The sequence below is a fragment of the Peptostreptococcus sp. D1 genome, from assembly GCF_900112955.1.
Classification (GTDB): Bacteria; Bacillota; Clostridia; order Peptostreptococcales; family Peptostreptococcaceae; genus Peptostreptococcus.
The window spans coordinates 403,700-461,370 of the sequence record NZ_FONP01000001.1 but is presented as its reverse complement, the minus strand read 5'-3'; the positions used below and the strand labels follow the sequence as shown (position 1 = coordinate 461,370).

The 57,671-nt window shown below is 33.3% G+C and carries 49 protein-coding genes (1 of these 49 cut by a window edge); 40 read left to right on the top strand and 9 right to left on the bottom strand.

Annotation, left to right across the window (positions count from 1 at the left end):
* From uvrA to BM120_RS02020, 16 genes are all read left to right on the top strand, one after another.
* Nucleotides 1–1,534, top strand: the 3' portion of a protein-coding gene (gene uvrA, locus BM120_RS02095; protein ID WP_091992824.1) for an excinuclease ABC subunit UvrA. The gene continues 1,292 nt to the left of window position 1, outside the view; only the last 1,534 of its 2,826 coding nucleotides appear in the window; the start codon falls outside the window, past its left edge; its stop codon occupies nt 1,532–1,534.
* A 233-nt stretch (nt 1,535–1,767) separates the two neighbouring features.
* Nucleotides 1,768–3,030, top strand: coding sequence for a serine/threonine transporter SstT (gene sstT / locus BM120_RS02090; protein WP_091992823.1), 1,263 nt, complete (start codon nt 1,768–1,770; stop codon nt 3,028–3,030).
* Nucleotides 3,031–3,371: 341 nt separating this feature from the next.
* On the top strand, nt 3,372–4,451 hold the full coding sequence (locus tag BM120_RS02085) for an ABC transporter permease (RefSeq protein WP_091992822.1): 1,080 nt from the start codon (nt 3,372–3,374) through the stop codon (nt 4,449–4,451).
* Between the two features lies 1 nt (nt 4,452).
* Nucleotides 4,453–6,267, top strand: coding sequence for an excinuclease ABC subunit UvrC (gene uvrC / locus BM120_RS02080; RefSeq protein WP_091992821.1), 1,815 nt, complete (start codon nt 4,453–4,455; stop codon nt 6,265–6,267).
* Between the two features lie 3 nt (nt 6,268–6,270).
* Entirely contained in the window at nt 6,271–7,212 is a 942-nt protein-coding gene (hprK, locus tag BM120_RS02075) for an HPr(Ser) kinase/phosphatase (protein ID WP_091992820.1), read from the top strand.
* A gap of 127 nt (nt 7,213–7,339) precedes the next feature.
* The gene (murB, locus tag BM120_RS02070; protein WP_091992819.1) at nt 7,340–8,254 is read left to right on the top strand and encodes a UDP-N-acetylmuramate dehydrogenase; all 915 of its coding nucleotides are present in this window, start codon (nt 7,340–7,342) and stop codon (nt 8,252–8,254) included.
* A gap of 2 nt (nt 8,255–8,256) precedes the next feature.
* The gene (locus BM120_RS02065; RefSeq protein ID WP_091992818.1) at nt 8,257–8,994 is read left to right on the top strand and encodes a PHP domain-containing protein; all 738 of its coding nucleotides are present in this window, start codon (nt 8,257–8,259) and stop codon (nt 8,992–8,994) included.
* 31 nt (nt 8,995–9,025) lie between these two features.
* Nucleotides 9,026–9,889: an RNase adapter RapZ gene (gene rapZ, locus BM120_RS02060; RefSeq protein WP_091992817.1), complete on the top strand. Its 864-nt coding sequence runs from the start codon at nt 9,026–9,028 to the stop codon at nt 9,887–9,889.
* Nucleotides 9,890–9,901: 12 nt separating this feature from the next.
* Nucleotides 9,902–11,053, top strand: coding sequence for a gluconeogenesis factor YvcK family protein (locus BM120_RS02055; RefSeq protein WP_091992816.1), 1,152 nt, complete (start codon nt 9,902–9,904; stop codon nt 11,051–11,053).
* Nucleotides 11,054–11,087: 34 nt separating this feature from the next.
* Entirely contained in the window at nt 11,088–11,504 is a 417-nt protein-coding gene (locus tag BM120_RS02050; protein ID WP_091992815.1) for an NUDIX hydrolase, read from the top strand.
* Nucleotides 11,505–11,511: 7 nt separating this feature from the next.
* A complete protein-coding gene (whiA, locus tag BM120_RS02045) occupies nt 11,512–12,477 on the top strand; it encodes a DNA-binding protein WhiA (RefSeq protein WP_091992814.1) in 966 nt (321 codons plus the stop codon).
* 47 nt (nt 12,478–12,524) lie between these two features.
* Nucleotides 12,525–16,142, top strand: a complete 3,618-nt coding sequence (locus BM120_RS02040) for a DNA polymerase III subunit alpha (RefSeq protein ID WP_242941527.1) — start codon at nt 12,525–12,527, stop codon at nt 16,140–16,142.
* Between the two features lie 331 nt (nt 16,143–16,473).
* On the top strand, nt 16,474–17,034 hold the full coding sequence (locus BM120_RS02035) for an Mpv17/PMP22 family protein (protein ID WP_091992813.1): 561 nt from the start codon (nt 16,474–16,476) through the stop codon (nt 17,032–17,034).
* A 110-nt stretch (nt 17,035–17,144) separates the two neighbouring features.
* Entirely contained in the window at nt 17,145–17,981 is an 837-nt protein-coding gene (locus BM120_RS02030; RefSeq protein WP_091992812.1) for an N-acetylmuramoyl-L-alanine amidase, read from the top strand.
* A 105-nt stretch (nt 17,982–18,086) separates the two neighbouring features.
* Entirely contained in the window at nt 18,087–18,590 is a 504-nt protein-coding gene (locus BM120_RS02025) for a hypothetical protein (RefSeq protein ID WP_091992811.1), read from the top strand.
* An 84-nt stretch (nt 18,591–18,674) separates the two neighbouring features.
* Nucleotides 18,675–19,718, top strand: coding sequence for a cell wall-binding repeat-containing protein (locus BM120_RS02020; protein WP_091992810.1), 1,044 nt, complete (start codon nt 18,675–18,677; stop codon nt 19,716–19,718).
* 282 nt (nt 19,719–20,000) lie between these two features.
* On the opposite strand, the gene BM120_RS02015 is transcribed toward BM120_RS02020, so the two are convergent.
* Complete coding sequence (locus BM120_RS02015) at nt 20,001–20,951, bottom strand: alpha/beta fold hydrolase (protein WP_177187348.1); 951 nt, start codon at nt 20,949–20,951, stop codon at nt 20,001–20,003.
* A 347-nt stretch (nt 20,952–21,298) separates the two neighbouring features.
* Here BM120_RS02015 and BM120_RS02010 point away from each other — a divergent pair, with 347 nt between their 5' ends.
* The 8 genes from BM120_RS02010 (at nt 21,299) to rpmE (ending at nt 29,055) form a co-directional block, all read left to right on the top strand.
* Nucleotides 21,299–22,915, top strand: a complete 1,617-nt coding sequence (locus BM120_RS02010; RefSeq protein ID WP_091992808.1) for a putative polysaccharide biosynthesis protein — start codon at nt 21,299–21,301, stop codon at nt 22,913–22,915.
* A gap of 120 nt (nt 22,916–23,035) precedes the next feature.
* Complete coding sequence (mazG, locus tag BM120_RS02005; protein ID WP_091993021.1) at nt 23,036–24,475, top strand: bifunctional methyltransferase/pyrophosphohydrolase YabN; 1,440 nt, start codon at nt 23,036–23,038, stop codon at nt 24,473–24,475.
* A 182-nt stretch (nt 24,476–24,657) separates the two neighbouring features.
* Nucleotides 24,658–24,936 carry an HU family DNA-binding protein gene (locus BM120_RS02000; RefSeq protein WP_091992807.1) on the top strand — a complete coding sequence of 93 codons (279 nt, stop codon included), beginning with the start codon at nt 24,658–24,660 and terminating at the stop codon, nt 24,934–24,936.
* Nucleotides 24,937–25,015: 79 nt separating this feature from the next.
* The gene (locus BM120_RS01995) at nt 25,016–25,255 is read left to right on the top strand and encodes an RNA-binding S4 domain-containing protein (RefSeq protein WP_091992806.1); all 240 of its coding nucleotides are present in this window, start codon (nt 25,016–25,018) and stop codon (nt 25,253–25,255) included.
* The gene (locus BM120_RS01990; protein WP_091992805.1) at nt 25,255–26,169 is read left to right on the top strand and encodes a Ppx/GppA phosphatase family protein; all 915 of its coding nucleotides are present in this window, start codon (nt 25,255–25,257) and stop codon (nt 26,167–26,169) included. Before BM120_RS01995 ends, BM120_RS01990 begins: the two co-directional genes overlap by 1 nt.
* A gap of 48 nt (nt 26,170–26,217) precedes the next feature.
* Entirely contained in the window at nt 26,218–27,102 is an 885-nt protein-coding gene (gene galU / locus BM120_RS01985; RefSeq protein WP_091992804.1) for a UTP--glucose-1-phosphate uridylyltransferase GalU, read from the top strand.
* A 151-nt stretch (nt 27,103–27,253) separates the two neighbouring features.
* Entirely contained in the window at nt 27,254–28,747 is a 1,494-nt protein-coding gene (gene rho, locus BM120_RS01980; protein WP_091992803.1) for a transcription termination factor Rho, read from the top strand.
* A 107-nt stretch (nt 28,748–28,854) separates the two neighbouring features.
* The gene (gene rpmE, locus BM120_RS01975) at nt 28,855–29,055 is read left to right on the top strand and encodes a 50S ribosomal protein L31 (RefSeq protein ID WP_091992802.1); all 201 of its coding nucleotides are present in this window, start codon (nt 28,855–28,857) and stop codon (nt 29,053–29,055) included.
* 69 nt (nt 29,056–29,124) lie between these two features.
* On the opposite strand, the gene prmC is transcribed toward rpmE, so the two are convergent.
* Complete coding sequence (gene prmC / locus BM120_RS01970) at nt 29,125–30,033, bottom strand: peptide chain release factor N(5)-glutamine methyltransferase (protein ID WP_091992801.1); 909 nt, start codon at nt 30,031–30,033, stop codon at nt 29,125–29,127.
* A 156-nt stretch (nt 30,034–30,189) separates the two neighbouring features.
* On the opposite strand from prmC, the gene BM120_RS01965 reads away from it, so the two are divergent.
* Together BM120_RS01965 and BM120_RS01960 are read left to right on the top strand one after the other, a co-directional pair.
* A complete protein-coding gene (locus BM120_RS01965) occupies nt 30,190–30,906 on the top strand; it encodes an AzlC family ABC transporter permease (protein ID WP_091992800.1) in 717 nt (238 codons plus the stop codon).
* Nucleotides 30,896–31,234 (top strand): AzlD domain-containing protein, encoded by a 339-nt coding sequence (locus BM120_RS01960; protein ID WP_242941526.1) that lies wholly within the window; start codon nt 30,896–30,898, stop codon nt 31,232–31,234. Before BM120_RS01965 ends, BM120_RS01960 begins: the two co-directional genes overlap by 11 nt.
* A 97-nt stretch (nt 31,235–31,331) precedes the next feature.
* Here the strand turns inward: BM120_RS01960 and BM120_RS01955 are convergent, their stop codons facing one another.
* Together BM120_RS01955 and BM120_RS01950 are read right to left on the bottom strand one after the other, a co-directional pair.
* Complete coding sequence (locus tag BM120_RS01955) at nt 31,332–33,335, bottom strand: oxidoreductase (RefSeq protein WP_091992799.1); 2,004 nt, start codon at nt 33,333–33,335, stop codon at nt 31,332–31,334.
* A gap of 335 nt (nt 33,336–33,670) precedes the next feature.
* The gene (locus BM120_RS01950) at nt 33,671–34,555 is read right to left on the bottom strand and encodes a LysR family transcriptional regulator (RefSeq protein WP_091992798.1); all 885 of its coding nucleotides are present in this window, start codon (nt 34,553–34,555) and stop codon (nt 33,671–33,673) included.
* 402 nt (nt 34,556–34,957) lie between these two features.
* On the opposite strand from BM120_RS01950, the gene BM120_RS01945 reads away from it, so the two are divergent.
* The 6 genes from BM120_RS01945 (at nt 34,958) to BM120_RS01920 (ending at nt 40,767) form a co-directional block, all read left to right on the top strand.
* Nucleotides 34,958–35,830, top strand: a complete 873-nt coding sequence (locus BM120_RS01945) for a shikimate dehydrogenase (protein WP_091992797.1) — start codon at nt 34,958–34,960, stop codon at nt 35,828–35,830.
* An 83-nt stretch (nt 35,831–35,913) separates the two neighbouring features.
* Nucleotides 35,914–37,065, top strand: coding sequence for an MFS transporter (locus tag BM120_RS01940; protein WP_091993018.1), 1,152 nt, complete (start codon nt 35,914–35,916; stop codon nt 37,063–37,065).
* A 17-nt stretch (nt 37,066–37,082) separates the two neighbouring features.
* On the top strand, nt 37,083–37,844 hold the full coding sequence (aroD, locus tag BM120_RS01935; RefSeq protein WP_091992796.1) for a type I 3-dehydroquinate dehydratase: 762 nt from the start codon (nt 37,083–37,085) through the stop codon (nt 37,842–37,844).
* Nucleotides 37,845–37,965: 121 nt separating this feature from the next.
* Nucleotides 37,966–38,451, top strand: coding sequence for a TRAP transporter small permease (locus BM120_RS01930; protein WP_091992795.1), 486 nt, complete (start codon nt 37,966–37,968; stop codon nt 38,449–38,451).
* A gap of 20 nt (nt 38,452–38,471) precedes the next feature.
* Nucleotides 38,472–39,761 (top strand): TRAP transporter large permease, encoded by a 1,290-nt coding sequence (locus BM120_RS01925; protein WP_091992794.1) that lies wholly within the window; start codon nt 38,472–38,474, stop codon nt 39,759–39,761.
* A gap of 16 nt (nt 39,762–39,777) precedes the next feature.
* A complete protein-coding gene (locus BM120_RS01920) occupies nt 39,778–40,767 on the top strand; it encodes a TRAP transporter substrate-binding protein (protein WP_091992793.1) in 990 nt (329 codons plus the stop codon).
* A gap of 168 nt (nt 40,768–40,935) precedes the next feature.
* On the opposite strand, the gene BM120_RS01915 is transcribed toward BM120_RS01920, so the two are convergent.
* Nucleotides 40,936–41,589: a TIGR01906 family membrane protein gene (locus BM120_RS01915; RefSeq protein ID WP_091992792.1), complete on the bottom strand. Its 654-nt coding sequence runs from the start codon at nt 41,587–41,589 to the stop codon at nt 40,936–40,938.
* Nucleotides 41,590–41,824: 235 nt separating this feature from the next.
* Here BM120_RS01915 and hemC point away from each other — a divergent pair, with 235 nt between their 5' ends.
* The 7 genes from hemC to BM120_RS01880 all read left to right on the top strand — a co-directional run bounded on the left by hemC (nt 41,825) and on the right by BM120_RS01880 (nt 51,149).
* Nucleotides 41,825–42,754: a hydroxymethylbilane synthase gene (gene hemC / locus BM120_RS01910; RefSeq protein WP_091992791.1), complete on the top strand. Its 930-nt coding sequence runs from the start codon at nt 41,825–41,827 to the stop codon at nt 42,752–42,754.
* 1 nt (nt 42,755) lies between these two features.
* Nucleotides 42,756–44,258, top strand: a complete 1,503-nt coding sequence (gene cobA / locus BM120_RS01905; RefSeq protein WP_091992790.1) for a uroporphyrinogen-III C-methyltransferase — start codon at nt 42,756–42,758, stop codon at nt 44,256–44,258.
* A 170-nt stretch (nt 44,259–44,428) separates the two neighbouring features.
* Nucleotides 44,429–45,394 carry a porphobilinogen synthase gene (gene hemB / locus BM120_RS01900; RefSeq protein WP_091992789.1) on the top strand — a complete coding sequence of 322 codons (966 nt, stop codon included), beginning with the start codon at nt 44,429–44,431 and terminating at the stop codon, nt 45,392–45,394.
* Between the two features lie 9 nt (nt 45,395–45,403).
* Nucleotides 45,404–45,886 carry a precorrin-2 dehydrogenase/sirohydrochlorin ferrochelatase family protein gene (locus tag BM120_RS01895; RefSeq protein ID WP_091992788.1) on the top strand — a complete coding sequence of 161 codons (483 nt, stop codon included), beginning with the start codon at nt 45,404–45,406 and terminating at the stop codon, nt 45,884–45,886.
* A complete protein-coding gene (locus tag BM120_RS01890) occupies nt 45,883–48,207 on the top strand; it encodes an ATP-dependent helicase (RefSeq protein WP_091992787.1) in 2,325 nt (774 codons plus the stop codon). The genes BM120_RS01895 and BM120_RS01890 overlap by 4 nt, the downstream gene beginning before the upstream one ends.
* The gene (locus BM120_RS01885) at nt 48,207–49,658 is read left to right on the top strand and encodes a M18 family aminopeptidase (RefSeq protein ID WP_091992786.1); all 1,452 of its coding nucleotides are present in this window, start codon (nt 48,207–48,209) and stop codon (nt 49,656–49,658) included. Before BM120_RS01890 ends, BM120_RS01885 begins: the two co-directional genes overlap by 1 nt.
* Nucleotides 49,659–49,973: 315 nt before the next feature.
* Nucleotides 49,974–51,149 (top strand): CD0519/CD1768 family membrane protein, encoded by a 1,176-nt coding sequence (locus BM120_RS01880; protein WP_091992785.1) that lies wholly within the window; start codon nt 49,974–49,976, stop codon nt 51,147–51,149.
* Nucleotides 51,150–51,326: 177 nt separating this feature from the next.
* Here the strand turns inward: BM120_RS01880 and BM120_RS01875 are convergent, their stop codons facing one another.
* The 4 genes from BM120_RS01875 to BM120_RS01860 form a co-directional block, all read right to left on the bottom strand.
* Complete coding sequence (locus BM120_RS01875; protein ID WP_091992784.1) at nt 51,327–54,038, bottom strand: YfhO family protein; 2,712 nt, start codon at nt 54,036–54,038, stop codon at nt 51,327–51,329.
* A gap of 238 nt (nt 54,039–54,276) precedes the next feature.
* Nucleotides 54,277–55,326, bottom strand: coding sequence for an FAD:protein FMN transferase (locus tag BM120_RS01870; RefSeq protein WP_091992783.1), 1,050 nt, complete (start codon nt 55,324–55,326; stop codon nt 54,277–54,279).
* Entirely contained in the window at nt 55,307–55,831 is a 525-nt protein-coding gene (locus BM120_RS01865) for a peptidylprolyl isomerase (RefSeq protein ID WP_091992782.1), read from the bottom strand. The genes BM120_RS01870 and BM120_RS01865 overlap by 20 nt, the downstream gene beginning before the upstream one ends.
* 30 nt (nt 55,832–55,861) lie before the next feature.
* Nucleotides 55,862–56,770: a manganese-dependent inorganic pyrophosphatase gene (locus BM120_RS01860; protein ID WP_091992781.1), complete on the bottom strand. Its 909-nt coding sequence runs from the start codon at nt 56,768–56,770 to the stop codon at nt 55,862–55,864.
* A gap of 399 nt (nt 56,771–57,169) precedes the next feature.
* On the opposite strand from BM120_RS01860, the gene BM120_RS01855 reads away from it, so the two are divergent.
* Nucleotides 57,170–57,352, top strand: a complete 183-nt coding sequence (locus tag BM120_RS01855; protein WP_091992780.1) for a hypothetical protein — start codon at nt 57,170–57,172, stop codon at nt 57,350–57,352.
* Nucleotides 57,353–57,671 lie beyond the last annotated feature (319 nt).

Here is a 57,671-nt window from a genome sequence, read left to right as displayed (position 1 = left end):
TCAGGTTACAGAGCTGTCTGTTGAGGCTTTGGTGGATTTTATGAAAAATTTACAGCTGAGTGAAAAAAATTCATTTATAGCAAAGGATATATTAAAAGAAATCATAGAGAGAGCAAGCTTTTTGAACAATGTAGGACTAGGATATCTCAACTTATCGAGAAAGGCAGGCACGCTTTCTGGAGGAGAATCACAGAGAATAAGGCTTGCGACTCAAATCGGCTCAGCCCTAACTGGTGTTTTGTATGTATTGGATGAGCCCAGTATTGGACTTCATCAAAGAGACAACGATAAGCTGATTTCGACATTGAAAAAGCTGACTGATCTTGGAAACACACTTATCGTTGTTGAGCATGATGAGGACACGATGAGAGCCTCAGATCATATTGTAGATATAGGTCCGGCGGCAGGTATTCATGGTGGAGAAATCGTGGCACAGGGTACGGTGGAAGAAATAATAAAAAATTCGAATTCCATTACAGGAAAATATTTGAGTGGTGAGATTTCCATTCCGATTCCCGAAATGACAAGAGAAGGCAACGGTAACTTTATTCGTGTAATTGGAGCAGAGGAAAATAATCTTAAGAATATTGATGTTGACTTTCCCTTGGGCAAGTTTATCAGTGTTACTGGAGTATCAGGCTCTGGGAAATCGACACTCGTAAATGAAATACTATATAAGGGGCTCGCTCAGAAGATAAATAAATCGAAGTATAGACCAGGAAAGCATAAGGAAATACTTGGTATTGAAAACATCGATAAAATAATAAATATTGATCAGAGTCCGATTGGGAGGACTCCTAGGTCAAATCCGGCTACATATACAGGTGTTTTTGATATGATTAGAGATCTTTTTGCATCGACAAATGAAGCGAAGGCTAGAGGCTACAAAAAAGGAAGATTTAGCTTCAACGTGAAAGGTGGAAGGTGTGAAGCCTGTAAGGGTGATGGAATATTGAAGATCGAGATGTTCTTTTTACCAGACGTGTATGTTCCATGTGAGGTTTGCAAGGGTGAGAGATATAATAGAGAAACCTTACAGGTAAAATACAAGGATAAAAGTATTTCTGATGTCCTTGATATGAATGTAGAAGAAGCATTGAGCTTTTTTGAAAATATACCGACTATCAAGAGGAAATTAGAGACCTTGATGGACGTTGGTTTATCATATATAAAATTGGGACAGCCATCTACACAGCTTTCGGGTGGAGAGGCTCAGAGAATTAAGCTTGCTACTGAGTTGAGTAAAAGACCAACTGGAAAAACAGTGTACATATTAGACGAGCCGACGACAGGGCTACACTCGGAAGATGTCAGAAAATTGATTGAAGTTCTGCAAAGAATTGCTGATACAGGAAATACGGTAATTGTAATTGAACACAATTTGGATGTGATTAAAACAGCAGACCATATAATTGATCTTGGTCAGGAAGGTGGTAATCTCGGAGGTAATGTAATTTTCACAGGTACACCAAGAGAAATATGCGATTTTAAAGAAAGCTATACAGGTAGATACTTAAGTAAAATTATGAAATAACGCAAGAAAATCAATACAATAAACATTTATTATATATTAATATTAATATATTTTAGACTATGATTTAGTATATAAAGAATTATTAAAAAAATGAATATTGTATAGATAATAATTGCAAAATATTATATAATATCTATACATACGAGACACTGTGCTCTGAATTTGTGGCACAGTGTTTTCTATTAGGTGTAGAGTTATTATTTTTAATATAATTTTTATAGGAGGTATTTACTATGAGAGATTTACTCAGTAAGTGGAATAGCATAAGTCTCGTAAAACGTATTATTATTGGTATGTTTATCGGTGCTATTCTTGGAATTGTTGTCCCGAAATGGGAAGGAATAGGGATTTTGGGCTCTCTATTCGTAGGTGCGTTGAAGGCAGTGGCACCATTGTTGGTTTTCTTCCTAGTTATAGCTGCGATTTCACAGCATAAATCAGGACATAAAACTAACATGAAAAGCATTATTGTGTTGTATTTGATAGGAACATTTTCAGCTGCACTTGTAGCAGTTTTGTCTAGTTTTATTTTCCCAATTGAATTGGTATTGGCAGAAGGAGCAACCGATGTGACGGCTCCAGGTGGAATTGCAGAAGTATTAAAAACGTTACTAATGAATATAGTTGACAATCCGGTCAATGCATTAGTGTCGGCTAATTATATCGGTATTTTAACATGGGCAATTATTTTTGGCTTCGCTTTGAGAAATTCATCTGAAGGAACAAAGTCACTTTTGGTTAATATTTCTGAAGGAGTGTCACAGGCTGTTAGATGGGTAATAAGCTTTGCACCATTTGGTATTTTGGGCTTGGTATATAGTACAGTATCGACAAATGGGCTTGGTGTTTTTGCCGATTATGGAAAACTGCTGCTAGTTCTTGTTGGCTGTATGTTCTTTGTTGCACTAGTAGTCAATCCTATAATAGTGTGGACACACACGAGAACAAATCCTTATCCACTTGTTTTTAGAACACTTAAAGATAGTGGGCTATATGCATTCTTTACTAGAAGTTCTGCTGCAAATATTCCTGTTAATATGAAGCTTTGTAAGGACCTTGGATTGGATAAGGATACATATTCAGTTTCTATTCCTTTGGGAGCAACTATAAACATGGCTGGTGCATCGGTTACAATTGCAGTGCTGGCATTGGCAGCTGCTAATACTTTGGGGATCAAGGTTGATTTACCAACTGCAATCATTCTTTCTGTATTATCTGCTGTATCTGCTTGTGGAGCGTCAGGTGTCGCAGGAGGATCATTGCTATTGATACCACTTGCGTGCTCGTTATTTGGTGTACCAAACGATATAGCTATGCAGGTTGTCGGAGTTGGTTTCATAATAGGTGTTATCCAGGACTCTTGTGAAACTGGACTTAACTCTTCCTCAGACGTTCTATTTACAGCAACAGCAGAATTAGCTGAAAGAAGAAAGGCTGGCAGAAAGGTAGATTATGCATCAATAATCGCTGATGCAAAAGCCGCAGAAAATAATTAATATATCAGAAAAGGTCGACCGAGGGAATTTGTCGACATAAAAGGAAATATTGAAAATAATAATATAATGAAATAATGATATAACTACACTGAAATTGATTTATAGGTGTTTAAAAATCGGAAATATTTATGAGATGTAATCTTGGACAATATTGTGATTTTCAATGCCAAGTTATCAATTAGAGAGTTGATGAATAAAATTTGAAGCATATGTGGCAGCAGCTTGAATATATAATATTCTGGGTGCTGCTATTTTTTTATAAAAAGGGTTGATTGTATGATGAATTAGTTTATAATAAAAAGTAATAAAATTTTTATTATTTTATCAAGGGAGTAGTTCTTATGAGAAAATGTGTTATTTCGATTTTTAGTATATTGTTAATAGTATCAACAATGCTAGCGATACTAGTGTTATTTAATAAAAAAAATAATATTTTTACAAAAGATTTTTATATTGGTATAGTAACTGTTGAAGGTGACTCTGAGCCGGAGATAAGCTTTATGGATAAATCTTTGAATAATATCGGTAAAATCAAATTGGATGCTAACGCTTTCTTAACCGTTTTCAATTACAATAAAGTAGAGCAAGATAAAAATGCATTTTACTTTGTTAAAGATTCAAGTATATCTTCTAAAACCGACGAGTTATTAAAAGTAAATAAAAAAGATTTTAAGCAAAGTGATATAAAAATAAATTGCTACCCTAGTTATTTCTTTGTTGGTAAAAATAATATCTATACAATTGAAATATTAGTGGGTAAAGCTAAATTGAATATATATGACAAAGAAAAAAATACTTCAATAGCTGATGAGAAAATAAATCATACATTATCTCCTTCAATATTCGAGTATAATTCGGATTTATATTACTATATGAATGACAAAAATAAAGTAACTCTTTATAACCATACGAAGAAAAAATCTGAATTGACGCTTGAAGGCATTAATGAAGTTCTATATACACATCTTGATGGTGATACGATATGTGCTTTAGGAAAATTTATTGAAGCTGATGAAAAAGGACAAATAGGCAAATATGATTTAATAGAGTATAATCTGAAGACGAAAGCAATATCAAAGACAATTATTAAAAATGACTCCTATAGATATATGTTTTCTGATTTGATACTGTTTAACAATAATATTATTTTGCAGGAAGATATTACTATGGTGCTTTTTAAAGATAAAAAGGAAATAGTATATTTAGATAGAGACTCAAAGCAAATAAAAAATATTATAGTAGACGAATATCCACAATCAATAAACGTAGATAATGAAAATAATCTGATACTAGTATCTAAGAACAGTATCTCTATATATGATAAGGATTTTAAATTAATAAAACATAAAAAAATAGATATTATCGAAAAAGATGACTATGGTCGAAGGTTTAATTCATATATACTAATAGGAGGAAAGTAGCTTGTTTGATATTAAGGCTCATTTGAAGACTCTGCCGGATAGTCCGGGTGTTTACATAATGAAGGATAAATATGAGAATGTAATTTACGTTGGAAAAGCAGTATCTCTAAAAAATAGAGTAAGACAGTATTTTCAGTCATCGAAAAATCATGCTGGCAAGGTGAAGTCGATGGTAAAAAATATTAATAGCTTTGAGTATATAATGACTGACTCTGAATTAGAAGCATTGATACTGGAATGTAATTTAATAAAAAAATACAAGCCGAAGTATAATGTATTGTTGAGGGATGATAAAACCTATCCATACATAAAGGTTACTGTTAACGAATCTTATCCAAGAGTGATTAAAACCAGAAGGATATTAAAGGATGGAGCAAAATATTTTGGACCTTACTCGAATGTTTCTGCTGTAAATGACACCTTGGAAATTATAAGAAACATATATCAGCTTAGAGCTTGCAATATAGATATAGATAAGGCGATTAGACAAGGGAGCAGACCGTGCCTAAATTATCATATAAAAAGGTGTATAGGTCCTTGTACAGGAAGAGCTGATAGAGCGGAGTATATGGATATGGTAAACGAAATAACGCTGTTTCTATCTGGTAAGCAGGAAAATCTTATTGATACTATGACTCAAAAGATGAAATATTATTCTGATAATCTAATGTTTGAAGAGGCTGCAAAATTTAGAGATAAGATATCGAGCCTGAATGATATCATTGAAAAACAAAAGATTTCAAATGTACAAAATAATTCAGATCAAGATGTGATTGCTATGGCAAATACTGAGGCTGAGGCGTGTGTTCAGATATTTTTCATTAGAAATGGTAAAATTTCAGGCAGAGAGAATTTTATGCTAGAAGGTGTACAAGGTAACGATAGAGAGGTTATATTGGGCTCATTCATGAAGCAATTCTATATGTCTCAGGAGTATATACCTAAAGAGCTGATAGTTGAAGAACGCTTTATGGATTTGGAGATTGTCACAGAGATGCTTTCTTCCAAGAGAGGAACGAATGTGAGTATTAGAGTACCACAAAAAGGAGAAAAAAGAGCTCTCATACTGATGGTTAGAAAAAATGCAGACGAGTATTTGATAAAATTCGGTGATTTGAAGAAGCGTAAATATGAAAAGAGTTTGGGTGCGTTGGAAGAATTAAAGGAGCTGTTGGGATTAGATTCGATGCTAAATAGGATAGAGGCATACGATATTTCTAATATTCAAGGAGTAGATTCTATCGGAGCAATGGTAGTATACACCAACGGACTAAAAGACAAAAAAGAATACAGAAGGTTTAAAATAAAAACGGTTGAAGGTGCTGATGATTATGCTTCTATGGCTGAAATACTGGATAGACGATTAAAGCATGGAAATTTACCGGATTTGATTCTGCTGGATGGTGGAAAGGGACAGGTTAGTGCCGTTAAAAAAGTTTTAGATAAAAACGGTGAAGATATACCACTTTGGGGTATGTATAAGGATAATAGACATAGAACTAAGGGCTTGGTAAATTCTGAGATGGATATTGAACTAGAGAATACCTCTGGAATATATAGATTTGTAGCTGGTATTCAAGAAGAGGTGCATAATTACGCTGTTTCATATCATAGAAGCTTGAGGGACAATAAAATGACAAGATCAGCATTGGATGATATTTATGGTGTGGGACCGAAGAAGAAAAAAGCACTGATGGAAAAATTCGGAGATATAGATTCCATCAAAAATTCAAAGGCTGAGGATTTGATTTCTATAAAGGGCATTAATGAGGAATTGGCAAAATCTATTTTGAAGCATTTAAAGAAAGTGAGATAAAAAGTGAGTGAAGTTACAGTTAGAAACTTAATAGATGATTTGAATTTAACCGAAGTAATATCGCCAAAGGGTAAGGCGGAGCTGACGGTAATTACCGAACAAGAAATAAATAGACCAGGGATACAGCTGGCAGGATATTTTGATTATTTTACTGCTGAGAGAATACAGATAATTGGTAAAACAGAATATACTTTTTTTGGGAATTTTGATAAGAAGCATAGAGAGGATACTTTAAAAACGCTTTTTTCATATGATATTCCTGTAATAATAATCACTAGAGGCTTAAATCTAAGAGAGGATTTTTATTACTGGGCAAAAAAATTCGATAAAATTGTGTGTACAACTGATAAGGAAACTACAAAATTCATGAACAAGATGTCTTCCTATCTGGATGATAAAATGGCACCACAGGAAACCATTCATGGAGTGTTGGTGGATATCAATGGAGTTGGAGTTTTGATAAAAGGAGAGAGTAGTATTGGAAAATCGGAAACTGCACTTGAGCTTGTGCAAAATGGAAACAGATTAGTTGCTGATGATGCTGTGGAGATAAAAAAAATAGATGAGGGTCTGCTGGTCGGACAGGCACCGGAGATTCTTAGAAATTATCTTGAAATAAGAGGGATAGGTATTGTAGATATCAAAAACCTATATGGTGCAAAGAGTATTAACATCAGCAAGAAAATAGATATGGTAGCATATCTGGAAAACTGGAAAGAAGGAAAATATTACGATAGACTCGGGTTGGATAGAGATTATGAATACATTTTGGGTGAGAAAATCGAAAAAATAGTAATACCTGTAAAGCCAGGAAGAAATGTTGCCATGGTCCTAGAGGTTGCTGCCATGAATTATAGACAAAGACAATTGGGAATGGATTCGGCTATCGAATTTACCAGCAAATTGGAACAAATAATAAGTCAAAAAACTGTAGCAAAAAAATAAGTTGATTTTGCTATGATTGAAACCATACATTATTTAATTATTTTTTTACAAGGTATTGTTATTTTTTTATATTTTGGTTATTATATAAGGTGGTATAGTTTTATGTAATTGAAAATAGGAGGAAGAAATGACTAAGAATGAATTGTATGGAATGCTTAAGGACATTATAGATGAAAATTCAATTTTTATAGATGAGTCAATGAAAAAACATATTTCCTTCAAAGTAGGAGGTACGGCTGATATTTTGGTCAGACCAAAGACAGAAGACGAAATAAAGAATATTTTTAGATTTTTAAATGATAATACAATACCTTTTCTTGTAAAAGGAAATGGTTCAAATATATTGATTAAAGATGGTGGATTTAGGGGTGTAGTGATTGAAATTGCTGATAATTTCAGTTCATTTGAAATTGTTGGTGACAATATGATAATTCAGACTGGGGCATTGTTATCTTCAATTGGTAGAGCTGCGATGGAAAATAATTTGACCGGGTTTGAGTTTGCTTCTGGGATTCCGGGAACTCTTGGTGGTGCTTTGGCTATGAATGCAGGCGCATATGGCGGTGAGATGAAAAATATTGTTAAATCTGTGAGACTGATGGATGAAAAGGGAAAAATAATTGAGTTTACAAATGAAGAGATGGAGTTTGGATACAGACATAGTATATTGTCAGACAGAAAAATGATAGCAATTTCGGCAGTTATATCTTTGAAAAACGGAAATTTTGATGAGATAAAGGAAACGATGGAGGATCTTGCCTATCAGAGAAGAACAAAGCAACCACTTGAATATCCAAGTGCAGGTAGTACATTCAAGAGACCAGAGGGATATTTTGCTGGTAAGCTGATTCAAGATTCAAATTTAAAAGGTGCGAGTGTGGGTGGAGCGATGGTTTCTGAAAAGCACTCTGGATTTGTCATAAATTATAATAATGCAACAGCCACTGACATTATCAATTTGATAGAACATATCAAAAGCATTGTATATGAACAACAAGGTGTAAGACTTGAAGAGGAAGTAAAGATTTTAGGTGAAGATTAATTATGAAAATTATTGGAGACTTTCATACACATACGATTTTCAGTTGTGGAAACAATGAAAAAAGAAGACACGCAAAGGGTACTATTGAAGAAAATGTCCTGGTCGCGATTGATAAGGACCTAAAGAAAATAGGAATTTCAGAGCATGGATTTTCTCATAATTTCTATGGATTATCTAGAAAAAATGCTCTAAAAGAAAGAGAAGAAATAGATAGATTAAACGAGAAGTATAGCAATATTGAAATCTTGATGGGGATGGAATGTAATATACTAGATGATAGTGGAAGGATCGATATGGAAGAGGATTTGATAGACAAGTTTGATTATATTCTAGCAGGGTACCATTATGGTGCAAAACCGACTTCCTTGAGATCTCTATTGCATAACATAGACAATCTTTTGTTTGGTGGAATCTTTTCAAAAGAATATAACACCAGAGCCGTTGTAAATGCCATGCAAAAATATAATATTTTATATATAACACACCCTGGAGATAAAGGGGCAGTAGATATTGAGAGGGTTGCCGACATGGCCGAAAAGACAGGTACAGGGCTTGAAATAAATGGTCATCATAGGAAGCTTAGTCCTGAGATGATTAAGAAAATCGGCGATAGAAATATAAAGTTCTACATCGGCTCTGATGCACATTCTCCAGAGAATGTTGCGAATTTTGAAAAGGCATTTAAAATTGTAGAAGAAGCTGGTTTGGACGTCAGTAGAATAGAAAATATTGAAGTTTAAGTGTGGAACAAAAAATAAAGGAGGCTTTGGTATGAAATTTGTCATAGTAACGGGATTATCTGGTTCTGGAAAAAGTGAAGCAATGCGAGCATTAGAAGATATGGGGTATTACTGTGTCGACAATTTACCTCCTGCATTAATAGTGAATTTTGCAGAATTGTTTTTTCATTCAAATTCAAATATAGATAAAGTGGCGTTGGGAATCGACATCAGGGGGAGAGAGTTCTTTCAAGAATTAAACTCTGCCTTGGAGCATTTGGATTCTGCTAATTTTAAGTTTGACATGATATATTTGGATTGTGATGATGATGTATTGGTTAAGAGATATAAGATGACGAGGAGAAATCATCCATTGGCGGCAAATTCTCAAATTTCTGATGGAATAAAAAAAGAAAGAGTGATAATGGAACCGCTAAAAAAATATTCAAGGATGATAATCGATACTAGCAATATGAAGCCAAAGGATTTGAAGCAGGAAATTGCTAGTATATATGATGAAGATGATGGTCTAAACAGTCCAAATATAACAATTTCTGTGGTTTCATTTGGTTTTAAATATGGAATTCCAATAGATGCAGATTTGGTATTTGATGTAAGGTTCCTACCCAATCCATACTATGATCTAAATCTGAGACCTAAAACTGGAGATAGCGAAGCTGTGAGAGCATTTGTAATGAACTCGGAAGTGAGTAATGCATTTGTTGAAAAGCTATTTGATTTGTATGATTTTCTAATACCGCAGTATATCAATGAAGGAAAGCAACATCTAGTGATTGGAATAGGCTGTACAGGCGGAAGACATAGATCTGTAACAATCGCAAACTATTCTTTTGATTATCTGAACGACAAGGGTTATAGAGTAGTGAAGAAGCATAGAGATGCAAAGTTAGACTAATTGGAGGATGTTATGCAGATAAACTTATCAGGACTTGAGATGATACTTGCATTGCTTGCATTTTTGGGTGTGATCTCTTTTATAATTGCATTTTATGTTATCTATAGATTTATTTTATTATACAAAAAGACAGTGGATCAGAATCAGATTACGATTGAAACCATTCAGAAAAATAAATTTGAGCCCAAAATAGTTGTAATTGGAGGCGGTACAGGTCAATCTGTTTTTTTGAGAGGGCTTAAGCATACCACAAAAAATATTACTGCTATAGTGACTGTTGCAGATGATGGTGGTGGCTCAGGTGCATTGAGAGAGGATCTTGGAATGCTACCACCTGGAGACATTAGAAATTGTCTGTTAGCACTTGCGAACATAGAACCTACGATGAATGAAGTAATGCAGTATAGGTTTTCTGATGGAGCACTTAAGGGGCAAAGCTTTGGAAATTTATTTATCGCTGCGATGACTGGGTTATACGATAATTTTGAAACTGCTGTTTACAAGATGAGTCAAATTTTTGCCATTACGGGAAAGGTATTGCCAGTTACAATGGAGGATATCAATCTTGTCGCCGAGCTGGAAAATGGAGAAAAAATAGTAGGCGAATCAAATATTCCAAGTGCTGCTAGAAGGGCAAAATGCAAGATTAAAAAAATGTCCCTAGATAAGGAAAATGCAAAGCCTTTGGATGAAGTTATTACGTCTATAAAAGAAGCTGATGCGATAGTAATAGGTCCTGGCAGTCTATATACGAGTATTCTTCCAAATATTTTGGTGGATGGCGTTGTAGATGCTTTATCTAGTTCAACTGCCCCCAAAATATATATTTGCAATATAATGACACAGCCAGGAGAAACTGATGGCAAGGATGTTGTAGATCATGTGAAAGTATTGGTCGAGCATTCGGGTGTGAATTTTATTGATTATGTAATTGTAAATAACGAAGAGCTGCCAGTTGGTGTTTTTGAGAGATATGCAAAGGACGGGGCAAAATTGATTTTATTGGATGAAAAACAGAGGGAATATCTAGGGCTGTCTGGAATTGCCTGTTTAGAACAGAAATTGATAGAGATTAGAAGTGGTTATATTAGGCACGATGCGGATTTATTATCAAATATCGTGATGAAGATTGCAATAAAGCACAGCTATAATACTGATTTGTAAGAATTATAATTAATTCTTTTTAAGGAGTGATACTATGAGAGAAGAGGTAAGTGCAGGTGGAGTTGTTGTTCTTGGTAATTCTATACTGTTGCTGAGAAAGTACAATGGTGATTGGGTTCTCCCCAAGGGAAAAGTAGAATTGGGAGAAACTCATAAACAAGCTGCTCTTAGGGAAGTTAGAGAAGAAACTGGAGTAAAAGCCAAAATAGGAAGGTATTTGGGTGAGATACATTATACATATAAAGAAAACTGGGACGATAGCAAGGATGTTCACAAGATAGTTTATTGGTATTTGATGTGTGCCAAAAATATGGATACTGTTCCACAAAAAGAAGAAGGTTTTGTAGAAGCCAAATTTATTCATATTAATAGAGTTGCTGATATGGCTAGATATACTGATGAAAAAGAAATAATAAAGGTCGCCTTGAAAGAGCTTGAAAAGGAAAAATAGAGAGATTATGTCATTTTCAACTGAGACAAAAAATGAGCTTTCAAGAATGGATATTGGCAACAGAGCTTTGGATATAGCCGAATTATCAGCTATAATAAGACTTTCAGGAAGCTTGCATTTTATGGGAAATATGCAAATAGGGCTAAAAATTACTACTGAGTTAAACTCTATAGCGAGAAGAGTTTTTAAAATACTGAATAGAGAATTTGGAATCAACACTAGTATCACTGTTAATAAAAATCAAATGCTAAAGAAAAATAATAGTTACGTGTTAACTATTACTCCTGAAATGGGAGCATCAAAGCTATTGGTAGCCTTGGGAATATTAGATAATGAAAATACGTTTATCACAAGAAATGATATTTCCAACAAAATAGTAAAAGAGCCAGAGGACGCCCATGCATATATCAGAGGGGCATTTTTGGGCGGTGGATCAATAAACGATCCAGAAAAAAACTATCATATGGAATTTGTAGCAAATAACGAAGATTATGCTTATGAATTAAGTGAGCTTATAAATTCCATGGGATTTAATAGCAAAATTGTAGCGAGAAAGAATAATTTTGTGGTATATTTGAAGGAAAGTGAGCAGATTTCAGATTTACTGGCAATAATTGGAGCTACAAATGCAATGTTTGCATTACAAAATATAAAAATAATCAAAGAAATGAGAAATAATGTAAATAGAATAGTAAATTGTGAGACGGCTAATTTGTCTAAAACTGTAGATGCGGCTGTTAGGCAAGTTGAAAATATATTGATTATACAAAAAACTATCGGCATAAGGGGACTTCCAGAGAATCTTCAAGAGTTGGCTATGCTTAGATTAGAATATGAAGATATGAGCTTGAAGGAATTGGGCGAAATGTTACATCCTCCTCTTGGAAAATCTGGTGTAAATCACAGGTTCAAAAAAATAGAAGAAATTGCCAATAGACATAGAGATGAAGTATCTTTGGAGGATTTATTTTAAGCTGGTGCCCTTTGCATCAGCTATTTTAAAATAGTGGAGGTGATAGTGTGAATGTAGAAAAAAACAATGAAATATATCAAGCTATAGACAATGGAGAAAAAAATGATTTTTGTCATCTTCATGTGCATACAGAATATAGTCTTTTAGATGGTTTTTCCAGACTAGATTGGCTGATTCCAAGGATAAAGGAGTTGGGAATGAGCTCCTGTGCAATTACAGATCATGGATCGATGTTTGGAGTTGTCGATTTTTATAAAAAATGCAAGAAAAATGGAATAAAGCCTATTATAGGCTGTGAAGTGTATGTAGCTCCAAGAGCTATGTCAGAAAAAGACCCAATGATAGATAAATACTCATCACACCTGATATTACTAGCTGAAAATAATGATGGATACAAAAATTTGATAAAAATAGTATCTGATTCTTATACGGAAGGCTTTTACTACAAACCTAGAACTGATAAAGAGCAGCTGAGAAAATACTCGGATGGAATAATATGTCTATCAGCGTGTCTAAATGGTGAAATTCCAAAGGCTTTGATGGCGAGGGATTATGACCTGGCAAAAAAACTTTCAATTGAATACAGGGAAATTTTTGGTAAGGATAATTTCTTTTTAGAGCTACAGGATCATAATCTGTTTGAGGACAAAGAGGTAAACGCTGGCTTGCTGAAGCTGTCAAAAGAGCTTGATATTCCATTGGTTGCAACAAATGATTCACATTATGTTAGAAGAGAGGACTCTGAGAATCACGATGTATTATTATGTATCCAGATGCAAAAGATAGTTGATGATCCTACCAGAATGAAATTTCCAAATGATGAGTTTTACATAAAATCCAGAGCAGAGATGGAGGAGCTGTTTTCATTTGCACCTGAATCAATTGACAATACACTAAAAATAGCTGAAAGATGTAACGTAGAATTCGATTTTAATACATATCATATCCCTTCATTTGAGGTTCCAGATGGAATGACAGCCTTGGAATATATGAGAAAGCTTTGTTATCTTGGTCTTGAGGATAGATATGGAGCCGATGTGGATGATGAAATCAAGGAAAGACTTGACTATGAGATTGATGTGATTGCAAATATGGGCTATATAGAGTATTTTTTGATAGTTTGGGACTTTATAAACTTCGCAAAGAGCAATAATATAATTGTAGGTCCTGGAAGAGGATCGGCGGCTGGATCGATAGTTGCTTATACATTGAAAATAACGGATATCGATCCGATAAAGTACAATTTGTTGTTTGAGAGATTTTTAAATCCAGAGAGAGTAACTATGCCTGATATAGATATTGACTTCTGTTACGAAAGAAGAGAGGAGGTAATTGAGTATGTGAAGGAGAAATATGGCTCCGATCACGTAGCTCAGATAATTACATTCGGTACAATGGGAGCGAAGCTTGCTATTAGAGATGTAGGTAGAGTTTTGGATATCCCATATAATAAAGTCGACTCAATAGCAAAAGAGATACCATTTTCTTTGGGAATGACAATAGATAAGGCATTCGATGAAAATCCTAATCTTGAAAAATTATACGATAATGATGGAGACGTGAAGCGAATAATAGATATATCAAAGCAGCTGGAGGGAATGCTGAGACATGCTTCCACTCATGCAGCCGGTGTTGTTATTTCTAAAAATCCTGTTTACGAATATGTTCCACTTTATAGAAATCAAGATTCAATAACAACTCAATTTACAATGACAACGCTTGAAGAATTGGGACTTTTGAAAATGGATTTCCTCGGTCTGAGAACACTTACAGTGATTAGAGATACCTTAGATTTGATAGAGCTGAATAGAGAGTCTAAGGGGTATACAGAGAAAATTGATTTTTCAAGGATGGAATACGATGATCCAAAGGTGTATGAGCAGCTGTCGCTGGGGAATACAATGGGTGTGTTTCAGCTGGAAAGTGCTGGTATGAGAAGCTTTATGAAGCAGCTGAAGCCAAGTAGCTTTGAAGACATTGTTGCCGGAATATCTTTGTATAGACCAGGTCCAATGGAATCGATTCCAAAATATGTGAATTGCAAGCATAATCCAAGTGAAGTTACGTATTTGCACGAAAAGCTAAAGCCTATTTTGGATGTAACATATGGTTGCTTGGTATATCAGGAGCAGGTTATGCAGGTTGTTAGAGAGCTAGGTGGATATAGCTTCGGTAGAAGTGACCTGGTTAGAAGAGCCATGAGTAAAAAGAAAATGGATGTTATGGAAGAAGAAAGACAGTATTTTATTCATGGAAAGCTAGACAAAAATGATGAAATAGAAATTGCGGGATGTGTTAGAAATGGTGTACCTGAGTATATTGCAAATCAAATATTTGACGAGATGATTGATTTTGCAAAATACGCATTTAACAAATCTCATGCAGCTGCTTATGGCGTTTTGGCATATGAGACAGCATATTTGAAGGTCCATTATCCAGTCGAATTTATGGCAGCTTTGATGACCTCTGTCATGGGAAATACTGATAAGCTTGTAGAATACATTGGAGAATGTGAATCTATAGGAATTAGGGTTTTGCCACCTGATATCAACAAGTCATTTTCAAAGTTTTCCGTTGATGGAGACAATATAAGATTCGGCTTGGCAGCTGTGAAAAATGTTGGAGCATCGGTGATAGATAACATTGTTTCTGAAAGAAATAAAAATGGTGAATTTACAGATTTATCGGACATGATAAAAAGACTTGATGCAAAATATACAAATAAGAGAATTATCGAGAGTTTGATAAAGGGTGGAGCATTTGACACTACTGGGCAAAATCGAGCGACTCTTTTGTACAACTTCGAGTCAGTATTGGAAAGTGTATCAAAATCTAGAAAGAATAATATTGAAGGGCAGATATCGATGTTTGACTTGTTTGCAGGAGATGAGCTTGATGGCAGCATGATTTCGACTAGCTCTAATTTGACTTTTAGAGAGGAGCTAAAGGATAAGCTTAGGTTAGATATGGAAAAAGAAGTTTTGGGCATATATGTTTCAGGGCATCCTCTGTCAGAATACAAGGAGGTATTGACAAAAAGAGCTTCAATAAATACACTGATGATTAATTCCCTAAAGGAGGAGCCAGAAAAGCTATTGGAGCTTAACAATTCTGAACAGATAATAGGTGGGATAATTGTCGCCAAAAAGGTACTTTCTACTAAGAAAAACCAATTGATGGCTTTTTTTGAGCTTGAAGACTTATACGGAAAGATTGATTTGATTGCTTTTCCAAATGAGCTAGAAAAGTACACTGATTTGTTGCGAGAAGATAAATTTGTTCTAGTAAAGGGTAGAATAAGTGTTAGAGGCGATGATATCGTGTCATTGAATATTACAGAGATAAAGGCTATAGATGACGAAAGTGAATTTTCTACTCAAAAGAAATATAATACCAATAAATTTGCCATAACTCAAAATATTGGAACAGGGAAAAAAGTGTTTTTGAGAATAGATTCCATGTCAAATAAGGAATTGATAAACAAAATTTATTCAATAATAAATACGAATCGAGGAACGGATGAGGTAGTTATATTCCCAGTAGACGAAAATGAAAATGGCAGCAAAATTACGTATAAATTAAAAGGCACGGGAGTATATGCTAACGAAGGATTTGAGGAGGAGCTTCAGAAAATTCTAGAAAAAAATGACATAGTAATAAAATAATAATATAATAACAATATAATAATATGGTAATATATTGAAGAGCAATGTAAGAATATATCGAATATCAATGTAAGAATATATTGATGGATTGCTATATATTATATATTAGCGAAATTAGACAATTGGCTCGTGCATTCAATTTAGTTGAAAGTGAATGCTACGGGCTTTTTGATTATGCAATGAACCGTTTTAAAGCTATTTCTTGTGAAAATATTTAGTTGGAATGCATTTTACAATATTCCTAGTGTGTCAAGTTCTTGTTAAATTTCTAGTAATAATGTATAATATATATGCTAACGATATCATAATAATATTTTTAATGGAGGTATTCATGTCGTTTTTAACAAATCACTACGTACTATCATTTATTAAGTTTGCTATTCTCGCAACCTTGGGTGAAATTATTGCATCAAGTATAAAAAGTAAAAAAGTGACGATTCCACATTCAATTGGATATAGGATGCTTATCTGGGGCTTGCTTGGTGTTTGGATAGCATTTATGATGGGAATATTTGCTGAATCCATGACTGCAAAGCTTTCGAAGGCAGGTAGTCCAATATTACATTCAAAGCTTGCATTCGCATTTTTAACATCTGTGCTGATGAATACATCATTTGGTCCGCTGTTTATGGTTTTCCACAAGCATACGGATACATATTTGGATATCAGATATGAAAATAGGTTATCAAACGAAACTGAAAAGATAACTTTAAGAGATGTATGTGGCAGAATTGATTATTACGCATATGCGAAAAATGTTTTGGTTGGAACACTACCTACTTTTTGGGTACCAGCTCATACGATAACCTTTTTGCTTCCCGGAGAATATAGAGTAATATTTGCAGCATTGCTATCTATATGCTTGGGAATAATTTTATCTTTGAAATCATAAATTTTTATAATACTTAATTATTATTGAGCTATCACATTTTTCATGTGGTAGCTCTTATATAAAACATTTTTATATTAAATTCTTTATTATATTGACAGGAGCGTGAATTGATGATTACAAAATATTTAAGAGGATTTTTTATAGTATTGACAATTTGTATTTTAGCTATCGGATTATTTGGGTGCAGTAGAAACGAGAGCTCCAAGCAATCATCAGAAATTAAAACAACTGATATCAATAAAGATAAAAATGAAAATGGTGATATAATAAAGAATGATGGTGACAAACTATCAGAAAATGGTATCACTAGAGTAAAACATATTGTAGTAATAGATGCAGGGCATCAACAATATCCGATTGATGAGCATGAGAGCATTGGTCCTGGTTCATCGGAAACAAAACCAAAATTGTCATCAGGAGCTTCAGGTATAACGACTGGAATCAATGAGTATCAACTGACTCTTGATGTTTCATTAAAGCTGAGAGACGAGTTTAATCGTAGGGGATATGAGGCTGTGATGATAAGAGAAAATAATGACTGTCCGTTGAGTAATAAAGAAAGAGCAGAGATTGCCAATAAATATGATGGGATTTTTCTAAGGATACACGCAAATTCTGATCAAAATAGCTCAATTAGAGGAGCACTGACATTAGCACCTAGAGCGGATAATCAGTTTATGTCTAACGAAAATATTAATGATAGTCAAAGGCTGTCAAAGAATGTTTTGGATTCTATGGCTTTAGAAACTGGAGCGAAAAACAGAGGTGTGATAAATACCAACAGTATGACAGGTATAAATTGGTGTAAAATTCCTGTAACAATTGTAGAAATGGGATTTATGTCAAATCCAGAAGAGGATCTTTTGATGCAAAATAATGAGTATCAACAAAAAATAGCTAAAGGGATAGCTAATGGAGTCGACAAATTTTTCGATGAAAATAATTAGTAAAAGTAAGATAATGATTACCATATATATTAAAAAAATGACCATATAATGTTATTATTTTATGTGGGCAGCATATTTATTAATTTTATGAGAAGGAGATAGCATATGATTAGAAAAGCCATTAATGATGACATTGAAATAATACTAAAGATATTTGATGTGTCTAGAAATTATATGAAAAATAATGGAAATCCAACTCAATGGCCAGATAACAATTATCCAAATATCAATATTATAAAAACTGATATTTTAAATGGAAATTTGTATATTGTCGAAAGAGATGGCAAGGTGGCTGCGTGTTTTTCTTTTATTCTTGGTGAAGATTCGACCTATGCAGATATTTACGATGGTGAATGGCTTAATAATAACGTATATGGAACAATACATAGATTGGCCAGTCTTGGAACAACAGGTGGGATTTTTGAAGAAGTATTCAAGCATTGTGCTGATATGATGGATGAAATTAGAGTTGATACCCACAAAAATAATACTAAATTGAGAAAAAAATTAATCGAAAATGGATTTTTAGAATGTGGAGTTATATTTGTAGAAGACGGTACAGAAAGAATCGCATATCATTATTCAAGGTGTAATTCGAGTAATAAATAGCTGTCATAAAAAGTTATAGTAAAAAATGTCATAAAAAGATTGTCATGAAAGCTTATTTTTATAAAAAATTGTTTTGGAGGTATTATGAAAAAGATAGGTAAATTGATTTTGGCTTCAATTGTATTAGTAATGGTAAACCCATTGAAAGGCAATAGTGAGGAAAAAAATTATTTGATAGCAAATGCGGAGAAAAATAATTCTGCTGTTCAAATATTTAGATATTATGGTAATGATAGATTTGAAACATCAACGATATTATCAAATCTGTTATCTATTAAAGGCTCAGAGCATATTTTTTTAGTAAATGGTGAAAATTTCGCTGATGCATTGTTTTCGGGACCACTTGCGTCAGTTTCAAATTCTCCAATACTTTTGACAAAGAAGGAAGAATTGCCAAAGGTTGTCGAAAATAAAATTGCAGAAATGAAGGTAAAAATGGTTACGATAGTAGGTGGTTTGAGCTCGGTTTCTATAGATGTTGAAAATAAGGTGAAAAATATGGGAATAGTTGTCGATAGGATATCAGGCTCTGATAGATTTGAAACTGCAAAAAAGCTATCATATGCCAGAGCTAGAGTACTAGGCTCGAAATCAAGTGAAAAAATTGCTTATGCTAGTGGTGTTAATTTTGCTGATGCACTATCTGCAACCCCATTTATTTACTATGATGATGTTGTGAATATACTGCCACAAAATAATAAGCCTATTGTTGAGTATGTTCCATATAAAAATGAAAGCAATAAGGGGAATACATTGTATATCTTTGGTGGAATCAACTCAGTTCCACAAAACGTAAATTCAGAGTATATGACAACACGCTTTTCTGGAGCTGATAGATATGCAACGTCTGTTGAAATTGCAAAGGAATGTGAAAAGAAGCTAAATAATAAAATAAATACAGTATTCATCGCATCAGGCGAGGACTTTCCTGATGCATTGTCTGTAGGACCAATTGTAGCAAGATATGGTTCGGTTGTTCTATTGACTGAAAAAAATACGCTGAATACTGGAGTTGCTAGATTTATCACTGAAAGACAAATTGATAGAATAAACATCATCGGCGGTGAGTCGACAATATCAAAAAATGTAGTAAATGAAATATTAGAGCTTCATAAAATCAAGAAGTGATGATTGAAACAAATAATGTAACGATAAGTATAAACAGTGAAAAATAATATTCATATGAATAATAAGACAGAGTGAATACTAAATAATGTGACTATGATAAAAAAATGTAGTACATTAGAATAATGTTTTGTAATATTTGGATTTTAAAAAATTTAAAGCTATTATGAAAAAAATAACCTCGTTAAAGGCTATTTATTAGCTGATTAGCGAGGTTTTATTTATTTTATTATCTTATGTATGAATACGAACAAAAAACAATATATTAATAATTAATATTGTCGATTAACTATGATATTCTCTAAGGAAGAAGTGCTCAATACTATTTTCGATAAATAATTTTATATCTGAGTATACCCTAAGCTTATCTTTTTCATTTAATATCTCATGTCTCATGCTAGCATACAAAATCAAGCTTGTTTTTTTGCTTCCATTGCGTATATATTTTTCTCTTGCACTTTTTACAAGCTTGCCATATCCACCGACTGGATCGTCTTTTCCTGAAATAAACAATATAGGTGTATCAGCTAGAGCTTTTTTATGTAAATTCTTCTTTTCAAGCTTTGAAATTTTTTGCATTCCTTTCATAAATTCATTATAAAAACCATTTGTCATGTACATTCCACAAAAAGAATCATCAATGTACTTCTTTACTTCATTGGGATCTGTACTCAGCCAATCGAAAGTAGTTTTAGGGTTAGATATTTTGTCATTATTGCTTTTAAATGCAGCTTTGTGTACAAATTTTGCAAGCTTTTTCTTTTCGCCGAATGTGGTAAGTAATCTGGTAATATTGTATAGGACAGGGTTATCTACATTTCCAGTTCCCATGATTATTATGCCAGATAATTTGGCATCATATTCGTTTATAAAATTTCTCGTGATAAAGGATCCCATGCTATGACCCAATATGAAAAAAGGTATATTTTTTCCATATTTTTTGTGATACTCGTATTTTTTTATATCCAAAAGATACTCAATATCTTTAAGTATTTTATTCCAATCATCGTTAGCAAAGTGTCCAAGTGAATTCATTTCTATTCCGGTTTGACCATGGGCTCTTAAATCCATTCCTAACACATTTATTTCTCCTTTATTCATAAACTTGGCAAAATCAGAATATCTTGAAATATGCTCAGCCATTCCATGAATGATTAAAAGGACAGCCTTTGGTGTTGAAGAACAATTCCATTCATTATAATATATTTTTTCGTTATCTCTATTAAAATATTTCATATGTACCTCCCATAGTGTAAATTTTGTAGAATATAATAATATCATTATAGCGTAATGAAAATTTTGTGGCAAATAAATACCATCATAACGTAATGAAGATTTTGTAACAAATAAATATCATCATAATAAATTATATATCTTTTTATAGCTTATTACAGTAAATTTTACATATATGCCGTAGTCAAGCATGCTTCAGAAATGATGGGTGTAAGGGTGTATGCTGATAGTAAAAAAATATAGGAACAAAGTTGGTAATAGACATTCCTATAGAATAAAAAAATAAAGAAATAAAAGGCTCCACTTTGTGATATAATATCATATATAAGTTTGGTGTTTTGGAGGAAGATATGGAATTTAAGAATAAAAAAAATACATTTCTGATGGGTACCTTGATTTTGGGTGCTGCAGGTGTATTGATAAAAATATTAGGTGCGGCCTTTAGAATTCCCCTTGCGTATTTAATCAGTGAAGAGGGAATGGGTTATTATCAGACGGCATATCCAGTTTATGCATTATTTTTGACGCTTGCGACTGCTGGTTTTCCTACTGCTATTGCAAAGCTGGTATCTGAACAGGTTGCCATTGGAAACCACAAGGGTGCAAATGAGATATTTAAAATTACACATATTATGCTTTTCGCAACTGGAGTTGTGATGTTTACAATACTCTTTGTCGGATCTAACCAGATAGTTACTTCCGTTCAGCATAATCCGAATGCGTTGACAGCAATGAGAGCAATTGCACCTGCATTGCTAATCGTACCATCGATGTCGGCATATAGAGGATATTATCAGGGGTATCAGCAGATGTCAAGAATTGCTGCATCTCAAATTGTTGAACAAGTATTCAGAGTTGTGTTTGGTCTGGCATTGGCTTTTGTTTTTATGAAGAGCATGGGGCCTAAATTTGGTGCTGCTGGTGGTATTTCAGGTGCAACAATCGGTGCATTCGCTTCATTTATGTTTTTGGTATTCATTTATTTAAAGGATTCAAAAAACAGGAAAGCATTGATTGAAAATAGCAAAGGATACGTTAAACAAACTACAGGGGAAATAGTGGGTAAGATTATTTCAGTGGTAATACCTATAAGTATTGGTGCTTGTATAATGCCTTTGGTAAATGTCGTAGATACAGTTATAGTGATTTCTAGATTGGAAGCTGCAGGGTTTACAACTGATGCAGCAAATGGAATGTTTGGTCAGCTGACTGGGATGGCAATGCCTTTGATAGCAATGCCTATGATTTTTACGACTGCAATCGGAATGAGCTTGGTTCCTGCTATATCTGAGGCATTTGCGTTAAAGAAGTACGATGAGGCTAGAAAGAATGCAAAAATGGCTTTTAAAATTACAATGCTATTAGTTTTACCTTGTTCGTTTGGTTTGGCTTCATTATCAGTTCCTATATCGATGCTGTTATTCCCCAAGCAGCCACCAATGGTAGTTGGCTTACTGTTGTTCGTTATGGCTCCTGCTTGTGTATTCTTGGGATTATTATACACGTTTAACGGAATATTGCAGGGTGTAGGCAAGCCATATGTACCTGTTTATGCACTGCTTAGTGGTATTGCGGTAAAGATAGTCATCAGCTTTGTATGTACAGCAATTCCATCAATTAATATTCTAGGCTCGGCTTTTGGTACTATAATGTCATATGTTATTGCTGCTATAATTGAGTATACATATATAAAGAGATTTTTGAAGATAAAATTTGACCTGATAGATTATTTTGTAAAGCCTTTGATAACGGTAATTGTCATGTTTGTGGCTGCAAAATACTCTTATGTTGGATTTAATTTTATTCTTGGAGTAAAATTTTCTACACTTTTAGCAATAGCTGTGGGAGGTATAGTCTATATTGTAGTTTTACTGGGAATAGGTGGAATTACAAAGGAAGAAATACTTGCAATGCCAAAGGGTAGAAGTATTTTGAAGAAATTGATGAGGATAAAATTGGTTAGATAATAATTGACTGTATAGAGATTTGTTAAATTTGGTGGCTGCAAAACGTAATTGTGGTCATCAAATTTATTTTTTTATTTGAATGATGTAAATATTTTGAGTGATGTAAATATTGGAGGAAAAATGAGCATTAAGATAATCGGACTAGGTCCTGGAGACAAGTCTCAAATCAGCTATGGTGCTATTGAGGCACTAAAATCTGGAAATAAAATTTATTTGAGAACTGAAAACCATCCTGTGGTAAATGATTTAGATATATGTTATGAGAGCTTTGATATTCTTTATGAAAGGGCAGACAAATTTGAAAATGTTTATGGTGAAATAGCAAAGAAAATTGTTGAAATTGGTAAAAATGAAGATATAGTATATGCAGTTCCAGGACATCCTAGAGTGGCTGAAACATCTGTTACATACATAGAAAACTTATCAAAAGAGGAAGGCGTGTCAGTGGAAGTGGTTGCCTCAATGAGCTTTGTAGATGCGATGTATGCTTTTTTGGGCTTTGATCCATCAGAGGGATTTAGACTGTTGGATTCATTTTCTATAAGAAAAAAAGATTTGGATACAGATGTAAACATAATTATCACACAGGTTTATGATAGATTTATCGCATCAAACATAAAAATTGAGCTTATGAACTATTATGCCGATGATCAAGATGTTTGGATTGTGAGGGCTGCTGGTGTAAAGGGAATGCAGTTTAAGAGTAGAATCAAGCTGTACAAGCTTGATAGACAGGAAATGGAATTTGATCATTTGACAAGCATATTTATTCCAAAGGGTGGAGAAAAGAATTTCAAGGACATTATGGACTTGGTCGAAGTGACAAGAGTATTGAGAAGTGATAATGGATGTGAATGGGACAAAAAACAGACCCACAGGACTCTTACAAAGTATTTGATTGAAGAGTGCTATGAATTAATCGATGCGATAGAAAATGATGATATAGACGGAATTGTGGAAGAATTAGGGGATCTGCAATATCACATTGTGCTTCATTCTCAAATTGGATATGATACGGGCTATTTCGATTATGACGAGATTTGTAATTCATCTGTTGAAAAGATGGTGTTCAGACATCCTCATGTTTTTGGAGATAAAGAATATGAGGAAGGTAGCTGGAATATAAGTAAGATGAATGAAAAAGGAGAAACCAAAGTATCTGAGGGTATGAGAAGAATACCGAATCATCTTCCAGCTCTGATGAAGGCGATAAAGGTTCAAAATAAAGCTTCAGAGTCTGGATTTGATTGGAAAGAAATAGACAATGTATTTGAAAAAGTACGTGAGGAGTACGAAGAGCTTATTGAAGAATATAATAGGTGTGATTATGAAAAGATGACAGAGGAGTTTGGAGATCTTATTTTTTCCATTGTTAAGCTTGGAAGATGCTTGAATATAGATCCTGAGCGTGCCCTTTGTATGACGATAAGTAAATTTGTGAATAGATTTGAGTTTGTAGAGGATTCATTGATAAATAATGGATTAAAAATTGATGAAACAAATCTGGAAACACTTGAAAAGCTGTGGGAGGAGTCCAAAAAACACATAAAAAATACATAAATATATAAAATTGTTAATTGAATTGTAAAAAAATAACATATTTTTAAGTGTATTTAGCACTTATTGTTGCTAAATGGGGATTCTTATTGTATAATAGTGTTGTCAACAAGAAAATATGTCTATGGGAAGATGTATATTTTTAGTTAATTAAATTGAAGAAAATTAATCAGGAGGTAATGATTGTGAACAAGGCAGAATTAGTTGCAAAAATTGCAGAAAAGAGTAACTTAACAAAAAAAGAAAGTGAATTAGCTTTGAACGCTTTTATGAAAGTTGTTGAAGAAACTCTAGTTGCTGGAGATAAAGTTCAGCTAGTAGGATTTGGAACATTCGAAACTAGAGAAAGAGCTGCTAGATCTGGTAGAAATCCTAGAAAGCCAGAAGAAGTAATTGAAATACCAGCTTCTAAGGCACCTGTATTTAAAGCAGGAAAAGGTCTTAAAGAACTAGTTAATAAATAAGTCATATAAAATGGTATTGGCAATGACTCTTGTCAATACCATTTTTGGTTATAAATAAACGAAGGTTGTGGAGGTGCTTATGAGACTAGATAAATACTTGAAGGTTTCTAGAATAATTAAGAGAAGAACCATTGCTAAGGAGGCTTGCGAGAAAGGTTTGGTAGAAATCAATGGTAAGGTTGGAAAATCATCCTCAGAAGTAAAGATAGGAGATATTATCGAAATTACGTTTGGCGAAAAAAAAGTAAAATATAGAATTACTGAAATCAGAGAGCATGTGCTAAAGGATCAAGCAAAAGAGCTTTATGAGGTTCTGTGATGAGGTATGGTATAATAGATATAGGAACAAACTCGATGAGACTCTTGCTTGCACAGTACAATGATGATGTCTTTGAATACAGAGAAAAAATAATTGATACAACAAGGCTAGGTGAGGGTGTGGACTCTGAAGGCATGATATCAAAGGAATCAATTTCTAGGAATATAGATGCACTGCAAAAGCTCAAAAGAATAGCTGTTGATTATGGCTGTGATAAAATTCATTGTATTGGAACTGCAGCATTAAGAAATGCAAGAAATGGTTTGAGCTTTGTCAAATTGGCGAAAAAAGCTACAGGCTTGGATATTGAGATAATTTCAGGTGATAGAGAAGCACTACTTGGCTATTTGGGTGTAATAGGTGGTCTAAAGTCCATCGAGGACAATTTTATCGTAATAGATATAGGCGGTGGATCAACTGAATTTATTGTTGGAAATAGTGAAGAAATTTTGTTTAAAGAAAGTGTCGATATAGGGGCATTGAAATTGACTGAAAGGTTTATAAAATCAGTACCAGAGACAGATGAAACGATTAGGGATCTAAGGAAATACATTAATATCGAAATAAGGAATGTAATATCAAAAATTTTATCATTAGGAATACCAATGAAATTAATTGGCATTGGTGGAACCATCACATCAGTTTCTGCTATAAATCAAAAATTAGAAAATTATTCAATGGAAAAAATTCATTTGAGTGAAGTAACAATTGATGACATAAAATCACAAGTACAGGAAATAAGAGCGATGACTAGTGATGATAGAGAAAATATCAAGGGTTTACAGAAGAAGCGTTCCAAAATAATATTAGCCGGAGAGTATATATTGATAGAAATAATGGAATTGCTTCAAAAAAATAAAATAATTGTGAGTGAATTTGATAGCTTGGAAGGGTATATACTATTTAGTAAGTAAGCACTCGAAAATATAATTATATAAGTAATTGAACGGGAGATGAATGTATTGAAAAACAAAGTAAGAAAAGCTGTAATTCCAGCTGCAGGGCTTGGTACTAGATTTTTGCCAGCGACAAAGGCACAGCCTAAGGAAATGTTGCCGATAGTTGATAAACCAACACTTCAATATATAATTGAGGAAGCCGTTGCATCAGGTGTAGAAGAGATATTAATAATAACTGGTAGAAATAAAAAATCCATTGAAGATCACTTCGATAAATCTGTTGAGCTTGAATTGGAATTAGAAAATAAGGGAAAACATGATTTATTAGAAACAGTTAGGGGAATTTCTAATATGGTAAATATCCATTACATTAGACAAAAGGAACCAAGAGGTCTTGGCGATGCAATTTATTGTGCGAGACACTTTATAGGTGACGAGCCTTTTGCCGTTATGTTGGGAGATGACATTGTTGATAATGGAAATGGAACTCCTTGTCTGAAGCAGCTGATCGATGTTTATGAAAAGTATCAGACTACTATACTAGGTGTTCAAGAAATCGATAAAAAAGATACTGATAAGTATGGAATAATTGATGGTAAAAGGATAGAAAATGATGTTTATAAGGTTGATGCATTGGTAGAAAAGCCTAATACAGAATCTGCACCATCAAATGTAGCTATTTTAGGTAGATATATAATAACACCAGATGTATTTGATATTCTAGGAGATTTACCACCTGGAAAGAATGATGAAATACAGTTGACAGATGCCTTGGAAAAGCTTATAAAGGATGATGGCATGTATGCATATACATTTGAAGGGAAAAGATACGATCTTGGAGATAAGCTTGGTTTCCTAAAAGCAACAGTTGACTTTGCACTAAAGAGGGACGATTTGAGAGAGGCTTTCTTGAATTATCTTGAAAATGTGTGTAAAAATAATGGGTAAATTGGAGAATTAACATGTCTAATACGAGGAAGAAAAAAAATACACTAGGAAAAATTATTGCAATATTTATTGCCTTGTTGTTTGCATTATCAAGCATAGCGTCGACTATATATGTTTTGATGAATAATTAGTAATAGAAAGAAGGTAAACGATGATTGATATAGATCTTGTTAGAAAAGAACTCAACAAGTCTAATATATTAGAGCTTAGAGTAGCCTCAAAAAACATTGGGATGAAATCAGTTACAACTTATAAAAAACACGATTTGGTTGAAAAGATTTTGGAAAATTTGGAAGAAAATCCGAGTAATGCTAAGTTAATAGCTAGTGAACTGGACATTAATTTAGAATTGAACGACAAGAGTCTTGAGCAAAAAAATGTGGAGCAAAAAGTAGAAGAACAAAAAACAGTAGAACAAAGGGCTACGGAGATTATACCGAAAAAAGACTACAGCACATACTATAAAAGTGATGTTCAATTGACTCTGGATAAGAACATAGATGGCACACCTAGAGTTATACCTGAGATGAATGATGGGAATAAGGTCGAAGGTGTTCTTGAAATATTGCCGGAAGGGTTTGGTTTTTTGAGAGGAAGTAATTATCTTTCCACAGAGAATGATATATATGTTTCTCCAAACCAAATTAGAAGATTTGGTTTAAAGACAGGTGATTATGTTGTTGGTGTTACAAAACCAGAAAATCCGTCTGAAAAGTTTAGAGGATTGATGTTTGTTTACAGTATAAATGATGAAAATCCTCTTATGGGTAAAAGAAGAACACCATTTGAGCAGCTCGTTCCGATTTATCCAGATGTAAAATTGAAGCTTGAAACTACATATGATAATCTTTCGACGAGAATAATAGATTTGTTTTCTCCAATAGGTATGGGTCAAAGAGGTCTTATTGTAGCTCCACCAAAGGTCGGGAAGACGGTTTTGCTAAAGAAAATTGCAAATAGTCTGACTGAAAACTATCCTGATATAACCTTGATAGTTTTATTGATTGACGAACGTCCTGAGGAAGTTACAGACATGAAGGAATCAATTGATGGAGAAGTTATTTATTCTACGTTTGATCAGGTTGCATCTCACCATGTAAAGGTTGCAGAAATGGTTTTGAATAGAGCGCAGAGATTGGTTGAACATGGAAAAGATATAGTAATTTTACTTGATAGTATTACTAGATTGGCTAGAGCATATAACCTGACTATATCTCCAACGGGAAGAACACTATCTGGAGGTATAGACCCTGGAGCATTGCATGGACCTAAAAAATTCTTTGGAGCGGCTAGAAATATTAGAAAAGGTGGTTCGCTCACGATTCTTGGGACTGCGTTAGTTGATACAGGCTCGAGAATGGATGATGTAATATTTGAAGAATTCAAGGGTACTGGAAATATGGAGCTGCATTTGGATAAGGGTATGGCTGAGAAAAGAATATTTCCAGCTATTGACGTGTATAAGTCTGGTACTAGAAGAGAAGATTTATTGCTTTCTTCTGATGAAATGGATGCTTTATACAAGTTTAGACGGTCATTCACTGCCGGAGAAAACCAAATTGCATCGGATAAAATAATAGAAGAGATGAAAAAAACAAAATCCAATAGAGAATTTCTAGATTTAATTAAAAAAATAAGCTTTTAGCGATTGTTAATACTTGAAATAGAATCCTTAATATGATATAATAAGGAAGTTGAATTTAGATGGATTATGATATTCCAATAAAATGAATAAAAAGGGGTGAAACATTAATGCAAAAAGATATACAGCCAAATTACAAAGAAGTAGAAGTAAGATGTGCTTGCGGTAATACTTTTATGGCAGGTTCGACAAAAGACGAAATTAAGGTTGAAATCTGTTCAGAATGCCATCCTTTCTATACTGGAAAACAGAAGAATATTGAAAAGGGCGGAAGAATCGATAAATTTAAAAAGAGATTCAACATGGAATAATCTTTTTTAATTAATTTGTACTTAAATTCGAATTTACGTATAAAAAAAGCAACTGTAGCGTTGCTTTTTTTATTTACGTAATTTTCCGCAAACCAGTCGATTGAATCCCTGTAGATCCTTTTTAAAATAAATATCCACAAACCCATTGTTTTTCATAAAGCTTTTGATTTCATCTGCCTGATCATGACCGGACTCAAAAAAAAGTAAACCGTTGTTTTTTAGGTATTTAGATGATTCCAAAATTATTTCTTTATAGAAATTCATTCCATCATTTCCACCTGATAGAGCCAAGCTTGGCTCATAATTTTTGACATCAGGAGATAAGGTCTGTATATCAGCTTCAGGTATATATGGAGGATTGGAAACAATTATGTCAAACATATCATGCATATTATCAAATTCTGGAGATTTAAATAGATTAGATTCCAGCAGCTGGATATTATCATAGCTTGAAATGCTTCCAAGTATTCTTTCTCTATTAATGCTTGAAACCTCCAGTGCTCCTTTTGAAATATCAACTCCCACGAATTTACATTGATGGAAAAAATCACTAGAATATTCGAGCATACTTCTGGCAATGCTAAGCAATATGGCTCCAGATCCAATACACATATCCATGATATTCAATTTTTCTGTATTATTATATTTATTAAAAATAGTGTTAATCACGTCCTCGACTACTATTTCAGTATCCGGTCTTGGTATAAGCACATTTTCATCAACATAAAAATCATGACCCATAAATTCCTTGTTGTTTATAATATAAGCCACAGGGACTGATTTCAGCCTTCTGTTAAGCATTTTTTCAAATTCTAGAAAATCATTGTCTGACATTTCTTTATCATGGCTTAAAATAAGCTTTGTTTTATCATCAAAGTTCAAAATATGAGAAATTAAGACCTCCACATCAAGACGAGGTGTAAGGCTGATTCCTGTTAATTTTTTACTGTATATAGATATTATTTCAGAAATTTTCATAAATAATACTGTCTCCTAATCTTTAATAATAATTGCAATAATATAGTGATATTATTATACCATAATATTGAATAATACTTCCAAAACGTGTAAAATAATATTCAAGATATAATTTATTTTTATTTTATTATTTATAATTTGGAAAGTGGATGGTTTATGAATAAATTTAAAAGAGCTTTTTGGACTTCTTTTCCGATAGCATTTGGATATATTTCACTTGGATTTATCGGAGGTGCATTAATTCAAAAGAGTGGATTTAACGTATTAGATGTTTTCTTATTATCGGTGTTGGTATTTTCCGGAAGTGCGGTCTTTATATCGGCTAATATGCTGGCAGCTGGTATATATCCACAAATATCTCTCTATGTTGCTATTACAATTATAGTGACGAGCTTGAGGAATATAATGTATAGCTCCTCATTGGCTAATGATGTCAAGGCTTTAAAGGGATGGAGAAAAATCGTTTTTGCACAATATGTAACTGACGAGACCTTCGCTATAAACAAAATGATGTTTGAGGGCAATTCTGATTGGGATAGTGATTTAGCATTATATGTCAATATTTTTGCTTGTATTTACGGACTAATCGGAAATATTCTTGGCTGTATATTTGGTCAAATGGTAAATATACCTATTGATTTGGGGTTATTTATGATGTCTAGTATGTTTATCGTTCTTACAGCTTTAAGAATAAAGGATAAGGCTGATGTGATTATGCTTCTAATATCCATTGTAATTTCTTTTGTGGTATTGAGTATTTATCAGGGTGGATTAGATTTGGTAATAATTGCTTTGATAGTGACGACTATAGGGTATTTCCTTGACAAAAAGTATAAGTCAAACAGTGGAAGGATGTGTGATAATGATGAGTAGCTCCGTATTGAAGCTCGGAATAATTTTGATATCATTTATAGGTTTGTTTGCAATGAGATATATTCCGTTTGTACTAATTGGCGGGAGAGGTACTTCTGAGGAATTTGAACGATTTATAAAGTATATTCCTTTAGGTGTATTTGTGGCAATAATTGTAAAAGATATTTTTTACAAGGATGGAATGTTATTTTTATCGCTTGAGAACTTTAAAATTATTCCATTACTGATAGTGAGTGTAATTTCTTATAAATTTAAAAACATAGGCTTGTCTGTTGTGTCAGGTGGAATAATTATTTTTATATTTATGAAGCTAAATGGATTGATATGATAAAAGGTATTAATTTTTTTATAAAAAACTACCCGCTTAAAAATAAATAAGTGGGTAGTTTTCTATTAACTTTGTCAACATTATTTGACAAGGAGCATTATATATAGTTTCTCTTTAGAAGTGTATTTATAATATTTCTACCTTCTTCAGTTCCATCGATTATTCTTCTGGCTCTCATAGAATCTCCAATATTTATTATTTCAATTGTATTGTCATCTTCAAATGCATTCTTGATATCAGCCAAAGCTGGATGCTCAGCCTTCATTCCAAGACATACGAAGCCATAGTCGAATTCTAAATATTCTATTCCGTTAACAGTTTCAACGATGAATCTATCATCCTTTACTTCTTTTAGAGCAGTATTTGGCATTTGAACAACATTATGCTTTTTCATCAATGTTTGTAAATCAACCCTTGAAACAGGGTCTATTCCAGCACCAATAGCTGGCATCATCTCAACTATTTTAACATCAGCACCTTTTGGAGCAAAGAATTCCATAACATCAAGACCAACAGCTCCTCCACCAATGACTACTACTTTTTTGCCACGAAGATCCTCTGGATATTCGTTTATGTTTTTTATCATATTCAATATCGAAGAAACCTTACCGTTTGGTTTATCTATATTGTCCATTAATCCTTTGATAGGAGGAAGTAATGGTGAAGAGCCAGTAGCGTTTACAATAATATTAGGCTTTAGATTTTTAATAAATTCAACACTTGCTTCTGCTTCAGTGAAAATAAATAGGTTATTGATTTTCTTGGCTCTGTTTATCAGATAGCTTGGAAAATCTCCAAGTCTCTTTTTGTCAGGAATTTGAGAAATTTTCGATGCCAATCCGCCAAGATGCTTTTCTTTTTCAATCAAAAAAGTAGTGCATCCAACCTCTGAGGCTGTACAGGCTGCTTCCAAGCCAGCAGTACCACCACCTACAACTACAACATTGCAGGGCTTGTTGATCCTTGTATATTTTCTATAGCCTTCTCCATCAATTACAGCTGGATTAATAGTACATCTAATAGGTCTATTTACGCCAATTCTATTTCCGGCACAGCCAATGTTACAGGATATACATTTTCTGATTTGATCGATATCGCCAAACTCTACTTTGTTTACCCATTCAGGATCGGCAATAAGACCACGTCCCATACCAATGATATCGGCATCTCCACGTTCAAGTATTTCATTTGCAACCTTTGGATCTCTTATATTTCCAGTTGTTACACAAGGCTTGTTAAATTTGTTCTTAACGGCAGTAGCCATATATGATCTCCAGCCATCTGGTAGATAGTTGGCATCAATTTGATATTGTATAGAACCATTTAAACCAGCAGATACGTCAATAACATCTGCTTCTGCTTGGAAATATTCTAGCAATTCCAACATATCTTCTAGGGTATTTCCATTTTCCATAAACTCTTCAGCACTTATTCTTACAAATATTGGGAAGAAAGGTCCGACCTGCTTTCTAACTTCTTCTAATACCAATCTAGCAAATCTTGCTCTGTTTTCTGGAGATCCACCAAACTCATCCTTTCTCTTGTTATAGATTGGAGATAGGAACTGACAGATTAGGTAAGAATGTCCTGCATGGACTTCAACTGCATCAAAGCCAGCTATTTGTGCTCTTTTTGCCGCCTGTCCATATTTCTTTACAATTTCGTATATTTCTTCAATTTCCAAAGGTCTTGGAATTTCACCACCGTCCTTTGATGGAATATTAGATGATGAAACCGGCTGTAAATTTGTTCTAGTAGACATCGCAGAAGCACCTGCATGATTTATCTGTATACCTATGCAAGCTCCATGCTTGTGCACTGTTTCAGTCAATTTAAAAAGTCTAGGCAAATAGCTATCATGGTCTATTCTCAATTGAGTGGTACCATTTGAGCCTTCTGGTGAGGAAACACTCGCATTTTCAACCATTATTAGACCGACACCGCCCTTTGCTCTTTGTTCATAATACTGAATATGCTGGTAACTCATCTCACCATTCTGTTCGCCGTAGTTTGTACCCATTGGAGTCATCATTATTCTATTTTTCATAGTCATTCTTCTGACAGTCAATGGCTCAAAAATATTTCTGTATTTTGTATTCATAGCTTTCTCCTATCATAGTAAAATATTAGAGGTTATTTTTACTGACTTAAAATGCATATACAATAGAAGCTTGGTTATCATTTATAATCTAGATTAATATTGTTTAATAATTTATCTATAATCTGAATTATATTCTAAAGAATTAAAAAATACCAATACCAAAAATACTGACAATTGATAGAAAAAAACTATTAATTATGTGGAGTTGATAAAATTATAGTCGCTCAACAAAGGTTATGCTCAATAAAGACTATGCTTAACAAATGCAATGCTTAACAAATGCAATGCTTAACAAAGGCTATGTTCAACAAAGACTATGCTCGACAAAGCTTACCTCAATAAAGCTTGCCATGTTTAGTGGTAAATTCTATAAATTTTTTAATCGCCTTTAATTGGTAGTTATCTTTTTTATAGGCAAAGTACACCGTATGGTCAATGTTATAGTCATCAATTTTTAATATATTTATACTGTGATTCTTTAGTGAATCAATATTGGCAACTAAGGCGATACCAAAGTCTTCGGCCATCAGAGATGCAATGGAGTTTTCGTCTGGGCATTCGTGTACTATTTCAGGATGAAGACCATTATCCAAAAATATATTTTTTGTAAGCTTTCCAAGACCGGATGATCTGTCATAACCGATTACTTGATATTTTTCTATATCTTTTAGCTTAACCGTATCTTGCTTTGATAATTCATGATTTCTAGATGTAATAACTACCATTTCTTGCTTTATTAATGGAACAAATTCTATTTCATCGTTGTTGTCGGCAAATGCGCAGAATCCTACATCAAATCTTTCGATCATAAGACCCTTTATTATGTCGGCTGTAATCTGTTGATGAAAGCTAAAGGTAGTGTTTTTGTTATCCTCTATTGAAAGAAATTCTCTTACCAGCTTTGGAATGTAGCTATATGATAATGGATATACATATGCTATATCGATGTGACCATGGGTTCCTGACAGCTGCTTCATATGTTTCTGTGCCAAATCAAGTTCAAATAGTATCTTATCTATTTTTTCTAAAAAGACTTTTCCATACTTAGTTAACGTTATATTTCTACCGTTTCTTTTAAAAAGCTTTAATCCAAGCTCGTCTTCTAGTGATGACATAGAGTGACTTAAGCTTGGCTGAGAAATATTTAGCTCCTCAGCAGCTTTTCTAAAGTGCTCTAATCTGGCGATAGTCTGAAAATATATCAATTGATTTAAAGTCATATTTTTCCTCCGATTTAATAGCTTAAAAACACAAAATACATTGTCCATATGGCAAATATTTACTAATTTGATAATGTCGTTTTTATTTATATTAATTATACTACAAAAAAAGTATATATCAAGTTAATTGATAGTTTTTTACTATCAAAAAAGAAAAGAATATGTATTGGATTTATTGTTTAAGTTTATTTATAATGGGCATAGAGGTTGTTTAATAATTAATTAATAAAAATAGGTGCGATTATTATGCGTCTGTTGCATGCAATGGTTGTTTAGTTTCTATGAAAACGTATTATGAAAAAAAGTAAAAGCAAAAAGCTAAAAAAAGTAAAAACAAAAAGCTAAAGTAATTAGCAAAAATTTATTAAAAGAAATTATTCAAAAACATCGGAGGTTACCAAAATGGCAGAAAGAATTACAGGTTACACAGAATTAGTAGGATTGATAGCATATCCAATCAGACATTCAAGCTCACCAGCAATGCAAAATGAGGCATTTGCAAAATTAGGCTTGGATTACGCATATTTGGCATTTGAGGTTGATAACGACACTTTGGAGGATGCCGTAAAAGCAATTAGAACGTTAAAAATGAGAGGCTCAAATGTGTCAATGCCTAATAAAACAGTGGTTCACAAATATCTTGACGCAGTTTCTCCTGCTGCAGAGCTATGTGGAGCAGTAAATACTATTGTAAACGATAATGGAAAGCTTACAGGACATATTACAGATGGAATTGGTTATATGCAAGCATTAAAGGATAATGATATTGATGTTATAGGTAAGAAGATGACAATAGTTGGTGCCGGTGGTGCTGCAACAGCTATCGAAATTCAGGCAGCCTTGGACGGAGTAGCCGAAATTTCTATATTTAATAGAAAAGACGAGTTCTGGGATAATGCTGTAAAGACTGTTGAAAAAATAAATAATAATACAAAATGTAAGGCTCAATTATTTGATTTACAGGATCTAGATAAGCTGAAGGAAGAGGTTGAAGGATCTTATCTATTTGCAAACGCAACAGGAATGGGAATGAAGCCACTAGAAGGTCAGACATACGTACCCGATAAATCCTTCTTTAGAAAGGATCTAATAGTAACAGATGTTGTATACTATCCAAGAGAAACGGAATTTTTGAGAATGGCAAAAGAAGTTGGATGTAAGACTATGAATGGATTAGGTATGATGCTATTTCAGGGATCAGCTGCATTTGAGCTATGGACAGGTCAACCGATGCCAATAGAATATATGAAGGAAGCCTTAGATATTAAATATTAATTTTAGAGTAGGAGAATAATCATGGAAAACACGATTTCGACAGCAAAAGAAAAAAATTGTACTCAAGTGCTTTTATACTATATTTGAATTTCTTTATTCATGGTATAGGTGTTTCTATATTAGGGCAGCAAGTTGTAAAAATGTCGCTTGCAGCACAGTGGGGAACAACTGATGATGCGGTAACAATAATAGCTGCGGCTTTGGGCTTGGGTCGTTTGATTACACTTCCATTTTCAGGACCTTTATCAGATAAGCTAGGAAGGAGAGCATCTACCTTGATAGGTATTTCGTCATACATTATTTTCTTCCTTGGGTTGGCACTTTCTCCAAATATTAAGGTTGCTTATGCAGCTGCAATATTGGGTGGTGTGGCGAACTCATTCTTGGATACAGGTGTTATACCGGCTTGTGTGGAAATATTCGAGCCAAAATCTGGGCTAGCAACAATGCTGACAAAATTATTTATTTCCATATCACAGCTGCTGTTGCCGATAACAATCGGGTATTTAACACTTAACAAGATTCCATATTCTTCATTGATGTATGGATGTTCAATTGCGTTGCTTGTAATAGGAGTATTGGTTACAAGAATTAAACTACCAAATAGTAATAATTCTGTTGCTACTGCAAAGGCATCATTGATTGAAAATATAAAGAATACAAAATTCACAAAGGAAAGCTTAGCGCTTGTTGCTATAGGATTTACTTGTACTGCAACCTTCCAGCTTTGGTTAAACTGTGCACAGAAATTCGGTACTGAAGTTGCAGGAATGCAAAATGTTGGTCAAATGCAGATATGGTATTCTGTGGGTACGTTGGTTGCAATAGGATTGACATCTGTATTGGTAAACAAAATCAAAGAAGTTAGATTCCTATTTGTATACCCATTGATTTCTTTGTGTATGCTGATAATAGTATTGCTAGTTAAGACTCCAGTTATTTGTATTATAGGTTCATTTGTTATAGGTTATGCTGCTTCTGGTGGCGTTCTTCAGTTGGCTACTGCCACAGTAAACAATTTGTTCCCAAATATAAAGGGTACAATAACAAGTATAATAATGATAGCATCGAGTTTATCAAATTACACTATTTTGACATTGGCTGGTAAAATTGGTGAAGCTAGTGGACCACAGTCTGTAATGCTACTGAATATTGTAATTACAGTAATTGGTGTATTATTGGCACTTTTGGTAAATTTAAGATACTCAAAATTGGAAAACTCTGTTAAAATGTAGTTATAGAGAGGTAAAAAATGAAAACAGTAAAGGTTAGAAATATAGAAATAGGATCTGGAAGGCCAAAGATTTGTGTACCGATTGTGGGCAAAACATTCGATGAAATAATTGACTCAGCGAAGAATATAGCTGGTACTGGTGCTGATTTGGTTGAATGGAGAGTAGACTGGTACGAAAATATTTTTGATATTGAGAGGACAATTGAAACTGCGAAGAAGCTTAAAGAAGTATTAGGAGAGACTCCAATTCTTTTCACATTTAGAACTTCAAAAGAAGGTGGGGAAAAAGAAATTGCAGCAGATGATTATGTGAGTCTTAATTGCAAGGTAGCTTCATCTAAAGTGGTTGATCTTGTTGATGTTGAAGTCTTTACAGGAGATGCTGAGGTAAGGATGATAGTCAAGGTGGCTCATGAAAATGGTGTTTTCGTAGTTGGCTCAAATCACGATTTTGATAGGACTCCGGGAAAAAATGATATCATTTCCAGGCTGGAAAAAATGCAGGAGTTAGATGTTGATATTCCAAAGATTGCAGTAATGCCAAATTCAAAAAGAGATGTATTAACGCTTCTTATGGCAACGGAAGAAATGGCTTCTGACAAGGCAGATAGACCGATCGTTACAATGTCAATGAAGGGTATGGGATCTATCAGTAGAATCTGTGGAGAAGTTTTTGGTTCCTCTATAACGTTTGGAACAGTAGGAAAGGCGTCTGCTCCAGGACAGATAGACGTTGAAAATCTGTCTACAGCAATGGATATTATTCACGACAGTCTTTAATATACATTTGAAAATAGCTAGCCTCTTAGTTGATAATTATGTAGCTTTATCTATTTGAGGATAGCTATTTTCACATATAAAAATGTGTTGAATAGGTTAATTTGATTGATGAGGTATGGTTATGAAAAAGATATTGCCTGATAAGCTTGAAGAATTGCTTTTGGTGTTTTTTCTTGGAATGATGACAATTGTTCTTGGTATGCAGATTGTATCAAGATATATTGTAGGTAATTCTTTGAGCTGGTCTGAAGAACTGGTTAGGTATTTGTTCATTTGGTCAGCTTTTATTGGTGTACCCTACTGTATAAAGCTAGGCTTATCATTAAAGGTGTTGAAATTTATCGAATTTTTACCAAAGAGATTACAAAAATCAATATTATTTATTGATAGAATAATATTGATTTTATTCTTTATATTCATGTTATATTTTTCAATTATGGTTGTAAGGGAAAGCTTTGTATCTGGGCAAACTAGTCCGGCTTTGGGGGTACCAATTTGGTTGGTATATCTATCTGTTGTTGTCGGTTCTTTTTTGTCGGTATGTAGAGTGCTGGAAAAGATTATTGAATCTGCAAATAATGTTGATTCAAAAGCAGATAGCTTTTAATTTAGAAAAGGACGTTGATTATGAATTTGCAAATTGTGTCGATTTTATTCGTTATTTTTTTAATAATTGGAATACCAATCGGAGTTGTATTATGTATCACAAGTATGGTTCCAAATTTTATTAACCCTCTATTTCCAGCAGATCCACAGTATCTGATTAGAGCGATGATCAGTGGGGTAAATAGTTTTCCGATATTGGCGGTTCCTATGTTTATTTTTTCTGGAAATATTATGGCAAAAGGGAAAATATCAGAAAAGATTTTTGACCTTTTCTCATATTTTGTAGTAGCTAGGACTGCAGGACTTCCGATTGCAGTAATTATTACTTGTATGTTTTATGGTGCCATATCTGGATCCGGACCAGCAACAACCGCTGCAGTTGGAACGATGACCATTCCAATATTGGCAAAGGCTGGATATAAAAAGGATTTTTCTACTGCACTTGTAGCAGTGGCTGGTGGAATTGGAGTAATTATACCTCCATCAATTCCGTTTATTTTCTATGGACAAGCCTCTGGTGTATCCATTTCAAAGCTCTTTATAGCAGGAATAATTCCAGGATTGCTTATAGGCTTTTTTCTGATGGTTTATTCGTGGATATACTGCAAGAAGAATGGAGAGGATAAGGAGCTTATTTTGAAATATAAAAAAGAATTGACAGAGCTAGGTTTAAAAAGAATATTTTTCGATAGTATCTTGTCTTTACTTTGTCCGATAATAGTGTTAGGCTCAATTTACACAGGAATTGCATCACCTACAGAAGCAGCTGTGATTTCAGTATTTTATTCGATTATATTGTCATTGATTGTGTATAAGTCGATTGGAATAAAAGATTTGTGGGAGATAATGGTCGAGACAGTAAGAACTTACTCTACAATACTATTTATTATAGCTGCGGCTATTGCTTTTTCAAGAGTTCTTATATTTTTAAAGGCTCCAGATATTATTTCTGCTCAGATAACGGCAGTAGTATCAAGCAAGATTGCATTGCTACTTTTGGTGAATTTTTTGCTATTGATGGTTGGAATGATAATGGATACTACGCCAGCAATTTTGGTATTAACACCAATTTTACTACCAATAGTCTCGAGATTTGGAGTTGATCCTATTCAATTTGGTATAATTATGGTTGTGAATCTTGCAATTGGTTTTGTAACACCACCGCTTGGGGTAAATCTTTTTGTGGCTAGTACAATTTCAGGTGTAAAAATGTCTGATATAGTCAGTAGGTCAGCGCCGTTTATAATTTCTTTTTTAGTTGCTTTGCTGGCGATAACATTTGTTCCAACCTTGAGCATGATAGCTATATAGAGTTGTGGAGGTATGGATGATTAGAAAAAATTATAATATCATTATATTGATATCACTGGTACTCTTTGTTATTGGAGCTATCAAATTAAGTGAAAATAATGTTCATGACAGAAGGCGTGAATATATAAAAAATGAAGACGTATTGGAGCTGTATGCTGGCTGTGATTCAGGAGAAAGTACTGTTACAGCAATGTTTATGAATGATTTCGCAAGGCGAGTGAAGGAAAAATCAAATGGAAAAATTGTGATAGACACATATAGTAATTCTAAAATAGGTGGTGATAGTGAATTATTGGAAGCCTGTCAATCTGGAAATATAAGCTTCGTGTTCCAGACGACAGCCCCTCAGTTTTCACTAATTACAGAAACTGCAATATTTGATATACCGATGAAATTTGAGAGCTTGGATGGTGCTAGAAGAGAGATTGATGAGAAAATTCTCGATAAATTGAAGCCGTTTTATAGAGAAAAAAGCTTGGAGCTTTTGGGAATTGCAGATCAAGGGTTTAGAGAGATGACATCAAATAAAAAAATAAGTAGCTTTGAGGATTTTAAAGGTGTTAAAATAAGGACAATGGAAAATAATAACCATATTAAATTTTGGAAAAGCCTGGGAGCAAATCCAACACCAATGTCATATTCGGAGGTATATATTGGACTGCAGCAAGGAACGATAGATGCACAGGAAAATCCATTGGAGGCGATTATTACACCGAGATTTTATGAGCAGCAGGATTATTTGATAATGACAAATCATCTTTTACACCCTGTTACCTGTGTAGCATCAAAGGAACTGATGGATAATCTTTCAACAGAATGTAGGAAAATTATTGAGGCTTCGATACATGAGTCTGTTGTATGGGCAAGACATAAAACAGATTCTCTTTTAAAAGAAAGGATTCAGACTATAATTGATAGTGGAACACAAATTATTAATATAGATGAAAAAACAAGGAAAATTATGATAGAAAGGGGCGAAAAAATAGGTAGAGAAATATCTGATTGATGACATAAAAATTCTGTTGTATAAATATTATGTAATAAAAACTAAATTATAAATATTAATACAATAATATAAATAAAAATATTTTTAATTTTATCGATAAAGAGAAGCTATCTATAAGAAATAGAGGCTTCTCTTTATCTTTTGCTATTAAAATTTTCGCACCCAATTCTAATGCTTTGAAGGCCTTAGTTTTTTGAAATCAATGTATTTATATATGGCGATAGCTGTAAATGAAACGCCTAGGATTATTGATAGCATAAAGATAGCTTCATGAAAAAAAAATTTCTCCGGCAATATTTTTATTACGGGATCAATCCTCTCATCAAATATCCAGTAATCATTTCTAAACAATATTTTGTGAAAGGCTACAAAGCTACCTGAAAAATTTACTACAAAAGGTATGCTTAAAGTCACTGGAATAAGAATTAATTGTCTAAAAATACTCAGAAATATTTTGTGGTATTTATTTTTCCAGCAATAAATTACTCCGAATAAGGAAATCAACCAAATTGCAATCTTAATCCTAATAAGCATTTGTATAATATTTCTAACCTCAACAAAATGAATTATTCCATTTTCAGATGATGGTAGCCTCGGTATTTCAAATTTAGTATCTTCAAAAGAAATACTATAGTCTATTAAATAATCATAGCTTTCTTTTATTATTTCTCTTGACAGCCCAGATTTTTGTGGAATGTTTAAATTATCAATATCAAGGTAGTATATCTGTCTAAAGCTAAAGATAAATACAATTATGGATATTAAAAGGGCAACAGGTATTAAATTTTTTGTATAGTATCCTATTTTGCAAATAATGTTCATAAATACCTCCCATTCTATTATTACATAATTCAATGGCAAATCAAAGACATAGAGAAAGATTATTACAAGACTGTAATATTATTGTTATGCCAATATAGTTATTCTCTTTTTTCATTTTTTGTATCACATCAATTGTAACACTACAGTTATGAATCTTTTATTAATTTATGTATATTGAACAGTGTATAAACTAGTGTTAAAATATTAAGGTAAGAATTTTTTTGGGAGGTATTAAATGAAGCTAATTGTCGGTACTAGAGGGAGTACTTTAGCTATTGCACAGACTGAAATAGTAATTGGAAAGCTGTCTGAAAAATATTCAGATTTGAGCATAGAGAAAAAAATAATAATTACAAAGGGGGATAAGGATAAAAGTACAGCGCTTAATAAGATTGGCGATAAGGGGATTTTTGTGAGTGAAATTGAAAAACAATTAATTGAAGGAAATATTGATTTCGCTGTTCACAGCTATAAGGATATGCCTTCTGAAATAGATGAAAAATTGATGCTTGTTGATACTCCAGATAGAAGTGATCCAAGAGATGCTCTAATAATAAATCCAAAATACAATCTTGTAAATCAAGAGTTAAAGGATTGGATTATAAACACAAAAGGTCTGAGGATTGGAATTGGTAGTATAAGAAGAAAATCACAGATGCTTAGGATGAATAAGTCAATTGAAGCTATAGGAATAAGAGGAAATATAGAAACTAGAATAGATAAGATGATTAAAGAAGATTTGGATGGAATAATTCTGGCAGCTTCCGGTATAAAGCGATTGGGAAAGGATAATTTAAATGTATATTACTTTTCATATGAGGAAATGATACCATCTCCAGCTCAAGGTGCACTTGCAATTGAAATAAGGAAGGAAAGAAAGGATCTAATAAAACTTTTTGATAGCATATCAGATAAACCTGAATCGATAAAGGTCAAGGCTGAGAGAAGCTTTATGAAGACGATTAATGGTGGATGTCATTCTCCGGTGGGTGCAATAGCAACTATAGATGGTAAAACACTTAGCTTGAGAGGTATTTTTGGAGACTCTAAGGGCAAGAGCATAGTTATAGATGAAATTTGTGGAGATTTGGAAAATGCCGAGGAATTGGGATGCAAATTGGCGGAAATGCTACTTGATAAATTGAGCTTGGAGGATGAGCTTTAGTATGAGTAATAAAGTATATATTGTAGGTGCTGGACCTGGAGATTATGGATTAATTACTTTGAAGGCGGTAGAGTGCATAAAAAAGGCAGATGTTTTGGTTTATGATAGACTTGTAAATCCTGATTTTTTAAATTTGAAAAAAGATAACTGTGAGGTGATATATGTTGGCAAGGAATCCAGCAATCATATTGTACCACAGGATCAGATAAATAGAATATTGATAGATAAATTTAACGATGGTAAAGCAGTAGTTAGATTGAAGGGTGGAGATCCATATGTTTTCGGAAGAGGCGGTGAAGAGGCAGAAGCTCTTTATGATGAAGGTATTGAATTTGAAGTTGTGCCAGGAGTCACATCTGCTATAGGTGGTCTCTGTTATGCTGGCATACCGGTGACACATAGAGACTACTCTTCATCCTTCCATATTGTTACTGGTCATTCAAAGAAGGATGATCAAAATGAGATAAATTGGAGCTCTTTGTCGAAAGAAAAGGGAACATTGATTTTTCTGATGGGAATAGGAAATATTGGACACATTGTCAAGCAATTGATTGAAAATGGAAAGGAACCAAATACTCCGGTGGCTTTTGTATCATGGGCGACAAGGCATAATCAGAAGACAACGCTGTCGACCTTGAAGGATGCAAGGGAGTGCGTTGAGCGTGAAAAAATAAAAGCTCCAACAATTTTTGTTGTTGGAGCTGTTGTAAAGCTGGCTGATAAACTTAATTTTTTTGAGAAAAAGCCTCTTTTTGGAAAAAATATAGCTATAACAAGATCCAGAGCTAAAAATAGTGAGCTGAGAAAAAAATTAGAAGAAAAAGGTGCCAAAGTAATCGAAATACCGACAATTGATATAAAATCTATAGAGTCCTCCAAGGTAATGATAAAAGAGAAAATAGATGGTATAAATGATTACGATTATCTGGCATTCACAAGCCACAATTCGGTAAAGTATTTTTTTGATATTTTGAAATTCTATAGCTTTGATTTGAGAAAGCTGGCAAATGTAAAGCTTTGTAGCATTGGAGCAGCGACTACGAGTGAATTAGAAGCTAAAGGCGTATTGCCGGATATTACAAGTGAAAGGTTTGATGCTGTTAGCTTGGCAGTAGAAATATCAAAACACTCTGTCGGTAAGGTACTTTTTCCTTGTTCAGAAATAGCTGGCACAGCCTTGCAGGAATATCTTGGAAATAATGGATTTGCTGTAGATAGAATCGAAGTATACTCAAATAGGGTCAATTATTCAGAAAGAGAGAGAGTTGTTGATATATTGAGCAATTCGTCTGTTGATTTCATAACATTTACAAGTTCCTCGACATTTGAAAACATAGTCGAATTGATGGGGGCTGAAAATATATCACTGCTTGAGAAATGTAAGATTATTTCGATAGGTGACATTACAACAAAAACTATAAAGTCAAAGATAAATAATAATGTATTTCAATCGAAGGAAGTGAGCATGGAGTCCATGGTTGAAAAAATAATTGAATTATTGTAATAATTGTATAATAAAATAGTAAAACTATAAGAAAGTAAAATTATGAAAATAGGATAATAAAATGTTAGCAATCTAAAAATAAAAAGTATAGTGGCAGAACAGCAAAGCAATAAAACGATAGAAAAGTGGAATGATAGTTAAAAAATAAAATGGTACTAGGAGATATAAGCATGAAAAGGCAAAGACGATTAAGAAAAACAGATGGTTTGAGATCTATGGTCAGAGAAACTAGATTATCAATGAGAGATTTCATCTATCCAATTTTCGTAATTGAAGGAGAGAATATAAAGAATGAAATACCAAGTATGCCAGGTATTTTTCATTTTTCAATAGATAAGCTAGAAGATGAGATAAAAGAAATTATCGAGCTTGGAATAGAAAGCGTATTGTTGTTTGGAGTGACAAAATCAAAGGACTGGTGTGGTAGCTCAGGCTTTGATGATGGTGGTATTGTGCAACAGGCTGTTAGAGAGATTAAGAGGATAAACAAGGATATAAACGTGATTACGGATGTATGTATGTGTGAGTATACAGATCATGGGCATTGTGGAATACTTGATAATGACGGGTATGTGAACAACGATAAGACATTGGCGTTTCTGGCAAAAATCGCCTTGAGTCATGCAAAGGCTGGAGCAGATATGGTTGCACCTTCTGATATGATGGATGGAAGAATAGGGTACATCAGAAAGGTACTAGATGAAAATGGGTTTGTTAATACGGGAATCATGGCATATAGTGCAAAGTTTGCTTCAAATTTCTATGGTCCATTTAGAGATGCAGCGGAGTCAGCACCATCATTTGGAGATAGAAAATCATATCAAATGGATCCCTCAAACTATAGAGAAGCTATTCTTGAATGTGAATATGATATTGAAGAGGGAGCAGATATTATTATGGTAAAGCCAGCCCTGTCTTATCTTGATGTAATAAAAGGAGTAAAGGACAGATTTAATGTTCCTGTCGCTGCGTATAATGTTAGTGGTGAATATTCCATGCTGAAGCTTGCAGTAAAAAAAGGCTTGTTAAATGAGGATGCAATTTATGAAGCTGTCATGTCGATAAAAAGAGCAGGTGCCGACATTATTATTACATATTTTGCAAAAGATATGGCGAAGTATATTGATAAATGGTAGGTGATAAAGATGTTTTTTCCGATGATGATTGATATAGAAAGAATGAAAATATTGATTGTTGGTGGGGGGAAAATTGCTTACAGAAAGTACAATAATGTTGCAATGTATGCAAATAACATAACAATAGTCGCAAAATCTTTTGACGAGAGCTTTTTAAAAGAAGAGTTTTTGAAAGATAACACTGATGTCAAGTTATTGGAGAAAGGCTTTGAACTATCGGATTTGGACGGATATGATATGGTTTATGCTGCGACTGATGACAGGGCTTTAAATATGGCGATTAGCGAGCATTGCCATTCAAAAAAAATATTGGTAAATTCTGTTGACAATCATGAGAATTCATCGTTTATTAACATGGGTATTTTCGACTGTGAGATTGATGATGAGAAGGTGTTGATTGGCGTATCGTGTCAAGGTAAAAATCCGAAGCTGGTAAAAGCCATAAAATATCAGCTAGAGGAGTATTTTGCTAGTAGGAGGGAAAATAAATGAATTTAGACGATTTAAATATTGCACAGAGACAGGCTGTTGAAAGAACTGAGGGACCAGTTCTAATACTAGCTGGTGCAGGCTCTGGAAAAACAAAGGTTTTAACTACTAGAATTTCATACCTGGTGGAGGATAAAAATGTTAATCCGGGAAATATTTTGGCTATTACATTCACAAATAAAGCTGCAAATGAAATGAGAGAAAGAGTCGACAAAATAATAGGCGATAATTCTAGAGATATGTGGATCTCGACGTTTCATTCTTGTTGCGTTAGGATTTTGAGAAAGGATATAAACAAAATCGGATATAATAGAAGCTTCGTCATTTATGATTCCTCAGATCAAGCGACATTGATCAAAGAATGTATGAAAGAGCTAGATATTAACGACAAAAAATTCGATCATAAGCTGATAATTTCAAAAATATCCTCTGCAAAAGATAAGCTGATGGATCCGAAAGAGTTTGCTAGACAAGCTGGATCTGATTTTTGGTTAAAAAAAGTAGCTGAGGTCTATGCAGTTTATCAAGAACGATTAAAGAGAAGTAGTGCACTTGACTTTGATGATTTGATTGTAAAAACAGTTGAATTGCTGAAAAGCTCTGAGGATGTTTTGGAATTTTACAGGAATAAATTCAAATATATAATGGTTGATGAATATCAGGATACATCAAGAGCACAGTATGAACTAATAAAAATGCTGGCCATGGGACATCAAAATATTTGCGTTGTTGGTGATGACGACCAAAGTATTTATGGCTGGAGAGGTGCTGATATTAGAAATATACTTGAATTTGAAAGAGATTACGATGATGTTTTCGTGGTAAAGCTTGAGCAAAATTACAGATCTACTCAGATAATATTAGATACTGCAAATTATCTAATAGCTAATAATATCGAGAGGAAGAAAAAGCGTCTTTGGAGTGAAAAAAAAGGAGGCGAGAGAGTTCAGGTTAAGCTTCTTAAAAATGAGGTCGAGGAAGCGAATTTTGTAGCTAATGAAATATATGAAAACTCTATAAAAACGGGTAGATCCTTTAGCGAATATGCTGTTTTGTACAGAGCAAATGCACAGGCTAGAGCAGTTGAAGATGCTTTAAACAAATTTCAAATTCCATACAATATCTATGGTGGAATAAAATTCTACGAGAGAAAGGAAATCAAGGATTTGCTGGCTTTTCTAAGAGTGATAGTGAATCCACAGGATGACATTTCAGTAAAGCGAATTATTAATATACCTAGAAGAGGAATAGGACTAAAAACAATTGAAAAGCTTGAGGATAGAGCAAGCATGATGAAGGAAAGTCTATATTCTGTGTTGCTAGATGTAGACAATAATTCTGATATTTCCACGAAAGCGAAAAAGGGAATAAACGAATTTTTGGATATGGTAGGACTTTTGAGAGCCTTGAATGAGGTATATAAACCGAGTGAATTGATTGAAAGAGTTTTAGATGTAACTGGGTATAAAAGTGAGCTTGAATTTCAAATAAAAAAGAATGAAAACATGCAAAATGGTAAGGCAGAGGAAGCACAAGATAGAATAGATAATTTGATGGAGTTTATTTCTATTGCAATTGAATATGAATCTGGAGTACTCAATTCTGGAGAAGAAAAAAATCTTGAAGAGTTTTTATCCGGAATATCATTGTCTAGTGATATTGATGAGGAGGATAATGATAGCCTAGACAAGGTATCTCTTATGACGATGCATTCTTCAAAGGGATTGGAATTTCCAGTTGTGTTTATTGTTGGAATGGAAGAGAATATTTTTCCTATTGCAAGAGCTATTCATAGTATGTCGGATGCAGAAATTGAAGAAGAAAGAAGGCTTTGCTATGTTGGAATTACAAGAGCAATGAAGGTATTATATTTGACACATACCGCGAGCCGAGTTTTGTATGGTAAGCCTAACGTAAATAAGAAATCAAGATTTTTGGGAGAATTGCCGGATGAAACTGTTGAGATATTAGATTCTCCAGTAAAACCAGTAGAATTTGAAGGTGCGAATTATAGTCTAATTGCAAAATACGCTGACAAATATAAAAATTCGATGAATCTTGAAAGTGCAAAATCAATCGGAGCAAAGATAAAAAAGGAAAAAGATGATGCGATGAATGTCGCTTGTGGTGAAGGTGCAGGCTATGATTCATATGACTCAAGCAAAATACCAAGATTAAAGAAAGGCTCTCTTGTCAGACATCCAAAGTTTGGTGATGGTATAGTGGTGTCTAAATTAGGTGCTGACGTAACGATAGCCTTTAACAGCAAAGGAATAAAGAAAATAAATTTGGAATATAATACAATTGAGGTGAAGAAATACTGATGAATAGAGAGGATTTTTTTGTAAATCGAGAAAATATATTGATTAATCAAGAAGAAATAGCTTTGGCTGAGCAGCTAGTTGAGTTTATCAACAACAGTCCTACTCCATATAATGTGGTGGATAATTTAAAAAAAGATTTATTAGAGGCTGGGTTTGATAAGCTAGACCTATTTGATGAATGGAAGCTAGAAAATGGAGGTAGATATTATTTAGAGGTAAGCTCGTCGTCTATCATTTCATTTGTAGTGGAAGAGTCCATTGGAAACACAAGCTTTAGAATAATTGGAAGTCATAGTGACTCACCGTGCTTTAAAATAAAACCAAAATCTGAGATAAAGATAGATAGTGGAATAAAACTGAGTGTGGAGTCTTATGGTGGAATGATTATTAGCTCTTGGTTTGATAGACCACTGGCGATTGCAGGGCGAGCTTTCGTAAAAAACACACAAAATTATTTTGAACCGAAGGAATACATAATAAACATAAAAAAACCACTGTGTATTATACCAAATCTGGCAATACACATGAATCCAAATGTGAATACAGGGCTGGAATATAATAAGCAAAATGATGTTATGCCACTCGTTTTAGAAACAGGAAAAAGAATAGACAGTGAGGATTATATAAGAGAGATTATTTCGGAGGATATAAGACTAAAATACGATGATACTGTAGCGATTGACGAAATAGTGGATTTTGAACTATTTTTATATGAATATGAGGAGGGTAAAATAATTGGATCAAAGGGAGAATTTCTGTCTTGCTCGAGATTGGATAATCTTGCTAGTGTCTATCCAAGCATCAAATCACTGATAAAATATTCTCAAAACAAATTAAGATTTTCTTCCTTATATGATAAAGAGCTTGATGAAAATAGGAGAAAAAATAACGAAAAAAACCATGAAAACTTAAAAAAGTCATATTCTATAAAAATGGCAGTTGCGTTTAATCACGAGGAAGTCGGAAGTATGTCGGGTGAGGGGGCAGATTCTAATATATTGGCGAATGTGATGGAGAGAATTATTCTTGCATTGGGAAATGGGAGAGAAGAATTCCTAAGATGCCTACATTCTTCATTTATGATATCGGCGGATCTTTCTCATGCAGTGCATCCAAATAAACCGGAAAAATCTGATTCAAATCATAAGCTGATATTCGGCGGTGGACCGGCAATTAAGACTCATGCAGGCAAGGCATATGCAACGGATTCATTTTCTGCAGCTGTAATTAAATCGATTTGCAATGACAAAAATATTAAATATCAAATTTTTGTAAATCGTTCTGATATGAGAAGCGGCGCGACGATAGGCTCAATTGTTTCAGCAAAGGTAATGCTGCCTGTTGTAGATATTGGTATGCCAATATTGTCAATGCATTCAATCAGGGAGCTAGGCATGATAAAGGACTATGTTGAATATTATAATCTTATGGAAGCCTTTTATGAAAAATAGACAAATAGATAATAAAATAATATAGCCTTAACATTGAACCTATGTAGTATATTTTCTATATAACACACAAATTTCACTGTTGAAAATGAAAAAAATTAGTAAAAAAATAATTTTTAGAAAAACTGCTGAACACGTTGTATTTTATATATTTTCAACATGTAAATACGTGTAAAAAATAACAATAATAATCACCTTAATAAAAAAAGTATGCTAACCTTTTCAAAATTTATGTTATAATAATATTAAGGTTATTGTTTGGTCTTGATAAAAAGATTAAGGATAACAAATAAAAAATGAATAGAAGAGGTGAACTTTATGGAAAACAAGAAAAGGGTAAAAGCTATAAGTCTTGAAACTTTTGTATTTTTGGCCATATTTATCGCTGGATTTGGAACCTTGGGTTCGGTCATGGGTGTGGGGCCAATGTTCAAGACTATGATTGCCACAGCGCATGATCTGTTGTTGCAAACTGTATTCTTGATTATGTCTATGGCTGTTCTAGCAGGTGCTATAAGTGCGCTACTGTCGGAATTTGGAGTTATTTCGCTTATTAATAAGATCTTTGCTCCTTTGATGAAGCCAATATGGGGTCTTCCAGGTGCAAGTATAACAGGTGCAGTTGCTACATATCTTTCAGATAATCCTGCTATTATACCATTTGCGAGTGATAAGATGTTTACACAATACTTCAAAAGATATCAGATTCCTGCATTGTGTAACTTGGGAACTTCGTTTGGCATGGGATTGATTGTCACGACATTTATGATTTCTCAAGGGCCTGAATATATTGCTCCAGCATTGATAGGTAATTTGGCTGCGATAATAGGCTCTGTAATAAGTGTTAGACTTATGCTTAGGCAAACCAAGAAATATTATGGAGATTCGGCATACGATAAATTGGATGCAGATGAAAATTTAAATTCAGAAACTAGTTCAAATAGCGAAAATCAGAACGAATTTAGATACATTAGGACTGGAAATTTATTCCAGAGAGTTTTGGATGCTTTGTTAGAAGGTGGTAAAAATGGGGTAGAGATGGGAATGGCCATTATACCTGGAGTACTTATTGTATGTACATTTGTTATGATGCTAACATTCGGACCAGGAAAAGGAGGCGAGTACACTGGTGCAGCTTATGAAGGTGTAAAATTGCTTCCGTATCTTGGAGATAAAATCAAATTTATAATTGAACCGTTATTCGGATTCCAGTCAGCAGAGGCGATTGCTTTCCCAATAACTTCACTTGGAGCTGTTGGGGCTGCAATATCGTTGGTTCCAGAGTTACTAAAAACTGGGCATGCTTCTGCAAATGACATTGCGGTATTTACTGCGATGGGTATGTGCTGGTCTGGATACTTGAGTACACATATAGGAATGATGGATGCACTTAAGTCAAGAGAGCTTGCTGGAAAGGCAATTCTATCACATACAGTAGGTGGTTTGTGTGCTGGTATTGTTGCTCACTTGATATTCGTGTTAATAGTTCATTGATTGTTTTGTTAGAAGTAGTTATAGATTAGTTGAAGCGTAGTATATATTTAAATTAAAACATATTATACATCCTATGAAAGAGTTGGCTTATAAGATTAGTCATAGAGAAAAAGAGGTTAAACACATATGCTTATACATAGAGTGTTCAACCTCATATCTCATTGCCTAACCTTTGGGTCAGCTCTTAAAAATTTTATTCGATTCTTTTTTTCTAAATATATTGTGTCTAGCATTGAGCCCTCTAAACACAATGTAGCTCACAAATATCAGTGTACCTAGAACTGTTGAAATAAAGCCGATGCTTTGAAGAGGTCTTTCATATTTAAACTCGACCCTATGTATTCCTGGGTTTAGCTTAATCGCCATAAAGCCGATATTTGACCTAAATATATCAGTATTATTTCCATCCACAAATGCCTTCCACCCATCATTAAACGGAATTGAGATAAAGAGTAATTTGCTTTCTTTGTTTTCTATTTCGCCTGTAAAGCCATTTTTGTTCATAGATACGTTTTTAAGATGATTATTTTTTAGTCTTTCAATATTTGTTTCGTAACTGCCAAAGCTAATCAGATCCAAGCTTATTTTTGATAAATCGAATTCTCCTTTATTAGGAATTCTAATTTTTAATTGATTTTTGCCACTATCAATATATCCAATGTTTATAAGCTTTTGATTTTCTCCAGCATACCAATTTGAATGCTTATTGATAAAATCATAATATCTTTCTTCTCCGTTATGTGTAACAAAAATATGTGGATTATTCTTAAAAACATCTTGGCTGTCTATTCTTAAATAAAGCTCACCTTTAAGCTTTGCATCATATTCAAGTAGGAGAATATCATCTTTTTTGTTTTTAATAATACCTCTATTCTGTAGAATATGCTTCGTATTTTTGTCTTCTCTTGAAGCTTTAAAAGCATTAAAATCTAATTTTGTATCAACTAAGCTTGATTTTCTGAAATAATTATCCTCAAGTTTTTTAATACCTGTCAAATTTGGCTTTTTATTGTCTGTGTTGTCAATAATGCAAGCTTCAAGTAATATGTTTTGTTTTTTTAATACATCCAGCATTCTAATGTCATCATAGCTCACATATTTATCATATGTAAAGCCAAATGGAAGATAGTATTTGTTTTCATATAAGCTATCAGATATTTTTTTATATCCAAAGGGTATCTTCGAATCGGAAAGATAGTATTTGGTTGATGTAATTGAGTTTAGTATAGCTCTGCTATCGAATCCTCTTACGACTGTTATGGGAATAGAGGCAGTGTTTATATATTCCAAATTAAACAGTGAAAAATTTTTGTTTTCAATGCTATAATTAATTGGTATTGAATTGTATCCAAATATATCGGAATAATTATTCTCTGCTGTGTTTGGATTATCAACTCTAAAAAATTCACTACTGTCTGTTAGAATATCCTTATATTTGTCGTATTTAACCAGTTTTTCATGTAAAATATAATTTTTTACAAAAGCTCTTGAATACGAGCTTTGTTTAGCGTAAATAAACATACTTACTGAAAATGATATTATTATAAGCACGTATATCGAGCTGCTCTTAAGATTTTTATTTCTGAAAAATAAAATTATCGCAATTAGTGCAAAAGCAACTACTATTGGCAATATATCATTGGAAAATGCAATTTTTGATTGTATCCTCATCAGATTAGGATCGTTGGCATATCTCAAATATGTTCTATATGTATATACACCGATTATCAGTAAAGTAGTGAAGCATATCGATATTTTTTTATACCCTTGCGATTCAACCACAGACTCAAATCGAATAACGAAAATATATGAAAGTAATAGCGTAACGATGAAGTACCATCTGTAGTTATCATATAGAAATCCTCCAAATAGCTTGTGTAGTTTCGGAGATAGTATTAGCAATAGGGTGAAAAAAGAAATTATTTTCAGCTTTAAGTTGCCTTTGTTGATAAGCATATCGATAAGCGTAACCAATACCACAATCGAAATTCCCACCAATGCGAAATTATTGGAGTCTGGAGTTCTAAAAAACGCATAAAAGTAATTAATAATGTCATTTTTAGCCATTATAAAAGGTAGCTCAGCCTTGCTATCTATATTTCTAATACTGTTGGTAATGATGCTATTAACAACTGGAAAGGTTACTATACCGGATATTAAAAATGACAGCAAATAGGAAAGCATACCTCTGCCGAAAATCTTTATGCTGCTTGAAGGACCTTTTTTTAAGAAAATGTCAATAGTACAAATCAATGCATAAAAAAATGCAGTTACTGACAGGATAATTGACAAGTATACATTTGTAATAAGCGAAGCAGCGAACACTATCACAAATAGCAAAATATTATTTTTATAAACCAATTTATGCACAGCTATAACCATCAAAGGTAGTAAAATCATCGCATTGATAAAGAATGGATGCATCATACCAGGAGATAGGGCATAATTGGAGAAGGTGTACAAAACGGCACCAAAAGCAATGCTTATAGGATATTTCTTTTCTGTAAAGTACGCACACATGAAGATAAATGCGATTCCAGATAGATAAATTCTAAGGAATATTCTAATCATGTATATTGTCACAGGGCTAAGATTTTTAATTAGAAAAATTGCACTCAATGGATCCGTTAATCCATAATAATGGTATGTGCTTAAAATATCCTGACCGAGACCGATATTAAAGTTGAATAAATAAAATCCATTCTTTACGATATCATTAAGGTATTTGGATATATATATTTGAGATGGAAAGTGTTGTACAAATGCATCACCATAATATACAAAGCTTCTTCCATCCTTATGCATAATAAAAATAATGATAGAGGACAGAAATAAAAAAATACAGCTGTAGATTATCATAATTTTTAATAGATCTTTTTTATATTTCATTGGGTACCTCTCTACATTTTAATATAATAAACCGAAATTCGTTTAGTGAGAAATGCTGTGCAAGCCTCGAGTAATCAAGGAGCTTACAACAGTCACATCAAATATAAATGCCAAATATTTATATCAAATTTATATAAATATTTGGTAGGGTAACAAATGATTGTACCCTACCATATGGAAAGCTATACTATTTTATATTAATCTGACAACAGCTGTTGCAGAAAAATATTTTATTTTTCTATTCGACAATTTTATAGGACTCGTCAGTCAAAATAAACCTTGATTTCATTGAATTTGACAAGTATATTTTTTTGTCCTTCGTCAAAAATATCGCTCCGACATCCTTTTTTGAATTAATAAATTCCAAGCCTTTTTCAAGTCCCATTCCAAAGGTAGAAGTAGATAAAGCATCTCCATCAATAGACTTCTTTGAAATTATGGTAACAGAATTTAAATTATTTTCAAATGGATATCCCGTTTTAGGGTTTAACATATGGTGATACAGCTTGTCTCCAGCCTTGACGAATCTTTCGTAAATTCCAGACGTGACTACAGAGGTATTTTCAGCCTTGATATATCCAATTGATGTTGAAGCTTCCTCATAAGGTGCTTGTATACCGATTTTATATGGTTGACCAGATTTGTCACCCAAAACAAATACATTGCCACCTAGGTTGATTATGGCACTTTCAATATTATTGCTTGTAAGATTTTCACAAATTAAATCTGCGACATAGCCCTTTGCAATTGCACCTAAATCGAGTCTCATATTTTTTTCATTCAGAAAAACTGTTTTTTTACTTTTGTCAAGCTCTATATTTTTATAGTTTATAAGTTGTAGATTCCTTGTAATCTCATCGCTACTAGGAACTCTTGCATTATTTGTTCCAATTTGCCAAAGTGACGAAATAGCACCGATTGTCGGATCGAAAACTCCACCTGTCAAATTCGCATACTTTATTGAGGCTTCAATCACGTTGAATGTTTCATTTGAAACAGTTACAGGGCTTATGCCAGCTTTTTCGTTGATTTTATTTATCTCTGTATTGCTCTGTTGTGCACTCATCTTGTTGTGAATATCCTTTAGTATAGTATCAGCATCCTTTAGAGCAGCTTCAGCATTGCTTTTTTTAGCGTTAAATACCTTAACCTCACTCACAGTTCCAAGATAATAGTAGGTTTTCGATAGCTCATCGATTTTTTTATTAATTGTAAAATATAATGCTGCTACAAATACAAGGCTTACAAGTACAGCAAGCTTGATTATTCTATTGTTTTTCTGGCTCATCGAAGCTCTCACCCTTTGTATCAACTGTTACCTTTTTCATTTTTTGCTCATTGACCGGTCTATCTCCAAAGCTTGTTTCAGCTTCGGCAATCTTGTCTACTATATCAAGACCTTCGATGACTCTACCAAAGCTTGCATACTGTCCATCAAGATGTGGTGAGTTTCTATGCATGATAAAGAATTGAGAGCCAGCTGAATTTGGATTCATTGCTCTAGCCATTGAAAGAACACCTCTTTCGTGTTTTAAATTGTTTGTGAATCCATTAGCCGAGAATTCTCCATGAATATTGTATCCTGGGCCACCCATTCCTGAGCCTTGTGGGCAACCTCCCTGTATCATAAAACCATTAATTACCCTATGAAATATTAATCCATCATAATATCCCTTGTTTATTAATGAAATAAAATTTTTGACAGTGTTAGGAGCTATATGTGGATAAAGCTCTGCCTTAATAATATCTCCATTTTCCATTTCTATTGTTACTATCGGATTATTTTGTTCCATTTTACACCTCTTCTTATTTTTATTTTTTTGTTAGAATTTTTCTACTTCTGGAGTAAGGCTTGGCACCAACTGCTTCTTTCTTGAAACAAGTCCGTCAACAAAAACTCCCTGAGTAGGCTCAACGTTGAACGCATTTGCAACTATTTCATCTGGGGACTTATAAAGCATATAAGAGCCTTCTTTGATGATATCAGTAATTGCAAGATAAAGCATATCAAATTCAGACGCATTTATATAAGTAAGGAATTCATCCTTTTTACTCAAAACAGAATCTATGTCAAGAGTCATTACCTGACCGATACCAACCTTCTTTGTTCCCATATCGAAAGCCTTGAAATCCATGTTTACTATATCCTCAACAGAGTATCCGTCAAGAGAAGTACCAGCCTTGAACATTTCCATTCCATATTTTTCATAATCTACCTCCGCTATTTTGGCAAGTGCTTTACCAGCCTCTATATCAAGCTCCGTAGTTGTAGGTGATCTAAAAATCAATGTATCTGATAATATTGCTGATAACATTAGTCCTGCGATTGGCTTTGATATTTCGACATTGTTTTCTCTGTACATATTGTATAAAATTGTGTTTGTACAGCCAACTGGTCTTAATGTCATGCTCAAAGGTGTAGCAGTAGCTATTCCACCTAATTTATGATGATCGACAATTTCTAATATTGTAGCATCTTGTAGTCCGTCAACACTCTGACCATATTCGTTGTGATCAACTAGACAACAGCTATCGTCACTTCCTACAGCTTCTAAAAACTCAGGAGCTTCAGCTCCAAAATAATTAAGCACGAATTCTGCTTCTTTTCTAACTTCGCCCAATCTACAAGATTTCGCATCTATACCTAGTTTGTTTTTTAAATTTGTCATTACCAAGCTCGAACAGATTGAATCTGTATCAGGGTTTTTATGACCGAAAACCAATAAACTCATTGCATTTCTCCTTCCAATTTGAAATTTCTATCATTGTTGTTAAAAAAAATAATACATTATCATTATATCAAAAAAAACACATATTTTGAATATGTTAAGATTTATTTAGTTAAATTGATTAGTTATATATTTGCTAATATGTGATATAAATAATAAAAAAAACTTATTTGACAAACATTATCATTTGTGATAGCATTATAGTATGTAAATTATGAAAAATCTTATAATTGCTGATTTTATTTTAGGGGGAGAAAATATGTAGATAAAGAAATTGAAAAAAGTTGTAATTGTAGCTTTAATAGTAGTGTTATTATCACAATATTCGGTAAAATTTAATTTAGATGCAAGTAGGAGCCAATATATAGGTTCGGTAATATATTCGAAAAGAGGATTTCACTAATGATAGATTATGTAGATATTATTGTAGTATTGACCTTTTTTTCTGTTCTCGTGATTAGGTCTGTTATATTAAAGGTGTGTCTAAAAAAATCCTTTAAAAAGGATTTTTTTAGACAAGAGAATGTAATAGCAATGTCGGTCTTTTTAATCGGATTCTTTTTGATTAAATATTTCATTATATAGATATATGTATTAGAGTGAATGTAATTTTTTATGCAATTTATATTTCTAATCTGATGATTAGTAAATTGAAAAATAAAGATTTAGCTATAAGGAAGGTTGGTAAAAATCCAACCTTCCCTTATTTATGACATTACTTAGCTTTTCTTGTCGTTAATTCAATTATACAGTATTTTCTATCTTTTTTTATCATTTGTTTTACATCAATTGTAATAATACAGATTTATTTAGTTAAATTGGGTAGCTATAATCAAAAGTTAATAAAAAATGTTATAATATATACTGTTACTATGCTTTAGGAAAGGATAAGCTGATGAAATAT

Coding starts and splice junctions, on each gene's coding strand:
- BM120_RS01955 (WP_091992799.1), bottom strand. CDS start 33,335: ATGAATACAAAATACAGAAATATTTTTGAGCCATTGACTGTCAGAAGA.
- BM120_RS02025 (WP_091992811.1), top strand. CDS start 18,087: ATGATTAGAAAAGCCATTAATGATGACATTGAAATAATACTAAAGATA.
- BM120_RS01960 (WP_242941526.1), top strand. CDS start 30,896: ATGATGAGTAGCTCCGTATTGAAGCTCGGAATAATTTTGATATCATTT.
- BM120_RS01875 (WP_091992784.1), bottom strand. CDS start 54,038: ATGAAATATAAAAAAGATCTATTAAAAATTATGATAATCTACAGCTGT.
- BM120_RS01925 (WP_091992794.1), top strand. CDS start 38,472: ATGAATTTGCAAATTGTGTCGATTTTATTCGTTATTTTTTTAATAATT.
- BM120_RS01995 (WP_091992806.1), top strand. CDS start 25,016: ATGAGACTAGATAAATACTTGAAGGTTTCTAGAATAATTAAGAGAAGA.
- BM120_RS01860 (WP_091992781.1), bottom strand. CDS start 56,770: ATGAGTTTATTGGTTTTCGGTCATAAAAACCCTGATACAGATTCAATC.
- mazG (WP_091993021.1), top strand. CDS start 23,036: ATGAGCATTAAGATAATCGGACTAGGTCCTGGAGACAAGTCTCAAATC.
- hemC (WP_091992791.1), top strand. CDS start 41,825: ATGAAGCTAATTGTCGGTACTAGAGGGAGTACTTTAGCTATTGCACAG.
- BM120_RS01855 (WP_091992780.1), top strand. CDS start 57,170: ATGATAGATTATGTAGATATTATTGTAGTATTGACCTTTTTTTCTGTT.
- murB (WP_091992819.1), top strand. CDS start 7,340: ATGACTAAGAATGAATTGTATGGAATGCTTAAGGACATTATAGATGAA.
- BM120_RS01865 (WP_091992782.1), bottom strand. CDS start 55,831: ATGGAACAAAATAATCCGATAGTAACAATAGAAATGGAAAATGGAGAT.
- hemB (WP_091992789.1), top strand. CDS start 44,429: ATGAAAAGGCAAAGACGATTAAGAAAAACAGATGGTTTGAGATCTATG.
- BM120_RS02055 (WP_091992816.1), top strand. CDS start 9,902: ATGCAGATAAACTTATCAGGACTTGAGATGATACTTGCATTGCTTGCA.
- aroD (WP_091992796.1), top strand. CDS start 37,083: ATGAAAACAGTAAAGGTTAGAAATATAGAAATAGGATCTGGAAGGCCA.
- BM120_RS01965 (WP_091992800.1), top strand. CDS start 30,190: ATGAATAAATTTAAAAGAGCTTTTTGGACTTCTTTTCCGATAGCATTT.
- whiA (WP_091992814.1), top strand. CDS start 11,512: ATGTCATTTTCAACTGAGACAAAAAATGAGCTTTCAAGAATGGATATT.
- BM120_RS01870 (WP_091992783.1), bottom strand. CDS start 55,326: ATGAGCCAGAAAAACAATAGAATAATCAAGCTTGCTGTACTTGTAAGC.
- cobA (WP_091992790.1), top strand. CDS start 42,756: ATGAGTAATAAAGTATATATTGTAGGTGCTGGACCTGGAGATTATGGA.
- BM120_RS01945 (WP_091992797.1), top strand. CDS start 34,958: ATGGCAGAAAGAATTACAGGTTACACAGAATTAGTAGGATTGATAGCA.
- BM120_RS02020 (WP_091992810.1), top strand. CDS start 18,675: ATGAAAAAGATAGGTAAATTGATTTTGGCTTCAATTGTATTAGTAATG.
- BM120_RS01950 (WP_091992798.1), bottom strand. CDS start 34,555: ATGACTTTAAATCAATTGATATATTTTCAGACTATCGCCAGATTAGAG.
- BM120_RS01930 (WP_091992795.1), top strand. CDS start 37,966: ATGAAAAAGATATTGCCTGATAAGCTTGAAGAATTGCTTTTGGTGTTT.
- BM120_RS02050 (WP_091992815.1), top strand. CDS start 11,088: ATGAGAGAAGAGGTAAGTGCAGGTGGAGTTGTTGTTCTTGGTAATTCT.
- BM120_RS01885 (WP_091992786.1), top strand. CDS start 48,207: ATGAATAGAGAGGATTTTTTTGTAAATCGAGAAAATATATTGATTAAT.
- BM120_RS02035 (WP_091992813.1), top strand. CDS start 16,474: ATGTCGTTTTTAACAAATCACTACGTACTATCATTTATTAAGTTTGCT.
- BM120_RS01890 (WP_091992787.1), top strand. CDS start 45,883: ATGAATTTAGACGATTTAAATATTGCACAGAGACAGGCTGTTGAAAGA.
- BM120_RS02010 (WP_091992808.1), top strand. CDS start 21,299: ATGGAATTTAAGAATAAAAAAAATACATTTCTGATGGGTACCTTGATT.
- BM120_RS01880 (WP_091992785.1), top strand. CDS start 49,974: ATGGAAAACAAGAAAAGGGTAAAAGCTATAAGTCTTGAAACTTTTGTA.
- BM120_RS01915 (WP_091992792.1), bottom strand. CDS start 41,589: ATGAACATTATTTGCAAAATAGGATACTATACAAAAAATTTAATACCT.
- rpmE (WP_091992802.1), top strand. CDS start 28,855: ATGCAAAAAGATATACAGCCAAATTACAAAGAAGTAGAAGTAAGATGT.
- rapZ (WP_091992817.1), top strand. CDS start 9,026: ATGAAATTTGTCATAGTAACGGGATTATCTGGTTCTGGAAAAAGTGAA.
- BM120_RS02015 (WP_177187348.1), bottom strand. CDS start 20,951: ATGAAATATTTTAATAGAGATAACGAAAAAATATATTATAATGAATGG.
- rho (WP_091992803.1), top strand. CDS start 27,254: ATGATTGATATAGATCTTGTTAGAAAAGAACTCAACAAGTCTAATATA.
- BM120_RS02085 (WP_091992822.1), top strand. CDS start 3,372: ATGAGAAAATGTGTTATTTCGATTTTTAGTATATTGTTAATAGTATCA.
- BM120_RS01895 (WP_091992788.1), top strand. CDS start 45,404: ATGTTTTTTCCGATGATGATTGATATAGAAAGAATGAAAATATTGATT.
- BM120_RS01990 (WP_091992805.1), top strand. CDS start 25,255: ATGAGGTATGGTATAATAGATATAGGAACAAACTCGATGAGACTCTTG.
- BM120_RS02030 (WP_091992812.1), top strand. CDS start 17,145: ATGATTACAAAATATTTAAGAGGATTTTTTATAGTATTGACAATTTGT.
- BM120_RS01920 (WP_091992793.1), top strand. CDS start 39,778: ATGATTAGAAAAAATTATAATATCATTATATTGATATCACTGGTACTC.
- BM120_RS02065 (WP_091992818.1), top strand. CDS start 8,257: ATGAAAATTATTGGAGACTTTCATACACATACGATTTTCAGTTGTGGA.
- prmC (WP_091992801.1), bottom strand. CDS start 30,033: ATGAAAATTTCTGAAATAATATCTATATACAGTAAAAAATTAACAGGA.
- sstT (WP_091992823.1), top strand. CDS start 1,768: ATGAGAGATTTACTCAGTAAGTGGAATAGCATAAGTCTCGTAAAACGT.